Annotated in this window: 59 protein-coding genes (2 of these 59 only partly in view); 39 read left to right on the forward strand and 20 right to left on the reverse strand. The window is 38.6% G+C overall.

Annotated features, from left to right (window positions below):
* The 8 genes in view from AC1DYB_RS01445 to AC1DYB_RS01480 are tightly spaced (at most 31 nt apart) and all read left to right on the forward strand, a layout consistent with a single transcriptional unit that may run on beyond the window.
* On the forward strand, nt 1–453 hold the end of the coding sequence (locus AC1DYB_RS01445; RefSeq protein WP_477431818.1) for a lipopolysaccharide biosynthesis protein. It extends 825 nt beyond the left edge of the window; the window shows 453 of its 1,278 coding nt (coding positions 826–1,278); its start codon lies beyond the left edge, outside the window; the stop codon is at nt 451–453.
* The gene (locus AC1DYB_RS01450; RefSeq protein WP_477431820.1) at nt 450–1,076 is read left to right on the forward strand and encodes an acyltransferase; all 627 of its coding nucleotides are present in this window, start codon (nt 450–452) and stop codon (nt 1,074–1,076) included. The genes AC1DYB_RS01445 and AC1DYB_RS01450 overlap by 4 nt, the downstream gene beginning before the upstream one ends.
* A 2-nt stretch (nt 1,077–1,078) precedes the next feature.
* Entirely contained in the window at nt 1,079–2,002 is a 924-nt protein-coding gene (locus AC1DYB_RS01455; protein WP_477431822.1) for an NAD-dependent epimerase/dehydratase family protein, read from the forward strand.
* Nucleotides 1,995–3,173, forward strand: coding sequence for a glycosyltransferase (locus tag AC1DYB_RS01460; protein WP_477431824.1), 1,179 nt, complete (start codon nt 1,995–1,997; stop codon nt 3,171–3,173). Before AC1DYB_RS01455 ends, AC1DYB_RS01460 begins: the two co-directional genes overlap by 8 nt.
* Before the next feature lie 28 nt (nt 3,174–3,201).
* Nucleotides 3,202–3,891, forward strand: coding sequence for a glycosyltransferase family 2 protein (locus AC1DYB_RS01465; protein WP_477431826.1), 690 nt, complete (start codon nt 3,202–3,204; stop codon nt 3,889–3,891).
* Entirely contained in the window at nt 3,881–4,720 is an 840-nt protein-coding gene (locus AC1DYB_RS01470; protein WP_477431828.1) for a glycosyltransferase family protein, read from the forward strand. Before AC1DYB_RS01465 ends, AC1DYB_RS01470 begins: the two co-directional genes overlap by 11 nt.
* 5 nt (nt 4,721–4,725) lie before the next feature.
* Nucleotides 4,726–5,928: an O-antigen ligase family protein gene (locus tag AC1DYB_RS01475; RefSeq protein WP_477431830.1), complete on the forward strand. Its 1,203-nt coding sequence runs from the start codon at nt 4,726–4,728 to the stop codon at nt 5,926–5,928.
* A gap of 31 nt (nt 5,929–5,959) precedes the next feature.
* Nucleotides 5,960–6,679 (forward strand): glycosyltransferase family 2 protein, encoded by a 720-nt coding sequence (locus tag AC1DYB_RS01480; protein ID WP_477431832.1) that lies wholly within the window; start codon nt 5,960–5,962, stop codon nt 6,677–6,679.
* A gap of 22 nt (nt 6,680–6,701) precedes the next feature.
* Here the strand turns inward: AC1DYB_RS01480 and AC1DYB_RS01485 are convergent, their stop codons facing one another.
* Entirely contained in the window at nt 6,702–7,535 is an 834-nt protein-coding gene (locus tag AC1DYB_RS01485) for a 2OG-Fe(II) oxygenase (protein ID WP_477431834.1), read from the reverse strand.
* A gap of 192 nt (nt 7,536–7,727) precedes the next feature.
* Between AC1DYB_RS01485 and AC1DYB_RS01490 the strand changes: the two genes are divergently transcribed.
* The 6 genes from AC1DYB_RS01490 (at nt 7,728) to AC1DYB_RS01515 (ending at nt 15,590) form a co-directional block, all read left to right on the forward strand.
* A complete protein-coding gene (locus AC1DYB_RS01490) occupies nt 7,728–8,636 on the forward strand; it encodes a glycosyltransferase family 2 protein (RefSeq protein ID WP_477431836.1) in 909 nt (302 codons plus the stop codon).
* Nucleotides 8,637–9,088: 452 nt separating this feature from the next.
* On the forward strand, nt 9,089–10,438 hold the full coding sequence (locus tag AC1DYB_RS01495) for a sugar transferase (protein WP_477431838.1): 1,350 nt from the start codon (nt 9,089–9,091) through the stop codon (nt 10,436–10,438).
* Between the two features lie 322 nt (nt 10,439–10,760).
* Nucleotides 10,761–11,843 (forward strand): sensor histidine kinase, encoded by a 1,083-nt coding sequence (locus tag AC1DYB_RS01500; RefSeq protein WP_477431840.1) that lies wholly within the window; start codon nt 10,761–10,763, stop codon nt 11,841–11,843.
* Nucleotides 11,840–12,538 (forward strand): LytR/AlgR family response regulator transcription factor, encoded by a 699-nt coding sequence (locus AC1DYB_RS01505; RefSeq protein WP_477431842.1) that lies wholly within the window; start codon nt 11,840–11,842, stop codon nt 12,536–12,538. The genes AC1DYB_RS01500 and AC1DYB_RS01505 overlap by 4 nt, the downstream gene beginning before the upstream one ends.
* A 139-nt stretch (nt 12,539–12,677) precedes the next feature.
* Nucleotides 12,678–14,405 (forward strand): CocE/NonD family hydrolase, encoded by a 1,728-nt coding sequence (locus AC1DYB_RS01510; RefSeq protein ID WP_477431844.1) that lies wholly within the window; start codon nt 12,678–12,680, stop codon nt 14,403–14,405.
* Between the two features lie 153 nt (nt 14,406–14,558).
* The gene (locus AC1DYB_RS01515) at nt 14,559–15,590 is read left to right on the forward strand and encodes a class I fructose-bisphosphate aldolase (protein ID WP_477431846.1); all 1,032 of its coding nucleotides are present in this window, start codon (nt 14,559–14,561) and stop codon (nt 15,588–15,590) included.
* Here the strand turns inward: AC1DYB_RS01515 and AC1DYB_RS01520 are convergent.
* The gene (locus tag AC1DYB_RS01520) at nt 15,587–15,994 is read right to left on the reverse strand and encodes a DUF6855 family protein (protein WP_477431848.1); all 408 of its coding nucleotides are present in this window, start codon (nt 15,992–15,994) and stop codon (nt 15,587–15,589) included. The genes AC1DYB_RS01515 and AC1DYB_RS01520 overlap by 4 nt on opposite strands.
* A gap of 305 nt (nt 15,995–16,299) precedes the next feature.
* Here AC1DYB_RS01520 and AC1DYB_RS01525 point away from each other — a divergent pair, with 305 nt between their 5' ends.
* From AC1DYB_RS01525 to AC1DYB_RS01545, 5 genes are all read left to right on the forward strand, one after another.
* Nucleotides 16,300–17,202 carry an AraC family transcriptional regulator gene (locus AC1DYB_RS01525; protein WP_295715752.1) on the forward strand — a complete coding sequence of 301 codons (903 nt, stop codon included), beginning with the start codon at nt 16,300–16,302 and terminating at the stop codon, nt 17,200–17,202.
* 47 nt (nt 17,203–17,249) lie between these two features.
* Nucleotides 17,250–17,774: a hypothetical protein gene (locus AC1DYB_RS01530; RefSeq protein ID WP_477431850.1), complete on the forward strand. Its 525-nt coding sequence runs from the start codon at nt 17,250–17,252 to the stop codon at nt 17,772–17,774.
* A 125-nt stretch (nt 17,775–17,899) separates the two neighbouring features.
* Entirely contained in the window at nt 17,900–18,310 is a 411-nt protein-coding gene (locus tag AC1DYB_RS01535) for a cytochrome c maturation protein CcmE domain-containing protein (RefSeq protein ID WP_295715755.1), read from the forward strand.
* A 10-nt stretch (nt 18,311–18,320) separates the two neighbouring features.
* Nucleotides 18,321–20,783 (forward strand): cytochrome c biogenesis protein CcsA, encoded by a 2,463-nt coding sequence (ccsA, locus tag AC1DYB_RS01540; protein ID WP_477431852.1) that lies wholly within the window; start codon nt 18,321–18,323, stop codon nt 20,781–20,783.
* 10 nt (nt 20,784–20,793) lie between these two features.
* Nucleotides 20,794–21,516, forward strand: a complete 723-nt coding sequence (locus AC1DYB_RS01545; RefSeq protein ID WP_477431854.1) for a phytanoyl-CoA dioxygenase family protein — start codon at nt 20,794–20,796, stop codon at nt 21,514–21,516.
* Nucleotides 21,517–21,549: 33 nt separating this feature from the next.
* On the opposite strand, the gene AC1DYB_RS01550 is transcribed toward AC1DYB_RS01545, so the two are convergent.
* Entirely contained in the window at nt 21,550–22,266 is a 717-nt protein-coding gene (locus tag AC1DYB_RS01550; protein WP_477431856.1) for a hypothetical protein, read from the reverse strand.
* A gap of 23 nt (nt 22,267–22,289) precedes the next feature.
* Nucleotides 22,290–23,213 carry an alpha/beta fold hydrolase gene (locus tag AC1DYB_RS01555; RefSeq protein ID WP_477431858.1) on the reverse strand — a complete coding sequence of 308 codons (924 nt, stop codon included), beginning with the start codon at nt 23,211–23,213 and terminating at the stop codon, nt 22,290–22,292.
* Between the two features lie 80 nt (nt 23,214–23,293).
* On the opposite strand from AC1DYB_RS01555, the gene AC1DYB_RS01560 reads away from it, so the two are divergent.
* The 6 genes from AC1DYB_RS01560 (at nt 23,294) to AC1DYB_RS01585 (ending at nt 26,904) form a co-directional block, all read left to right on the forward strand.
* The gene (locus tag AC1DYB_RS01560; protein ID WP_477431860.1) at nt 23,294–24,076 is read left to right on the forward strand and encodes a Rossmann-like and DUF2520 domain-containing protein; all 783 of its coding nucleotides are present in this window, start codon (nt 23,294–23,296) and stop codon (nt 24,074–24,076) included.
* A 19-nt stretch (nt 24,077–24,095) separates the two neighbouring features.
* A complete protein-coding gene (locus tag AC1DYB_RS01565) occupies nt 24,096–24,428 on the forward strand; it encodes a 2Fe-2S iron-sulfur cluster-binding protein (protein WP_295715767.1) in 333 nt (110 codons plus the stop codon).
* A gap of 157 nt (nt 24,429–24,585) precedes the next feature.
* Nucleotides 24,586–24,828, forward strand: a complete 243-nt coding sequence (gene iscX / locus AC1DYB_RS01570; protein ID WP_295715768.1) for a Fe-S cluster assembly protein IscX — start codon at nt 24,586–24,588, stop codon at nt 24,826–24,828.
* Between the two features lie 124 nt (nt 24,829–24,952).
* On the forward strand, nt 24,953–25,474 hold the full coding sequence (locus tag AC1DYB_RS01575) for a KdsC family phosphatase (protein ID WP_477399898.1): 522 nt from the start codon (nt 24,953–24,955) through the stop codon (nt 25,472–25,474).
* A gap of 127 nt (nt 25,475–25,601) precedes the next feature.
* Complete coding sequence (locus AC1DYB_RS01580; RefSeq protein ID WP_477431863.1) at nt 25,602–26,171, forward strand: Maf family nucleotide pyrophosphatase; 570 nt, start codon at nt 25,602–25,604, stop codon at nt 26,169–26,171.
* Nucleotides 26,172–26,235: 64 nt separating this feature from the next.
* Nucleotides 26,236–26,904 carry a DUF4136 domain-containing protein gene (locus AC1DYB_RS01585; RefSeq protein WP_477431865.1) on the forward strand — a complete coding sequence of 223 codons (669 nt, stop codon included), beginning with the start codon at nt 26,236–26,238 and terminating at the stop codon, nt 26,902–26,904.
* A 48-nt stretch (nt 26,905–26,952) separates the two neighbouring features.
* Here the strand turns inward: AC1DYB_RS01585 and AC1DYB_RS01590 are convergent, their stop codons facing one another.
* From AC1DYB_RS01590 to AC1DYB_RS01615, 6 genes are all read right to left on the reverse strand, one after another.
* The gene (locus AC1DYB_RS01590) at nt 26,953–27,147 is read right to left on the reverse strand and encodes a hypothetical protein (RefSeq protein ID WP_477431867.1); all 195 of its coding nucleotides are present in this window, start codon (nt 27,145–27,147) and stop codon (nt 26,953–26,955) included.
* 20 nt (nt 27,148–27,167) lie between these two features.
* Nucleotides 27,168–30,836, reverse strand: a complete 3,669-nt coding sequence (locus tag AC1DYB_RS01595) for a T9SS type A sorting domain-containing protein (RefSeq protein WP_477431869.1) — start codon at nt 30,834–30,836, stop codon at nt 27,168–27,170.
* Nucleotides 30,837–31,199: 363 nt separating this feature from the next.
* Nucleotides 31,200–31,400: a hypothetical protein gene (locus AC1DYB_RS01600; protein WP_477431871.1), complete on the reverse strand. Its 201-nt coding sequence runs from the start codon at nt 31,398–31,400 to the stop codon at nt 31,200–31,202.
* Between the two features lie 20 nt (nt 31,401–31,420).
* Nucleotides 31,421–35,227 carry a T9SS type A sorting domain-containing protein gene (locus AC1DYB_RS01605; RefSeq protein WP_477431873.1) on the reverse strand — a complete coding sequence of 1,269 codons (3,807 nt, stop codon included), beginning with the start codon at nt 35,225–35,227 and terminating at the stop codon, nt 31,421–31,423.
* Between the two features lie 468 nt (nt 35,228–35,695).
* Nucleotides 35,696–37,201, reverse strand: coding sequence for an ATP-binding cassette domain-containing protein (locus AC1DYB_RS01610; protein WP_477431875.1), 1,506 nt, complete (start codon nt 37,199–37,201; stop codon nt 35,696–35,698).
* 93 nt (nt 37,202–37,294) lie between these two features.
* Nucleotides 37,295–37,516: a hypothetical protein gene (locus AC1DYB_RS01615; protein WP_477431877.1), complete on the reverse strand. Its 222-nt coding sequence runs from the start codon at nt 37,514–37,516 to the stop codon at nt 37,295–37,297.
* Nucleotides 37,517–37,989: 473 nt separating this feature from the next.
* On the opposite strand from AC1DYB_RS01615, the gene AC1DYB_RS01620 reads away from it, so the two are divergent.
* Both AC1DYB_RS01620 and AC1DYB_RS01625 read left to right on the forward strand, forming a co-directional pair.
* On the forward strand, nt 37,990–38,157 hold the full coding sequence (locus AC1DYB_RS01620; protein WP_477431879.1) for a phosphatidate cytidylyltransferase: 168 nt from the start codon (nt 37,990–37,992) through the stop codon (nt 38,155–38,157).
* A gap of 95 nt (nt 38,158–38,252) precedes the next feature.
* A complete protein-coding gene (locus tag AC1DYB_RS01625) occupies nt 38,253–38,708 on the forward strand; it encodes a PA2169 family four-helix-bundle protein (protein ID WP_477431881.1) in 456 nt (151 codons plus the stop codon).
* Between the two features lie 63 nt (nt 38,709–38,771).
* Here the strand turns inward: AC1DYB_RS01625 and AC1DYB_RS01630 are convergent, their stop codons facing one another.
* The 3 genes from AC1DYB_RS01630 to AC1DYB_RS01640 form a co-directional block, all read right to left on the reverse strand.
* Complete coding sequence (locus tag AC1DYB_RS01630; RefSeq protein WP_477431883.1) at nt 38,772–39,215, reverse strand: hypothetical protein; 444 nt, start codon at nt 39,213–39,215, stop codon at nt 38,772–38,774.
* Nucleotides 39,216–39,320: 105 nt separating this feature from the next.
* Entirely contained in the window at nt 39,321–39,572 is a 252-nt protein-coding gene (locus tag AC1DYB_RS01635; protein ID WP_477431885.1) for a hypothetical protein, read from the reverse strand.
* Between the two features lie 144 nt (nt 39,573–39,716).
* The gene (locus AC1DYB_RS01640; RefSeq protein WP_477393730.1) at nt 39,717–39,935 is read right to left on the reverse strand and encodes a hypothetical protein; all 219 of its coding nucleotides are present in this window, start codon (nt 39,933–39,935) and stop codon (nt 39,717–39,719) included.
* A gap of 347 nt (nt 39,936–40,282) precedes the next feature.
* Between AC1DYB_RS01640 and AC1DYB_RS01645 the strand changes: the two genes are divergently transcribed.
* A complete protein-coding gene (locus tag AC1DYB_RS01645) occupies nt 40,283–40,852 on the forward strand; it encodes an RNA polymerase sigma factor (RefSeq protein WP_274209329.1) in 570 nt (189 codons plus the stop codon).
* Between the two features lie 14 nt (nt 40,853–40,866).
* On the forward strand, nt 40,867–41,973 hold the full coding sequence (locus tag AC1DYB_RS01650; RefSeq protein ID WP_477431887.1) for a S1C family serine protease: 1,107 nt from the start codon (nt 40,867–40,869) through the stop codon (nt 41,971–41,973).
* A 267-nt stretch (nt 41,974–42,240) separates the two neighbouring features.
* Here the strand turns inward: AC1DYB_RS01650 and AC1DYB_RS01655 are convergent, their stop codons facing one another.
* Nucleotides 42,241–43,437 carry an NADH-quinone oxidoreductase subunit D gene (locus AC1DYB_RS01655; protein ID WP_477432630.1) on the reverse strand — a complete coding sequence of 399 codons (1,197 nt, stop codon included), beginning with the start codon at nt 43,435–43,437 and terminating at the stop codon, nt 42,241–42,243.
* Between the two features lie 145 nt (nt 43,438–43,582).
* Complete coding sequence (locus AC1DYB_RS01660; RefSeq protein ID WP_477431889.1) at nt 43,583–44,431, reverse strand: cupin-like domain-containing protein; 849 nt, start codon at nt 44,429–44,431, stop codon at nt 43,583–43,585.
* Nucleotides 44,432–44,689: 258 nt separating this feature from the next.
* On the opposite strand from AC1DYB_RS01660, the gene AC1DYB_RS01665 reads away from it, so the two are divergent.
* Nucleotides 44,690–45,571 carry a glycosyltransferase family protein gene (locus tag AC1DYB_RS01665; RefSeq protein WP_477431892.1) on the forward strand — a complete coding sequence of 294 codons (882 nt, stop codon included), beginning with the start codon at nt 44,690–44,692 and terminating at the stop codon, nt 45,569–45,571.
* Nucleotides 45,572–45,724: 153 nt separating this feature from the next.
* Here the strand turns inward: AC1DYB_RS01665 and AC1DYB_RS01670 are convergent, their stop codons facing one another.
* Entirely contained in the window at nt 45,725–46,939 is a 1,215-nt protein-coding gene (locus AC1DYB_RS01670; RefSeq protein ID WP_477431894.1) for a BaiN/RdsA family NAD(P)/FAD-dependent oxidoreductase, read from the reverse strand.
* On the opposite strand from AC1DYB_RS01670, the gene AC1DYB_RS01675 reads away from it, so the two are divergent.
* Genes AC1DYB_RS01675 through AC1DYB_RS01685 form a run of 3 tightly spaced genes read left to right on the forward strand, consistent with a single transcriptional unit; the run spans nt 46,938 to nt 48,711 of the window.
* Nucleotides 46,938–47,546 carry an NADH-quinone oxidoreductase subunit A gene (locus AC1DYB_RS01675; RefSeq protein ID WP_295712927.1) on the forward strand — a complete coding sequence of 203 codons (609 nt, stop codon included), beginning with the start codon at nt 46,938–46,940 and terminating at the stop codon, nt 47,544–47,546. The genes AC1DYB_RS01670 and AC1DYB_RS01675 overlap by 2 nt on opposite strands.
* Entirely contained in the window at nt 47,539–48,021 is a 483-nt protein-coding gene (locus AC1DYB_RS01680; protein WP_295712930.1) for an NADH-quinone oxidoreductase subunit B, read from the forward strand. The genes AC1DYB_RS01675 and AC1DYB_RS01680 overlap by 8 nt, the downstream gene beginning before the upstream one ends.
* 27 nt (nt 48,022–48,048) lie before the next feature.
* Nucleotides 48,049–48,711, forward strand: a complete 663-nt coding sequence (locus AC1DYB_RS01685) for a MafI family immunity protein (RefSeq protein ID WP_477431896.1) — start codon at nt 48,049–48,051, stop codon at nt 48,709–48,711.
* A 404-nt stretch (nt 48,712–49,115) separates the two neighbouring features.
* Here the strand turns inward: AC1DYB_RS01685 and AC1DYB_RS01690 are convergent, their stop codons facing one another.
* A complete protein-coding gene (locus AC1DYB_RS01690) occupies nt 49,116–49,844 on the reverse strand; it encodes an SDR family oxidoreductase (protein ID WP_477431898.1) in 729 nt (242 codons plus the stop codon).
* 179 nt (nt 49,845–50,023) lie between these two features.
* Here AC1DYB_RS01690 and AC1DYB_RS01695 point away from each other — a divergent pair, with 179 nt between their 5' ends.
* Complete coding sequence (locus AC1DYB_RS01695; RefSeq protein WP_477431900.1) at nt 50,024–50,926, forward strand: alpha/beta hydrolase fold domain-containing protein; 903 nt, start codon at nt 50,024–50,026, stop codon at nt 50,924–50,926.
* Here AC1DYB_RS01695 and AC1DYB_RS01700 read toward each other — a convergent pair whose 3' ends face one another.
* A complete protein-coding gene (locus AC1DYB_RS01700) occupies nt 50,927–51,538 on the reverse strand; it encodes a hypothetical protein (RefSeq protein WP_477431902.1) in 612 nt (203 codons plus the stop codon).
* 114 nt (nt 51,539–51,652) lie between these two features.
* On the opposite strand from AC1DYB_RS01700, the gene AC1DYB_RS01705 reads away from it, so the two are divergent.
* Nucleotides 51,653–52,159 carry a hypothetical protein gene (locus AC1DYB_RS01705; RefSeq protein ID WP_295712947.1) on the forward strand — a complete coding sequence of 169 codons (507 nt, stop codon included), beginning with the start codon at nt 51,653–51,655 and terminating at the stop codon, nt 52,157–52,159.
* Nucleotides 52,159–52,701, forward strand: a complete 543-nt coding sequence (locus tag AC1DYB_RS01710) for a GNAT family N-acetyltransferase (RefSeq protein ID WP_477431904.1) — start codon at nt 52,159–52,161, stop codon at nt 52,699–52,701. Before AC1DYB_RS01705 ends, AC1DYB_RS01710 begins: the two co-directional genes overlap by 1 nt.
* 63 nt (nt 52,702–52,764) lie before the next feature.
* On the opposite strand, the gene AC1DYB_RS01715 is transcribed toward AC1DYB_RS01710, so the two are convergent.
* Together AC1DYB_RS01715 and AC1DYB_RS01720 are read right to left on the reverse strand one after the other, a co-directional pair.
* Nucleotides 52,765–53,346, reverse strand: a complete 582-nt coding sequence (locus tag AC1DYB_RS01715) for a fasciclin domain-containing protein (protein WP_295712952.1) — start codon at nt 53,344–53,346, stop codon at nt 52,765–52,767.
* 299 nt (nt 53,347–53,645) lie between these two features.
* A complete protein-coding gene (locus tag AC1DYB_RS01720; protein ID WP_477393705.1) occupies nt 53,646–55,100 on the reverse strand; it encodes an NADP-dependent isocitrate dehydrogenase in 1,455 nt (484 codons plus the stop codon).
* Between the two features lie 184 nt (nt 55,101–55,284).
* On the opposite strand from AC1DYB_RS01720, the gene AC1DYB_RS01725 reads away from it, so the two are divergent.
* The 3 genes from AC1DYB_RS01725 to AC1DYB_RS01735 form a co-directional block, all read left to right on the forward strand.
* Nucleotides 55,285–55,668, forward strand: a complete 384-nt coding sequence (locus AC1DYB_RS01725; RefSeq protein WP_477431906.1) for a hypothetical protein — start codon at nt 55,285–55,287, stop codon at nt 55,666–55,668.
* A 61-nt stretch (nt 55,669–55,729) separates the two neighbouring features.
* Entirely contained in the window at nt 55,730–56,869 is a 1,140-nt protein-coding gene (locus AC1DYB_RS01730; RefSeq protein ID WP_477393701.1) for a 5-(carboxyamino)imidazole ribonucleotide synthase, read from the forward strand.
* Between the two features lie 99 nt (nt 56,870–56,968).
* On the forward strand, nt 56,969–57,170 hold the 5' portion of the coding sequence (locus tag AC1DYB_RS01735; RefSeq protein WP_477431908.1) for a four helix bundle protein. The gene runs 149 nt beyond the window's last position; 202 of the gene's 351 nt are visible here — the first part of the coding sequence; the start codon lies at nt 56,969–56,971; its stop codon lies beyond the right edge, outside the window.

The following is a 57,170-nucleotide window of genomic DNA, read 5'->3' on the forward strand; positions in this document are numbered from 1 at the left end:
ATTTCTGTTTTTTGGACGGAAATATCACATGCAAAAGCCCTAAATGATGGAGTAAAACTTAACAAAATTTTCAACCAACTTTTGTTATGTGCTTTTGTTTTTAGTATTGGCGCATGTGTTGTAACACTGTTTATTCCTTTTTTAATAAGCTTATGGACCAATAAAACAATAATAATTACTAATGTGAGGAGTATATATCCTTTTGCGCTATTAATTATAGTGCAGGTTTTTTCTTATTGTGGATCTGTATTTTTAAATGCATTTGAACAGTTGAAAGGCCAAATAATTCTTTCGGTAATTGCGTCTGTATTAATGATACCATTAAGTAAGCTTTTGTTTCAATTATCAGTAGGTATAGGTTCGGTACCTTTGTCTGCGGCTATTCTTACCTTACCGGCATTAATATTTGTGATATATAAATCAAAGTCCTGCATTAACAAAATTAATATATGATCAAATATGTTTTATCGAAAACAAGGCGGTTCCTTCATTTAAGGCGTATCGACCAAATTAATAGATACATTTCAATAGGCAATTCTCACCTTTTAGAGGTTTTTAATATAGTACTGAATAAGCCAGAAGAAAATAAAATTTACGTAAAAATTGGTGAAGATTCAATGCTGAATTGTACTATCATATTCGAGTCGGAATCTGGAGAGGTTTTAATTGGAGATAGGTCATTCATCGGATCGAGTCAAATCATATGTAAAAACAAAGTTGAGATACAAAACGATGTGTTTATTGCGTGGGGGTGTTGCATTTATGATCATGATTCACACGCTATTGATTATAGAGAACGACAAAAGGATATTCAACGTCAATTAAGTGATTACAGGAGCGGTAAAAACTTTATTGAAAGTAAAGATTGGAGTGTAGTTAATTCAAAGGCAATTAAAATTTGTTCAAATGCCTGGATTGGTATGGATTGCATAATATTAAAGGGCGTTACAATTGGTGAAGGAGCAATTGTAGCTGCCGGTAGCGTTGTTACAAAAGATGTGGCCCCATGGACGGTTGTTGGCGGTAATCCTGCAAAATTAATTAAGGAAATTCCAATAGAATTACGGAGAAATTAAAAATGAAACAAGTTCTTATAACAGGTGCCTATGGATTTTTAGGGCGATATACCTCAAAAGCATTTAATGATGCAGGTTACCAGGTTACTGGGATAGGTCACGGAAAATGGCATAAACATGAATACAATCAATGGGGAATTGAAAGCTGGTTTGAATCAACCATTACTTTTGAAGCCTTGATAAACATGAATAAATCATTTGATATAATTGTTCATTGCGGGGGGAGCGGGTCGGTAGCGTTTTCATATCAGAACCCGTTTGAGGATTTTCAAAAAAGTGTTCAAAGTACATTAGCATTATTGGAATATATTAGGCTAACGGACAAACCATGTCATTTTATATATCCATCCAGCCCTGCTGTTCAGGGAGATTTAGGAGATAAGAAAATTAAGGAATATGATCCATCTAATCCTGTTTCTCCTTATGGCTTTCATAAAAAAGCGGCAGAGGAATTGTGTTTTTCATACAGCAAAAATTTTGGATTAAAAGTTTCAATCATTCGTTATTTTTCAATTTACGGAGCTGGTTTGCAGAAGCAGTTATTATGGGATGCCTGCATGAAAATTAAAAATGCTATTGATGAAATAACTTTTTTTGGCACAGGGGAAGAAACGCGGGATTGGATATATGTTAAGGATGCGGCTTCATTAATATTAGCGATAGCAGCAAATGAGAAAAAGAAAATCAGCATTATAAACGGAGCATCCGGAGTTAGATCAACTGTAAATGATACCATAAAACTTTTAGTGAAGTTATATGGTAAAAAAATTACTGTAAAGTTTAACCAGGAAGTAAAAGCTGGCGACCCCAGGTTTTATTATGCAGATATTTCAAATGCTAATGAATTAGGTTGGGATCCGGAGGTAGAATTGCAGGAAGGTGTTCAACAATATGTAGATTATTTTAAAAAGTTACAGAATGATTAGAGTTGCGTTTTTAATCAATTTTCCAAAAGAGTATAAAGGAGGAATTAATTACATAAAGAATCTGCTTTATACAAATTCTATTACTCAATATCCGGATATTGAATATTATGTAATATTGCCATCAAACATTGAACAAGAATACATTGATATTTTTTCACCGTACGCCAAACTGATTTTTACGGATGTATTTAAAGATCGAACAGTAGCATGGTTTTTAAACAAAGTTTTTAATAAAGCGTTTAGTTTTCAACTTCCATTATATATGCTTTTTAAAAAGCATAAAATAAATGTTGTTTCTCATTCTTTTTTTTGGGGCAATTATAAATCTTTAAAAATAGTTAATTGGATACCTGATTTTCAGTGTTTGCACTTTCCAAATTTGTGGCCTAAAAAACAACTGGATTTAATAACTAACATTAATACCAACATAGTTAAATACAGCGATGTAGTAATTTTAAGCAGCTACGATGCTTTAAATGATTTCAAAAAGTTTGCTCCCTCTCAAATTGGTAAAGCGAAAGTACTTCAATTTGTTTCGCAGCCAGGTGAAGTGAATGAGGTTGAAAATATTTATAAAGAAATTAAGACAAAGTATGGATTGCGGGACAAGTTTTTTTATTTACCTAATCAGTTTTGGTCACACAAAAATCATATGATTGTGCTAAAAGCAATCAAGCTGCTTGTCAAAAAAGGAATGAATCCGTTGGTTATAACAACTGGTGTGATGAATGATTTTAGAGGGAACAATAAAAACCTTGATGATATAAAAACGTATATAAAACAAAATAATCTCGATGAAAATATATTGTTGTTAGGGCTTATTCCGTATAGTGAGGTATTAATATTAATGCGGAAATGTATAGCCCTTATAAATCCATCATTTTTTGAAGGATGGAGCTCAACTGTTGAGGAAGCAAAAAGTATAGGTAAAACAGTTGTATTATCAGATATTCCGGTGCATAGGGAGCAAAACCCAGGTAAAGCTTTTTATTTCACACCAAGCGAAGAAAAGGAGCTGGCTGATATATTAGAACACGTTTGGAAAGATCAATTAGTAGAAGAGGATACAGAAAAAGTTAAAAGTGACCTCGAAGAAAACTTATTGGCAAGAACCAAGGCTTTCTCCGCAAATTATTATAAGATAATAAAAGATCTGACAGAAAATAATTAAAGGTAATTAACCTTAATTGAAATTACGTATGCGGCGTCAAGATGTCCCTCAAATAACTATAATAACTGTTACCTATAATGCGGCGGATTTTATTGAAGCAACCATTAAATCTGTAATAGAAAAAAAAGCAGATAACGTTCAATTATTTATTATTGATGGAGGTTCAACAGATGGGACTGTACAGGTTGCTAAAAAATATGAAGATCAAATAGCATACTTTATCAGCGAACCGGACAAAGGATTATACGATGCAATGAACAAAGGATGGAAAGAAGCAAATGAAAATAGCTATATTCTATTTTTAGGTGCTGGAGATGAGATAGTGAGTTTACCTGAATTTAATTTACTTGTTAAAGCAGATATAGTAGCTGGAGAAGTTAAAATAGGTAACAAACATTTATATATTCCTAAAGTAGACGTGAGGCTTAAAATAGGTAACACCTTACATCATCAGGCACTATTGATAAAAAAAGCCATTCATCCATTGCCGCCATTTGATCTTAGTTTTAAAACATATGCAGACTTTGATTTTAATCAACGACTCTACAAATCTCATTTTAAAATTATAATCGACAAAAATTTCAAAGCTTATGCCATGGAGGGCGGGGTTAGTACAAGTTTTAATAAAACAGAGTCATTAAAAGTGGTAAGGAAAAATTATGGATGGTTTTACTATAAACTGGCACAATTTTATTATTTGTTAAGACATGAAGTTTAACGAAAATATTTTCGCGATAATAGTTTTATATAAGACTAAACTATCCGATTCAAAGACTTTTTTATCATTAACAAAATCTTTAAATGTCAATAATACCAAGCTTGATCTACTAATATATGACAATAGCCCGGAGTATAATTTAAAAGGTAAATTTGAATATCCTGAATGGGATATCACCTATATTCCTGATGTTGATAATAGCGGTGTCAGTAAAGCATATAATAATGGTGCCGAAATTGCAGAAAAAAAAGGAAAGAAATGGATTCTTATATTTGATCAGGATACTGCATTTCCTGAAAATACGATAGATATTTATACCCAGGCAACTATTAATTACCCAGGCTATAAAATATTTTCGCCGATAATGCTTATAAGTAGTAATGTAATTGTATCTCCATGTAGATTTAAATTTATGCGCGGGACATCTTTGAATCATATAAAATCCGGACCTCATACATTCCACAATTTATCTGTAATAAATTGTGGAATGTGCATCGACATCAATTCATTTAAAGAAAATGGTGGGTATAATGAGAAGATTAGGCTGGACTTTAGTGATCATGATTTTATAAAAAGGTTTAAAAAGGTTGTGACTGATGAATTTGTTGTTTTGGACTTAAAAGTCTATCATGATCTATCAACCACAAATCAAAATTCTTTTAATAGCGATTTACTTAGGTTTGATTATTATTTGGAAGGATCAGCACATGTAAGCTCAAATAGTATGGAAAGTATAATCCTAAAAGTGATTGGTATATTAAGAGCAACAAAACTATCATTACGGCATAAAAGTTTAGCTTTTATAAAAAAAGCAATAGCATCATTTTAATGTTAATGGAAAATTTAAGGGCAGATAAAACTAAAAAGCGATTCCTCTCTTTTATATTCACATGTGTGTTTTTAGAACTTTTTCTGGGCGGAACAGGGCGCTTAATAGAATTGAATTCAGTTTTAACACTCCGAATGTGCCTGTTCGCTGGTTATATGATATTGATCGGATTATATTTTCTATTAGAATGTCCCTTACCTAAACAAGTTATTTTCATAATAAGTCTCTTTCTCTTTTTAAGTACGTTTGGCGCATTAATTGGTTTTATGAATGGGGCAAATTTTTCAGCTGTATTTGAAGATATTAAGCCGCTACTCAATATTTTTCTGTTGTGTTATTTGTCTTATTATATAAAGAATGTACAGGACATCAGGTATCTTTTAAAGCTAATAAAAATATCTTCTGTATTGTTGGTAGTAATGCATTTAGTGCTCTATTATATTTTTTTAAGATATTCAGATATTGCAATGCTGTATTCTGCACTGAGTTCTGATTCTGGTGATAATAGTAGTACGATCTTTTTTTTCAAAGGAGACAATGGTTTTGTCAACTACACAGGCGATCTTTATTTGTGTGTAGGTTTTATAGTTTGGGATCAATATCACAAAAACTCATTGTTAAAATATATTGTGTTAGCGTTCCTTATTATAGCAATAATTCTTACAGGAACGAGAGGATTGATATTTGCTTTGGCAGGGGCGTATCTTATTAAATGGCTGATCCTGAAAATTAATTATAGGTCTTTGGTCTACATTGTTTTAGGAGGAGTTTTAGTAGTTGCGGCTTTTTTGCAGATAAGAAATTCCATTGGCGATAAAGATGAAAGTGATCAGATAAGATATGATACAATACAGCAGGTTGTTGATAATATTAATCCTGTTTCTATTTTAATTGGCCACGGATTTGGTATTGGTGTACCAATTAGACCGGTGCATATGGAAATATCATATCTTGAGATCTTCCATAAGCAGGGGATTTTAGGACTATTTTATTATCTGTCCTTATTTGTTATTTCTTATTTAGAATATAAAAAAACAAACGTTGAGAATAAAATAGGGTTTTTTATGTTTGTTATCTTTGTTTACTTTTTATCTTGTACCAATCCCTATATTAATCATCCATTAGGAATTTCAATAATTTCTGTTGCAATTATTTGTATGATTAAACTTAATGGTTTCAAAGATCAACGCGAATTGATATCCCAGTAGCAAAACAAAAATGAGTAATGTTAGTGTATGTATGGCAACATACAACGGTGAAAAATACATTCATCAGCAAGTGGTTAGCATAATTGAACAACTTGGTAATGATGATGAATTGATAGTGAGCGATGATGGCTCAACAGATAGAACATTGAAGATCTTAAATGAATTTGATGATAAGCGGATAAAAATTATCTTCAATAAAAATAAAAAAGGACCGATTGGAAATTTCGAAAATGCTATACGCACTTCCAATGGGCAATACATTTTTTTAGCAGACCAGGACGATGTATGGTTTGATAATAAAATAGAAGTAATGGTTGCTTGTCTGCAGCAATATGATGTTGTTAATTGCGATTGCCAGGTTGTAGATAACGCCTTAAATGTAATTTGTCCTTCATATTTTAACTATATAAATTCAGGACTTGGATTTATAAAAAATTTGAGGACCAATACCTACATGGGTAACTGTATGGCATTTAAACGAAATGTGTTAGAAATAGCATTGCCTTTTCCAGATAACATTCCAAATCACGACTTATGGCTGGGGGTAGCTGCGGATTTATTCTACAAACCATACTTTTTGCCTGAAATTTTAGGACTGCATCGCAGGCACGAAAACAATGCATCAAACACATTTGATATAAAGTTTAAAACATCGTTTTGGAAAAAAATAAACAAGAGACTAATATTGTTTTATCATTTACCCAAACTATTTATCCGATACTTAATTCATACAAAGAAAGAGGTGGTTTAAGCCACCTCTTTCTTTGTATGAATTATTGCTCATCTTTCTTTTTATAAACATGCGGGTTTTCAACAACTCCCTTTTTAAATACCTTTCTTAATCCCATTCTAACAGTACTATCAACTCTTAATATCAAATCAACAGTCTTTTGCTCCGGTCGCCCTCTGAATGAAGTCACATGAAACTCATCAGAGCTTAATAATGGCTCTTTTGAAAAATAATAATTAGATACGCAGCATCTAATCCTATCAATTTGTACAGGGCTTACAGAATGCCAGGATCCCTGGTGAGTAGCCATAATGGCTAAACGATTAAATTTACTGTGGATAGTTATTTGTTCGCCTTTAACACCATTCGGCCAGAGTTCAAGATTTCCGCCATTTTTTTGATCCCAGTCGGGCGTTACGTAATAGAGTAAATTTAAAACCCGCCATAAGTTTCTGTCCTTATCATGAGAGTTATCCAAATGAGGATTTAAGTAATTTTCGTGTCCCATCATTGAAATGCCACCTGCATATAAATTACTATCTGGCAATGGATTTTCGATTTTGCAAATTTGTCCTATCAGCGTAACTATTCTCTCATCTTGAAAAGCATAAATAATTTCTTCCAAAACAGGGTCATATTCATCCATTTGAGCCGCGATATATTTAAACTCCCTTAAACTCCTTTTCAAAGTGGTTTGTTCTGGTTTCGGAAATCTTTCATAAATATATTTTGCTATCACTTCTGGTAATAAATTGTCAATGAAAAAATAACCAATTTTATTTTCCGACTCATTAAACTGTTTTTTTATAGCCAATTCTTCAATTTGTAACTTCGAATAAATCAAATCTGCAAGCTCTTTTCTGTTTATACTTTCCATATGTTAGTAAAATATTCTAATTACCTTCAACTCGTTAAAATAATTATGAGTTGTTTTGTAGCGTTTAATTATTTAATAGCAATTTATTATGAGGGCAAATTTATTAAAACTAAGTATATTAATGATATTATATACTGAGGGGATTAATTTCACTGCTGCCATATATGTATATTGCAAAATTATATAAAACCTTTGAAAATCGCTTTATTAATTCCTACGCTCAATGCCGGTGAGGCATGGCTTCAAACTCTTGAAAGTATTCGTCATCAAACTTGTGCGATTTCAAACAAAATAATTGTTGATTCCGGATCAAAAGATAATACAATTGCACTTTCCAAACAATTTGAATTTCACATAAAAGAAATTGATAAAAGTGAATTTAATCACGGCAAAACCAGGCAACAGCTTACTGATTTGTCGGGCGAATCGGATATTTGCATTTTTTTAACGCAGGATGCAATTTTGGCATCACCAGATAGTATAGCTAATATCGTTAGGGTATTTGATGATCCCCAAATAGGTATGGCATATGGAAGGCAACTTCCACACAAAAACGCTCAGCCACTTGAAATTCATGCTCGGTTATTCAATTATCCGGCTGAGTCAAATATTCGTTCATTTGATGAAAAGGATAGTATGGGTTTTAAAGTTTTCTTTTGCTCCAACTCTTTTGCCGCATATCGTAAAAGTGCATTAGTAGCAGTTGGAGGCTTTCCCTCTGAGTCAATAATGGGTGAAGATGCCATAGTAGCAGCGAAGATGTTGTCGGAGGGATTCAAAAAGGCTTACGTTGCTAATGCTACCGTTTATCATTCACATAGTTATACCCTTACAGAGGAATTTAAAAGGTATTTTGATACGCGGGTTTTTCATGAACAAAATAAATGGCTGATAGAAAACTATGGTAAACCAACCGGCGAAGGCATAAAGTTCATGAAATCGGAATTAAAATATGTTTTTAAAAATGATGTGACGGTTGTTTTCAAGTCAATCGCATCGCTTGGTGCAAAGTGGCTGGGGTATAAGGCCGGCGGGTTTTACAAACAAATTCCGCATCGGTTTTTGATAAAATTATCCATGCATAAGCATTACTGGAAGTAAAATTTAATTTTTTCTACAGGGCTTTACCAATCACCAATATGCTTAAAATCTCAAAATAAGCTAATTTCCGATTCCTCATCAATAGCCACTAAAAATGGGAAGCCTTAGGAATTAACATCAAAAATAAAACAGGAATATTCTTTGATGAGCAACCTGCAGAGTCAATCTAATCGGCTGTTGAGTGGTTTGATGTTAATTCAATGGTATTTAATTATAACGAAATTGTTACGCATGCATCTGCATTTTCTACAGCCCGGTTCAAAACAAGCCGCTTATTTATATTCAAGGTAAACTGGATATAGCTAACTGTATTAATGAAAAAAAAATAAAAAATAATTAATCTTCGATTGTAGCGTTTAGAACTTATTGTTCGTATTGGTATCATGTTGTTATTTATTTCTGTTTAATTCATATTCTTAATAGGAAATAATTATATTTGCAAACCCTTATCCATGAAAATACGCTACTCTCGATTTCTACCGCTCGTTACTTTTGTAAGCGATTTAATAATATTAAATATCGCGCTTCAAGTAGCCCATTTAGTGATTTTTAATTACTATTCATCCGAAATACAATCTGCAAATTTTATCTTATTAGTTAATTTGGCCTGGGTTTCTATAGCTTCAGTAACAAAAAACTATGTTATTAGCAGGCCTCTTGTATTGAGTGAAAATATCAGTAAGTTTCTGTCTTCCCTTATATACCACTTAGTTATGGTGCTTGGAGTTATATATTTTTTCAAGTTGTATGAGGTTAGTCGATGGGAAATGAGTGTTACCTATATCTTATTTTTTACGTTTACAATTGTAGAGCGCTCATTGATATTTTACATCCTGGACTATATCAGAAAAAAAGGGTACAACAGGCGTCATGTACTTCTTGTAGGTAATCAATCTATTGCCAATCGGTTAATAAAGTCTTTCTCAAAACATCCGGAATATGGCTATTATTTTGTTGATCTGATTTCTGAAGAAATGCTTCAGGAAATGTCTGATGAAATACTGCTTGAAAAGATGTTGGATAAAAACCCTGATGAAGTGTTTGTATGCTACAAATACCTGGATCAATCCTTGTTGAAAAAGATGGTTGATCTGGGCGATCAGAACTCTATCAAGATCAAATTGGTTTCTGATCTTGTACTGGATAATAATTTTGCCAAAATTGTTAACTATGAAAACCTTCCTGTAATACAGCTTTCATATAATCCTGAACTTAGTTTAAAGGTTGTATTTTTAAAACGAAGTTTTGATATCCTGTTTTCTCTGTTGGTTATGGTAATTGGATTCCCGATTTTTTTGATGTTATATATAATTACGAAATTAACTTCAAAGGGCCCCGCTTTTTTCTGCCAGGAAAGAATTGGTAAAGACCGCCAGCCTTTTAAAATTTATAAATTCAGGAGCATGTTTATAAATTCGGAGTTATTAGGCCCGCAATTGTCTACCGATAATGATCCGCGTATTACTAAATGGGGGAGAATTTTGCGCAGATCAAGGTTGGATGAACTACCGCAGTTTTGGAATGTTTTAAAAGGCGATATGTCTGTTGTTGGCCCAAGACCTGAACGCCAGTTTTTTATAGAACAACTTATATTAAAATCGCCCAATTACAAAAAGTTATTGCGTCTTAAACCAGGACTTACTTCATACGGGCAAGTGAATTATGGCTATGCAGAAAATATTGATCAAATGCGTCACCGGGTTCGTTATGATTTAATCTATCTAAGAAATATATCATTCAATAATGATGTGGGTATAATTTTAAAAACTTTAAAGGTGATGGTACAGCTTAAAGGCAAATAATATTAAACCTATTTTATGTGGGCTACTTTTTTAATCAATTAGTAGCCCATTTATATTTGCGCCTTTTTTTGCTAACCTAATTTCCTTAAAACCTAATCCCTGTTTCTCCGGGTATAAAGATTATCTTAGGCTCACTGAGCTTATATTTCCGCACTTTTTCTTTACTCATTTACCTGAAGTACCTCATGATCGGTAAGCTTTAAATTCTGCTGATGGTAAAATAACTTCACTCATCCCCAAATACCCGCACTCCTGTATTTTCTCTTTATATTACCAAATAGATTTTGTTGGTTTGTTTTGTTAACCAGGCATACAATTAAAATTGAAACCGAATAAAAACATATCGCTTTACTGGAAATGTCAGCTAATTGGCTGGTCATTGGCAGGGTTGTTCTGGGCATTTTCTGCGTGGATGCAGGTACAGGATGCCCCACCACACAGGGGCTTTAGTTTTCAATTGGCATTTCTTCATTTTATATTGGATATTGTTATTGGGATAGCAGTTACGCATACTTATTACCTATTTGCTCATAAGTTTAATTGGGTACAATTAAAGTTGAAAAGCATGCCTGCAAAGCTTATTTTGGCAGTGTTTGTTATGGGGCTTGTATACATGTTCCTGGTGATTATTAAGTTGTATGTGCTTCGCTATTATTTTAGCTATAATTTTAATGAAACTTTTTTCCGCTTTTTAAAGCAAAACTACCTCATCGTTTTGGCGAGTGGTATCAGGCTGATGGCAATTTGGGTGTTGGCATTTCATCTTTACCATTATGCTGTAATGGAAATTGATACAGCCAAAGAGTATGCCCGCCTGGAGGTAGTGGCCCGCGAAGCTCAATTACAGCACCTGGCGGCACAGCTTAATCCACATTTCTTTTTCAACTCGCTCAACAGTGTTAAAGCACTCATCAGTACCAACCCGGTAAAAGCCCGGAGAGCGATAGACCTGCTATCAGATTTATTGCGCAATTCACTGTACAGGCAAAATACCGATCTTATCTCTTTACATGACGAAATGAGTTTGGTAAACGACTATCTGGAACTGGAGAAGATCCGCTTTGAAGAACGATTGCAGTTCACTATAGCTATTGACGAATTTCCGGATACCTGTTCAATCCTTCCCTTAAGCGTTCAAACTTTGGTGGAGAATGCCATCAAGCATGGTATAGCGCTTCAAAAACATGGTGGCCGAATTATTATTGCCGTAAAAAAGCAGGAGGGTTGTATTAGGATAAGCGTCCAAAATCCCGGGAGGTTAAACTGTGCTGTAGAAACCAATGGACTTGGGTTGAAAAATCTTAGAGAACGTTTACTGCTACAATATTCAAACAAAGCATCGCTCAATTTAACAGAATTACCTGGCGACGGCGTTTTATCAACCATCACAATTCCGCTGTCATGAAAAAGATAAAAGTGATCATAGTGGATGATGAACGCCTGGCGCGTGATGAAATTAAACAGGCGCTGTTCAGCTACCCGGAAATAGAGGTTTTGGGTGAAGCCGGGAATGCCGACGAGGCCAGGCTTCTAATAGAAAAAAATAACCCGCAACTGATATTCCTGGATGTTCAAATGCCCGGAGCATCTGGGTTCGACTTACTGGAAATGTTGGATAATGTACCCGAGGTTATTTTTACTACCGCTTTTGATCAATACGCTGTTAAAGCATTCGATACAAATGCGCTTGACTACCTGGTAAAGCCAATCCGTGAGGAGCGTTTTGCAAAGGCCATGCAAAAGGTAAAGGACAGGTTGAGCGCAGAACCGGTCAATCAGCAGATATTTATTAAAGACGGCAACAAGTGTTACTTTGTTAATCCGGCTGATATTTATCTCATTGAATCGTTGGATAATTACGCGGTGTTGTATTTTGGCAGTAACAAGGCTTTTCTGAAGCGTTCACTCAATCAGCTGGAAGATAAGCTGGACCCGGCGGTGTTCTTCCGGATAAACCGTGCGCAAATCATCAACACAGTATTTATCGCTCAGGTTAACAGGTTGCCCGGTGGTAAGTTAAATATAAAGTTAAAAACAGGCCAATTGCTGGAAGTGTCCGACAGGCAATCAGTAAAATTTAAAACTTTGAACAGGCTGTAGAAAAGCGGCAAGCCTAAGGCCGAAAGTTTTGTAAGTATATAAATTAAATAAATTAATCAACATAAGAATGCCAGGCAGCATGAAAGCAAATTTGTAAACTTTCTGTTTTAAGCCCTCGGCTTTAGCTAAAAAAAATATCATGAAAAAATTAATGCTGTTGCTGGCTTTTATAAGCCGGTGTGTAACTCTTTTTGCCCAAAATGCACCCCAGGCGGATAGCCAGCGGTATATTATTAACGATAGCGTATTTATCAAAACGCTACAAGGACATACGCTTTCGGCAGTGGTGGTGCGCAAGCGCGATGTGATTGGTAAGCAACCGGCCGCTTTGTTTGTGTTCATTTATTCGGATACTAAAAGAAGCCTGGCCGAAGCCAAATATGCCGCCGACCATGGGTACGTAGGCATTGTGGCCGATGTACGCGGTAAACGCCTAAGCCCCGAAGATGTGGCTCCCTACGAGCACGATGCCGAAGATGTTTACGAAATAATTGACTGGGTAAGTAAACAACCCTGGAGCAACGGAAAGGTGGGCATGTATGGTGGCAGTTATTCGGGTTTTGCGCAATGGGCGGGGTTGAAGTATAAAGTTCACCCTGCGCTTAAAACTATTGTGCCCTATGTTTCGGCTATACCAGGGATGGGCCTGCCGATGGAGAATAATGTGTTCCTGAACGCCAATTATGGCTGGGCGTTCTACGTTACTAATAACAAATATTTAGATACCGCTACCTATAACAACCGGCAGCGCTGGGACGATCTGAATGATAACTGGTATAATAGTGGTGCATCATACCGTAAAATTGATAGTGTTGACCATGCACCCAACAAATGGCTGCAACGCTGGCTAAAGCATCCCGGTTTTGATAGGTACTGGCAATCTATGATCCCTTTTGGAAAAGAATATGCTAAGATCAACATCCCGGTGCTGGCTTTTGATGGGTATTATGATGACGGGCAGACATCGGGCCTGTACTATCTGCGGCAATTGGCTAAATATAACCCCAGGGCCAATTATTATTTGGTACTGGGTCCATACGATCATTTTGGTGCGCAAAGGGGAGGGGAAGCCAATCTGCGTGATTACAAGGTTGATTCTGTGGCGCTCATCAACACCAAAGAGATCACCTTTCAATGGTTTGATTATATCATGAAAAATGGTAAAAAACCTGCCATAGTCAAAGACCGGATCAATTACGAAGTAATGGGGGCCAACCGATGGGATCATGCACCATCGCTGGAGAAAATGCACCAAAGCATGGTGAAGCTGTATCTCAGCAATGTTAAAAAGGACGATCAGTTTAAACTTTCGGCACAAAAGCCGGCACAATTGGCCTGCCTTGAACAGGAAGTTGATTTTGCCGACCGCAAAAGCATGAATAGTTTCGCCTATCCATATCCTATTGTCCAAAAAGATATTTACAGCAACGGATTTACGTTCATAAGTGATAGTTTAAAGCAGCCTCTTATTGTTAACGGTGCATTCATTGGTCAGCTCACTGTTGCTATCAATAAAAAAGACTTTGATTATAGCGTAGTGCTGTATGAAATGATGCCCAACGGCGAGTATTTTGAGCTCAGCTATTATGTTGGCCGGGCAAGTTATGCCGGGGATATCACCAATCGTAAATTATTACAACCGGGAAAAATGACGGCTATCCCGTTTTCAAACACCAAGGTGGTGAGCCGTCAGTTGCGCAAAGGCAGCCGGCTGTTGGTTGTTGTCAACGTAAATAAAAATCGCTTTTGCCAAATCAATTATGGTACCGGGAAAGATGTTAGTGATGAAAGCATTGCCGATGCCAAAACACCTTTAAAAGTGAAGTGGTATAACCGTAGTTATATAGAGGTGCCAGTATCAAAGTGATAAGAAAGGAAATATAAAGCAAAGAAATTGCGATGATGTGTTAGATGTGGGGGTAACCGATTTTGTGAAAAAATAATTGCCAATATTATTTCGTTTTCAAAACAAGAGGCCAGCTATCTGTGTTCACTTACTACCTGCTTAACACATTTTATTATGGATAATTCAACACTTAAAAGTATCGCGCAGCGATTGATGGCCGATAATAAAGGCCTGCTGGCGATGGATGAAAGCATCCCCACCTGTAACAAACGATTTGCTGAATTAGGGATCCCTCAAACCGAGGAATACCGGCGTAAGTACCGGGATCTTATTGTAAACACGCAGGGATTGGGCGAGTATTTAAGTGGGGCAATCCTGTTTGATGAAACCATTAAGCAAAGCACAACTGATGGTACGCTGTTTATTGATATTTTAAAACGGAACGGGATTATTCCAGGTATTAAAGTTGATGAAGGTGCCATACCAATGGCGGGTTTCCCGGGAGAAAAGATAACCGAGGGCCTGGATGGCTTGCACGAAAGGCTAAAGGCATATTACGATATGGGGGCTCGCTTTGCTAAATGGAGGGCAGTTATTACCATAGGTGATGATATACCTTCTACGGCGTGCATTAAGGCGAATGCTTATACCCTGGCACGTTATGCTATTCTTTGCCAGGAAACGGGTTTGGTACCCATTGTTGAACCAGAGGTGGTAATGAATGGTAATCATTCATTAGCGCAATGTGCTTCTGTAACCACCGAAGTGCTGCATGCCGTTTTTAACGCATTATACCAGCAGCGTGTTGAGCTGGAAGGTATGATCCTGAAACCCAACATGATTTTGCCCGGTGAAGACAGTACCGAAAAGCCAAGCTTGGATGAGGTTGCCGAAGCTACTATAAAATGTTTTTTAAGAACCGTGCCAGCCACGGTGCCGGGTATCGCGTTTTTATCTGGTGGTCAGTCTGCCCAATTGGCTTCAGAACGGCTGAACAGGATGCATACCCATTTTGGCGATATTATGCCCTGGGCACTTACCTTTTCATTTTCAAGAGCAATACAACAGCCCGCACTGGAATTGTGGGGAGGTAACGACGAAAATATTGCAGCAGCGCAGCAGGCTTTGTTGCATCGTGCGGCCTGCAATAGTGCCGCTAAAATGGGGCAATATACAGCAGCAATGGAAACGGTGAGCCAGCCCTAAATCGCTCTCATTTTATTGCCTTTGGGTTCGTGCGTAACTTCGGCAAGCCCCAAAGCCTCCATCAATGGCGGAATGTACGTGCCGAAACGCCCGCGGAGGCCCTTCTTTAATCCATACCAACCGCCCACGGGGTTTGTTTCTGAACGGCCCCAGGCTTCTACTGTGCCTTCTTTGGCGGGCTTTTGCTCGTCGGCGCTGCCAAGTTCCATCCAATCGCCATGAGATTTTAACATGGCATGAAGGTCATGGAGGCATTGATAATCATAATGCAAAACAGTTTTGCCAACAGTACACACCAGAATTTCTTTGCCATCTTTTACATCGGTGTGCATAGTAAATGCTGATGATAAAGGAGGCGTTTTTAATGCCAGGGGATTTTCTTTTGTGCCGATTTGATCTTTCATATTTTACTGATTAACTCATTAAGCGGTTGCTATAAATATACTTTTTTTAATAAAGAAATCTTCAAATGATAAAAGGTTTTACTGGGGAATTTAAAGTGCTGTTTTAACACATAAAGGGGCTGTTGATGGACTATTCAACTATTAAAAAAAATAAAATGAAGCGATTTTGGCATAATGATATGTACAATTCTTAATTTGTAATGAATGATCACTTTTACAATTTTATTTATCTATAATAGTACTGCATATAGCTGGTAATATGTTTGTGTTTATGTATTATCCAAGTGCAAACCAATTATAAATTTATGAGTAACGGCTTTAAAAGACGAGATGGCTTTATTGGAGAAAAGCTGATAAATATTCCTTTAAAAGTATTGGATGATGCCAAGACTAAAGAGCCAGAACTTTTCCCGGTTTACATTACCCAAATTGGATATTTTCCAAAAGCAAGTTTTCATTACCGCGAACGCCGTAAAGGATGTGAGGATAATATACTAATTTATTGCCTGCAGGGGAAAGGGCATTATATACTGGATGATAAACGGTACGAGGTTAACAGTAACCAGTTTGTTATTATTCCGGCTACGGATAAGTATATGCGCTATTGGGCTGATAATGAGGATCCATGGACTATTTACTGGGTGCATTACACCGGGGCTGGTATTGATGCTTTTAACCGGGCACTCAACCTCTGCATTACAAACGGGCCCTTATTGATCCCTTTTAATGAGAAAGCCTTAGAAATTTGGCAATACATATATCAAACCCTTGAAATGGGTTACAGCATTGAAAACTTGTGTAATGCCAACTTTTGCCTCTATCATTTTATTGCTACTTTTTTGTTTCCTCATCGTAAGATTAAAAACAATACAGAAAGTGGGGAGGATGTTATTACCAAAACCATTCACCGTATGCGCAATAACATTGATAAAAAATTTACTGTGGAGGAGATGGCTGCAAGTCATAGTTTATCGGTATCGCACTTTTCAAACCTTTTTCGTAAAGCCACCGGAATGCCGCCTATTGATTATTTTATCCATATTAAAATGCAAAAAGCCTGCCAGTTGTTATACACAAATGGCGATAAGATAAGAGATATAGCTACAGGGCTGGGCTATGATGATCCGTATTACTTTTCGCGCATTTTTAAAAAATACATCGGCTCATCGCCAGAGCAGTACAGGTTAAATGTTAAAAATATAAGTTGATTTTAAAGCAGGCGGTTTATAATTATATTGCCAGCAAAATATATCCCTTGAACAAACACGAAAGGAAAATAAGCGAAAGAAGAGTTAGGTGGAAAAAGCAGGAGTTTGGAGAGAAGTTATTTCAATGGAGTGTTTGGCCAGGGCTGGTGATTTTTATCATTATCGCCATATATCCTGACCGCCAATGCAACTTTACTTTTATTGATTACAAAATCCCTTTATTCGGCAGCGTAATAGCCGGAATGATTGTAGCTGCTATTGTTAACTTTAACCGTAAAAATAGCTTTTACCTGTTTATTCCGTTCGCTATGCTTTTTGCTGCAGTGTTCTTTTTCTGCAACACAACCTTTGCTGATAAAAAAGATATTGTAGTTAAAGAAATTATCAACGTAAAACATCACAGGTATGGAAGATCTGGTCCTCATGTTGAAATTAAGCATGGCGACTTTATAAAGAATATTCCTGCCGTTAGCAATGAAGAGGTAGATAGTTCATCGTATGTTATACTTAGGCTGAACAAAGGCTTATTTAACTATTACCTCATCAAAGATTGGAAATTGGTGAAAGATTAAGCATTATTTTAGTCAAAAAGTGACTTGTTAAGAATGGTTCTAAATAAAACATATCACTTGTAATAAACATTATTAGCTATCTGTTTTGTATTTTTGCATTTGTATTAATTTTATATAAACCGCAAATGAAAAAAAGTTCAATTTTTGGCCTTGTTGTTATAGCCATTGCTATAGCGGTTATCATTAGTGTATACTCCAATTCAAGCACTTATGGTTCTTTTGGCGATGCCACAAAAACCAACAGCGAATTGCATATTGTAGGGCACCTCAATAAATCAAAAGAGTTGTTTTACGATGCCACTAAGGATGCCAATTACTTTTCGTTTTACATGAAGGATAATAAGGGAGAGGAACGTAAAGTTATTTTTACCGGTACCAAGCCCGAAGATTTTGAACGGAGCGAGCAGCTAGTGCTTACCGGTGCCATGGTTGGCAACGAGTTTCACGCATCAAAGATCCTGATGAAATGCCCATCAAAATACACCCAGGATAAAATAGAAGTTACAGAAGTTAAGGCTAAACAGGCCAGTATATAAAACCATTTTAATGGATACAGTTTTTAAAGGTGAACACCTTTTACCGGGCCAGATTGGTCAATTTTTTATCGTTCTTTCTTTCGGAGCCGCACTTTTATCTTGCATCAGTTATTATTTTGCTACTACCGAAGATGCCGGGAAACTGGATAGCGTTTGGAAAAAACTTGGCCGCATAGGCTTTTTTATTAATACAGCTTCTATTTTAGGGATAGGCTCCTGCCTGTTTTTCCTTATCTACAAGCACTATTTTGAGTACCATTACTCCTGGGCTTATACCTCACGCTCTTTGCCTTATTATTATATCATATCTGCCTTTTGGAATGGGCAGGAGGGTGGCTTTTTGCTTTGGTTATTTTGGCAGGCGGTTTTAGGCGTTATACTTATCTTCAGGGCCAAATCATGGGAAGGGCCGGTTATGACAGTTGTGGCGCTATCGCAGGTAATGCTGGCCACAATGATTTTGGGTGTTGAAATACTGGGCCAGCGAATAGGTAGTTCGCCATTCTTGCTGCTGAGGCAATCAATGGAAGCTCCCATTTTCTCGAACCCCAATTACCTTGAGTTTATAAAGGATGGGCAGGGCATGGTGCCATCCCTGCAAAATTACTGGATGATCATTCACCCGCCAACGTTATTCCTGGGCTTTGCATCAATGGTAGTGCCGTTTGCTTATGCAATTGCAGGATTATGGCAAAAGAAATATAAAGAATGGATTCAACCTGCTATACCTTATGCATTGTTTGCCTGTATGATATTAGGCACCGGTGTGGTAATGGGTTCGTTCTGGGCTTATGAGTCACTTAACTTTGGTGGTTTTTGGGCATGGGACCCGGTAGAGAATGCTTCTATTTTCCCCTGGATAACCCTGGTGGCCGCGGTTCACGTACTTGTTGTTTATAAAAACACAGGCCATTCCTACTTTACAGCTACGTTTTTAGTTTTGGTAAGCTTTGTGCTGGTTTGGTACTCATCGTTCCTTAACCGCAGCGGTATTTTGGGCGATACATCTGTACACTCTTTTACCGATCTGGGCATGTTTTGGCAGCTGGTTATAGGCATTATGTTATTCCTGGTACTATCGGTAGTGTTGCTGGTGCGCAGGTGGAAAGAACTGCCTATCACCAAAAAAGACGAAGAAACCTACAGCCGTGAATTCTGGATGTTTGTTGGCGCTGTATTTTTGGGCCTTTCGTGTTTCCATCTGTTGGTGGTAACCTCGGTACCGGTTTGGAACGCTATATTCCATACCAAAATGGCGCCGCCATCAGATATCAAAAACCATTACAACGTTATTCAGTCGTCTTTTGTGTTTGTAATAACTTTGCTAACCGGCTTTACCCAGTTTTTAAAGTACAAAAAAACAGATGTTACCCGGTTTTTTATCACCACCGGTATTTACCTGTTTTTTGCAGCTTTGGTTACAGCGCTTATTGTTTACGCTTCGGGCGTTTACAAACTTAACATTGTGTTTGTATTGGTAATGTGGGGTTCGGTTTATTCGGTAATAGCTAATGCTAAAGTATTGGCAGATGCCTTTAAAGGTAAGTTTAAACTGGCCGGATCTGCGGTTGCGCATATAGGTTTTGGCTTGCTGATGGTAGGCGCGCTGATATCTGCAGGTACCAGCACCGTAATATCTATAAACAATACTGGCGAAGGTTTTTCCCAGGATTTTGCCAAAGAGCAAAACCCACGTGAAAATATAACGGTGTATCGCAATCAGCCTCAAAAAATGGGCGATTATATGGTGACCTATATCGGCGATTCCATATCATCTCCAAATCACTTTTTTAAGATCAATTATAAAAAAGTGGATGCCAGCGGTAAAGTAACCGAAGAGTTTACCTTGAAACCAAAGGTACAGGTAAATAAAGGTCAGCTGGCATCTTCGCCGGATACAAGGCACTATTTACTGCATGACATGTATACGCACATCACCATGACTAATGCCATCACGGCAACAGAGGGTGGTAGCGAGAGCGCCGACGCCGCTCATGATGCAGATAACGATGATAAGAACTATGATGCTCCTGTGGCTCATGATGTTGCTCCTGGTGACACCATTAAATACCGCGACGGATATATAGTGCTAAAAGCCCTTAACAAAGAAGCCAAAGTGCAAAATATACCACTTACCGATAGCGACGTAGCTATTGGCGCCGACCTTGAAATTGTATCTAACGGTAAAAAATATAGTGCAAGGCCGGTTTATATGATTAAAAACGGTAACGTATTTGATTTTGCCCGTAAGGTTGATGATGCAGGTTTAAAATTGCGTTTCAGCAAGGTAATACCCGAAACTAAAAAGGTACAGATCATTGTTTTTCAACAGCCGGAAAGCAAGAAGAAATTTGTGGTGATGAAAGCTATACAGTTTCCTTACATCAACTTCTTTTGGGCCGGTACTATTATTATGGTGATAGGTTTCTTTTTATCCATACTTCGCAGAAACAAGGAACTGAAGACGGTTTAAGTGTTATTGGATGGATAACCGTTTAATATCGCATCATAAAAATATATTGCATGATGGTTTTACCATTATAAATAACGTTTACAACGATGCCGAACTTAGGGGCATCCTTGATGTTATAGCGTCGGCAGATCAATCAAACCCGGCATTTAGAAAAACGGAAGATTTGTTTGCCATAAGGCAGTTTTTAAAGGAATTACCGCAGGTAGTTCCTTTAATTTTTAACAGCAATTTAAAAACGCTTATTCATGCGTTGTTTGATAGCAACTACTTTGTTGTAAAATCCATCTACTTTGATAAGCCCGAATTAAGTAATTGGTTTGTATCCTGGCAGCAGGATTTGACCATTTTGGTTGATAAAAAGGCCGATATCCTGGGCTATGGTCCATGGACGGTAAAGCAGAACCAGTTTGGCGTGCAGCCGCCCTTAGATATACTCCAAGATAACTTCACTATTCGTATTCATTTAGATGACACAGACCAGGATAACGGCGCTTTAAAGGTGATCCCCGGATCGCACAAAAAGGGCGTTTATCGCCCCGAAACCATCAACTGGGCTGCGGAAACAGAAACAACCTGTAATGTAAAAGCCAGCGGCGTAATGGTTATGCGTCCGCTATTGCTCCATGCATCAAACAGAACTACCAATAATAAAAAGAGGAGGGTAGTGCATATTGAATTTAGCAAGGCTGAGTTGGCAGAAGGATTGGGTTGGGGTGAGAGGGAAGTGATATAGTAAAAAATATTGTTAACTCCTGGCGAGATTATCTTACTCGTTAACCCCTTGTTTAACATATTTTATACCTGCACTAATAAAAAACCTTTTTAGTATATCATATTTTTGGTTACATATTATGCCTATACCTATATTGTTTGATTGAGAAGAATAGTCATGGCAATGAAAACAGATGTCAATGTGGTCAATTACTTTGCCTTTTTTGTTAAGAAAGATTAAGGAATTACGTGGCTCAAAACACGATCTGAGATGGCTTGTAATATAGCCCATCTTTTTTTGATAATCGGTGTTAAAAATGATATTTGTTAGCTGATTAATTTGGTCTTGGTTTAATATTTTATATTCAAGTAATGTAGAGTAATCTAATTTGTTTTTAATGATTACTAAGCCTTTTTGTTGTTGTTTCTCTTTATAAGTGAAGGTTTTTGTGGGATGTAAAGTATCTGAAAATTGCGACGGATCTGGTTCAAGGTAATACAAATATGATACAGCTAATATTTTAGCAGCTTTTGAATATGGATACTTTTTTAAGCGCTGAGCAATGGTGTACTGATAAGTAAAGGTGCAATTATCGTATTCGGGTTTCCACCGTTTATATAGTTCATCCCGTTTATGGTATTCTGCTGCTAATTTTGAATACTGATTTTTATGCTTAACCAGCCTGCTGGTATCAGCTGCAGATGTACCTGCATGGCTATAACAGTGCAGCCCTATCAACAAAAACAAGCAAGACAATAGTTTAGGTTTCATTTGGTTAAGTTACCAAAATGAAGTTATTCCTGCTTTAAAAATGAAAGTATCTTCGCGTTCACCGTATCTGGTTTCTCCAGGAAAGGCAAATGCCCGGCATCAGTAATCGGGAAAAAATCCACTTTCAATACACTGCGGATAGAATCGCTGAAGCGGAATGGTACTGTTTTGTCATCCTTGCCCCAGATTAACAATACTGATTTATTGGCACTGTTGAGGCAAGCGTTACTCTCGCGGCCACCTTCGTTATAGTCATATAGGGTTGATACCAGGGCGTTCCTAAAGCCTTTATATTTCATTTGTGGCAGATAAAGCTCTTCCCATCCCGGATGTTGTTTGGGGTATTTAAAATCAGTAACCTGCCCTCTTGCCCGCTCCTTTGAATTTACAGCCTCGTTGTATATCGTTACATATTTGGGAGCATTAGGCTTTCTGTTTTCGTAAGCCGGATCAATAAGTATAACTTTGTTGATCAAATCGGGATGTTTGCAGGTAAAGTTGGTAACAATTTTGCCACCGAAAGATACACCGGCCAAATTGATTTTGCCCTGAAGCTTTAACTGTTTAATAAGGTCAAATAACTGGGTATCGTATAGTTCTTTATTATAAATAACAGCAGGTCTGTCAGAGTAACCCCTACCGTAGGTGTCATACCGTAATACTTTATAGCCTTTATTAACAAGGTATTCATAGGTGCCATCCCATATATAATAGGGAACGCTAAAGCCATGAACAAGTATAACAACTTCGCCATTCTGGGGGCCTTTAAGCTCGTAATGAGTAATGCCCTGGCTTAGTTTGATAAAGCTGCCTGCAATATTTTTACGGTCGGCATCGGTTAAAGTTTTTTCCTCTTTATTGTTATATTCATAAAAACAATATAATATCAAAAAGGCTGCACCGAACAGAAATATTACAATTATTATACTTACTTTAAGTATTTTCATAGAGTATTAGATGATGATTACTAAAATACACAAATATTTAATCGGATTTAGCTGATTAACAGTTTAATTGTAAAATTAATATGCGCATAACAATTATAGGATCGGGCAACGTGGCAACACATATGGCGGCAGCTTTTAAAAATGCCGGTCACCGTATCGTACAGGTTTATAGCCCTAATATGCACAATGCGGCGTTGTTAGCTTATCATGTAGGAGCTGCAGCCATAGATGAAATCAGTAATATCGACCCAAACACAGATATATTTATTATCGCGATTAAAGATGATGCGATAGCCCAGACTGCCGAAGCATTAGCATCATATCAAAAACTAATAGTGCACACCTCCGGTTCAACAGGTATAGATGTGCTGTTGACTCATACTAATAAGGCCGGAGTACTTTATCCCCTTCAAACTTTTAGCAAAACCCGCGAAGTTGATTTTGCCACTGTTCCGTTGTGCATTGAAGCTGCAAATGATGATATATATACTGATTTAGAGCAACTTGCAGCTACTGTAAGCAATAATATTTATAGCATTAACTCATCAGGGCGCAGAATATTGCACCTGGCAGCAGTGTTTGCCTGTAATTTTCCGAATTACTTATATGGAGTGGCTCAACAGCTGCTTACTGATCATGAATTAGACTTCAATTTACTACGGCCACTGATATTGGAGACCGCCCAAAAGGTGCAGCAACAATCACCTGTGGCCGTACAAACTGGTCCGGCGGTTCGTAATGATCAAACAACCATGGATGAGCATCTGCAAATGCTTGTTAATAAACCCCAGTTACAGGATATATATGCTTTATTGAGTCAGGGTATTATCAAAAACAATAATGGTGAGCCCGGGGATAAGTAATTTTGTTACTTTTGCCTAAATGAACATTTTTAAAGTAAAGATAAATTTCGAGGAAAAAGGGCACGAAGCCATTGAGCTGCCAATAGCCGAGGGAGAATCTGTATTGGACGTATGCCTGGAGAATGGCATAGAACTACAGCATAATTGCGGCGGAGTTTGTGGGTGTAGTACCTGCCACGTTTACGTTAACAAAGGAATGGATAACATCCAGGAAATTTCTGATAAAGAAGAGGATTTTATTGACAGGGCAGTTAACCCTCGCATCAGCTCTCGCCTGGGTTGCCAGTGTGTAATTGTTGACGGCGATATAGAGGTTACCCTGCCAGATCAATCACAATTCCTTGGCCATTAAGAAATTTTAGAACAGCCCGGAAAGCCGGAAACGGTTTTGCACAGAACGCGCTATGCGGCAAGAGCAATAATTACGGGATGCCTTTAATGTGTCATTAAAACAGAGATAAATACCAAATATAACGTATAGCTTAATATTAAGCGTATAACACAAGAAAATGAGCGAGAACAGATTTGCCCTACCAATTCACTGGAATGATTACGAGGATATTGCTATTGAACTTTACGAAAAGTTTGGTGCCGAATTTGACGAATCAAAAATATACAGGATTCGTTTTACTGAGTTATTGGAGTGGGTGCTAAGCCTGCCCAACTTTGCCGGTACAAAAGCCGAATCAAACGAAGGCCACCTGGAGCAAATTCAATCGGCCTGGGTATATGAGTGGCGGGATAATCAATAGTCCTGTTTACAGAAAATAGTTAGCAGTTATTAGTTAAAAGTTAGCGTAATCTCCCGGCGTAGTCGTTTCAGAAAATTAATCTGAATGGCCGGTGTAATTAAAATAAAATCAGTGTAATCCTCCAATGGAATCATTCCTGAATAAGTTAAAAGATATAACCACATTTATTTTTGATGTGGATGGTGTACTTACCGATGGTTCTGTTTTTGTAACAGATAGCGGCGAGCAAAGCAGGGCCTTTAATATAAAGGATGGTTATGCCCTGCAGTTGGCTGTTAAATGCGGTTATAATGTTTGCGCCATATCTGGCAGCAGATCAAAGAGTGCTATATACCGTTTAAATAGTTTAGGTATCCAGGATGTTTATATGGGTACACATACCAAATCGCAGCGGTTTAAGGTTTACTTGGAAGAGAAGGCCATTATAGCTACCAATGTTTTATACATGGGCGATGATATCCCCGATTTGGAAGTAATGAAACTTGCCGGCTTACCTGTTTGCCCGGCCGATGCGGTTGAAGAGATAAAAGCAGTAAGTGCTTACGTATCTCCTTACGGCGGCGGTAAAGGCTGCGCCCGCGACATCATTGAAAAAGTACTAAAAGTACAGGACAAGTGGATGAGCGAAGAGGCCTACAGCTGGTAGCTTAAGTAAAAAGTAAAAAAGTAGAAGTTCAAAGTCCTTGGTCGAAAAAAAAGTCCTTTGTCCATAAATCTTTGCTCCTTGCTCAAAAAAAATCCTTTGTCCCAAAATCTATAAATCTTTGCTCACAATGAATATTCCCAAAATCATTCTAGCATCTAAATCGCCTCGCAGGCAGGAGTTGTTGAGGTTAATGGATATGGATTTTGAGGTAGTATTAAAGGATGTGGATGAATCATATCCCGAAGGTTTAACACCCCAGGAAGTTGCAGTTTATATTGCCCGCAAAAAGGCTGAGGCTTTTGATGAAACAATAGGGGATGAGGTAGTGCTTACTGCCGATACTATTGTTTGCGTTGAGGGCCAGATATTAGGTAAGCCCGAAACAGCAGCGCACGCTATCGAAATGCTGCAAATGCTATCTGGCAAAGTGCACCTGGTTATTACCGGTGTATGTCTTTTATATAAACATAAGTATAATAGTTTTTTTGATGTATCAGAAGTATTTTTTCGGAAGTTGAGCCTTGAGGAGATCACCAGTTACGTGACCGAATATAGCCCGCTTGATAAGGCCGGTTCATACGGCATACAGGAGCGTATAGGCCTTATAGGTATCGAAAAAATATATGGCTCATATACCAATGTAGTAGGCCTGCCAACCGAGAAATTATACGCCCAGTTAATTAATTTAAATAAATAATATTTAAATTAAACCTTTCATTTCTCCATAGTCTAACAACAAAAAATAAGGGAGTAAATTTATCATGAAAAGAACTATTAACATGGGGCTGGTAATGTTGCTGGTATCAGCCCTGTCTGCTTGCAGCAGTTACAACTATTACACCGCAGCCCGTAACAAAACCGATCTGTCAACCTATCGCACATTTGCCTGGTTACCGCCCGATGTTCAAACTAACAAAGCCGGGGCCGTAGTGAAAAAAGAGATTGGTGATGAAGCCGTAAAAGCTGCAACCATCACCGCGTTACAAAACAAGGGTTTAAAATTACAGGAAACCGATCCCGATCTGTTGGTAAGTTATTCAACAATAACCGGCAGGGGCGTGAAAAATGAATTTTATCCATCCTATTATGGTGGCCTGTATTCTGGCTTTGGCTGGGGCGGTTTTGGCTGGGGTTACCGTTCATTTTACGGTGGGTTTGGCGGCTGGGGCTTTCCTTATTACGGAGGCTATTATGGTGGATACTATGGCGGCGGTGTTGTTGCCCGTGTACCCTATAAAGAAGGCACCCTGATCATTGATATTATTGATCGTAACAAGCGCACACTGGTGTGGCGTGGCTTTGGTGTAGGTGAGCTACACAATCCCAAAACAACACTTAAAGAATTGCCAAAGGTTGTTAACGGCATATTGCAGCAATTGCAATTAAACCAGGTTAATCGCCAACCGGTTTTAGATACCAAAAAAGTTTAAGATATTTTATTCCTCCTGCAAGCAATAAAACAAAAATCCCTTCGGGCCCTAAGCCTGAAGGGATTTTTGTTTGCGGTGTAAATGGATGGTGGCAAATATACCTGCAAAAACAACCAGTACAATTACCCAGGTATCAAGGGGGCAGGGGTCAAGCGGGTCGGTACCATCACAGGCTTCGCCCTGGGCGAAAGTTATAAACGGGATGAAAGAAATTAGTATGAAGGAAAATATCTTCTTGCACATATCGGTTCGAGAGAAATAAATTATTGTTTGATTAACTTTTTTTGCCCTAAGGTTTTCTTCGTTGAGCTATCGGTCACTTCTACTATATAAGCTCCTGGGATTAAATTGTATGCATTTACCCTGATGTTATCTCCCGGATTTTTTGAGTTGATAACCGTGTTCCCCATCAAATCGGTAACACGCACCTGTACCTGCTTAGGAATAGTTGACGTATTAATTTTAATATTGAACTGTGTTATAACCGGGTTAGGATAGACTGAAAAGAAATCATCTGCTGTTGATAACTGGCTGTTGAAATTTAACGATGCTGTGCTGTAAGTAATATTGCCAAAAGCATCAACCTGCTTTAACCGGTAATTATTGACGCCGGTTAAAGGACTTTTATCCAGATAAGTATAAATGCCACTGCCATCGCTTTGCACGGTGTATAGTGGAGATCCATCCTCTCTTTCTATCGTGAAATTGGTGAAGGTCGTCTCTTTTTCAACCTTCCAGGTTAATAAAGCCCCGTTTTTAACCGCTTTGGCTGTAAAACCAAGGAGATGGTAATTGTATTCGCTGTTTTTATGAAATACCAATTCAAAGCGATCGCTGCCATAGGAGGAAGCATCATTCCGATCGACCTGGAATAAATACTGTTTGTATTTGCTGAAAAATATAGAGTCCTTTTTATAATGATCAATTAAATATACATCAAAGCGGGGATCAAGCGAATCAAAGCCGGTAGCCGATAAAGTATCGAGTTTGGTTGATGATGACGCGGAAGCGTAAAGCTTAATTCTCATTGATTCATCAATACTGTGCATATGATTGATGGCCAATTTTTTATTGCTGTTAAAGGCATAACTTGTTAATGATACGGCGCTTCCAATCCCCTGCATGTAATCCGCATCCTTATCGCTTTCATATTCATTTTTGGCCTCAGGCTCAAAAGTTAAAATGATATCATCGGCATTGATTGAATCCTGCGATAGCTTGATCCTGAGCATTTGGGATACCAAAGCACTTTTAAACAAAAGACCGTTACCCGTATTTTGGGTGTTTATTTTGGCCCCTTCGTGAAAAGTAAGTTTTGCAGCAGTAACTGTTTTGATTGAATCAACTTTAACAAAAAATCCCTGGCCGCTTACAATGATGTGACTGGAGTTACGTGTCCCCAATCCGCCCGAGGTACCTTGCTGGTAAACGCCGTAATTTTTGCTCCTGTAATCAAAAACGTAAACGGAGTTTTTTAGGTTGGGGCCGTATATGCCTGTACCCGGATCTGTTGCTGCATTGGTAAACTTGTCCCAGTCGATAGAGGATGGGTAGGGGTTACCTACCAGGTTAAATCCCCTAACAAAACTTGGGGATATGTAATTACTAATTCCGGTGGTGTATGAAAGAAATGTATTTGCTCTGAACCAAATTTTAACCGGAACATCCCCCTGGTTAAGGGTGCCTGTAGCGGTAGATGTAGATGACTCTGGATCGGCAAATTTACCACCCGAACGTGTTACTTTACTGGCAACAAGTGTTTTATCTCCAATATAATAAAGCATATAGCCGTTGCCTACAGGTAAAGTCGTGCTCGTTGAGCCGGTGCCTGCAGCGTCAGCAACCAGGAAGGTATTACCTGTATTGATGGCCTTAATACCTTTAAAATTCCCACCATTAAATGAAGCGCCACTGGATGGCAGGTCTTCCCTATAAAGGTAAATGGTGGAGTTGCCTGCTCCCAAGGAGGTAAAGCCAGAACCTGTTCCACCTGGACCGGCGGTAAAAATAGATGATGGTGAGGTGCTTAAAAAATCAAGGCTGTAAAGAGCCGTATTGCCCGTGTTATTGATAACGGAATTGGTATTAACGGCAGAAGATGCTAATCTATATCCCCTGTAGGTGGCTACTGCGCCTCCGGTAAAATACCGCTCAACTTTTACATTTCCTATAATTGTTGAGGTTGTATTTAGGATCTGGGTAACAGTTGCAGTTGAGGAAGCAGTAGATTTTAATGTTAATACACCTCCTGCATCAAGTTTGGTAGTTGCATTGTTAGCAAGCGAAAGCGTTCCTGTACTGGAAACCGCGAAGCCTCCGCTTCCAGACATCGTTTTAGGGCCCGTTAATGCGCCGCCAGAAAAACTTACTTTGTTAAATGTTGTTCCAGTGGCGCTGTTGTCAATTAATGCCTGTGAGCTATTGCCATTAAAGTAAGTGGTACCTGTGCTTTGTGTATATACGCCACCAAGGTTATTGGTATAATCACCTGTAATACTTAAATCGGCTGATCCTAATACCAACGAGCCGCCGCTATTATTAGTCAAATTACCTGTAATGGTAATAGGACCTGTGTCCTGCGTTATTGTGGTGGAATTTGTCCAGTTACCTGCAACTGTTACCGTAGGATCATTGGTATATAAATTTACTGCTCCGCCGCTTGTTGTAAATGCACCGGTAACGGCAAGCGTACCTGAGCTTACTTTTTTAGGACTTGCATTGCTAAAAGTAAGGGTTGAACCATAGGTTATAGCTGTAGAAACAACCTGGGTATTAGCAGCCACATTGCCATCATAAGTAACCGATTTTGTTGTTGCATCTGTAGCAGTATTTAACCAGCTGCCCTCAATTGTTAAGGGTATACTGTTGGTTGCTAAATCAATATTGCTGGTTCCTTTAAAATCGCCCTGTATATTTATGCTTGTAATTCCCGAAAAATTTACAGTAGTTGAACCGGATGAAGTTAGGTTACCCCTGACTACGAAGTTGGGCGTAGCATTTGGGGCAGTTCCTGAATTAACGCTCATTGTTGTGCCTGTAAAAATGATATTTGGCGGCAAATTGGTTTGCCCCGCATTTGGCGTATATAAATTAACTATTTGCGTAGGTGAAGTATATTCAATTGTAGATGTTAGATCAATTACATCATTGGCTCGAAATGTAAATGTGGATTTTGATATATAATCGGAATTAGCTTTCAGGGTTAAAAAATAACCTGTACCAACTACCAGTGTACCATTTGCATTAAATATGGCATTAGCTTCGAGCGTTGTTTGGTTTACCGTTGCACCAGTAAGCGTTACCCCGCGGTCGGTACTGCTTCCGTAATAAGTATTGTAAATATCTAAATGGTCAATTGCAGTACCTCCAATTACAGTGGTATTTGGAAATGATTGTGCTATTGTTCCATTTAAAATCACCGTTGAGCCATTGGCAGATGCATCAAGTGACCCACCTTCTATATCGCCGGATAGCTTAATTATACCCGCAGTGCCTAAAACTATGCTATTTCTGTAAGTGGTGCCCGAAAGGGCGCTATTCATTGTAACGTTGTTAACATCCAATGTGCCATTCGCCGCAATTTTACTAATGCCAATTGTAGTTGTTGACATAGTTAAGGTAGGAACAGTTAAGGTAAATCCTGTGTTGATGGTTAATGTTACTGCTTTTACGTTACCGATAGTTATTGATGACGCGGTAAATAGCGGAGTGGAGGAAATAGTGGGTTGATTAGTAAAAGTGGCCACTCCAATGTTAATTATATCGCCATTGGCGGGTAAAGTACCGCCCCAGTTTGCTGCTGTATTCCAATCTCCGGATGAAGTGCCCGTCCATGTTTTTGTTGCTGCAAAAGCATGGTTTTGTACAAGCGTTATAAATGCAACCAGTAGAAAAATTTTTGCTAAAGGAGGTTGAAAATTAAAGTATGACAAGGTGCAGTTTATAAATGTTATACAATAGAATGCTAACCAGTTTGTTAATTATTGCTTAATTAAATCAGATATACACTCGCTTAAAATTTCCTAATAACTTATGGCATTGTACGTATAGTTACAGTAAAATGTTGTAATAATTAATGTAAATTTCTTTTGCGAATTTTGTTAACTATTAATTATCAATCGGGGTGATTTTGGTAAAAAGGAGGAAGGTAGTCGTTGAAATACCAACAGTTAATAATGTTAATTTACTATAAATAAAAGTAAGCCTGACAGGAAATTAAATACCAACGAGTGTTTTATTGGCTCCTGAAAAATGAAGGAGGGAAAACTTAAATAGAGGAAAAATCCCTTCGGGCCCTAAGCCTGAAGGGATTTTTGTTTGCGGTGTAAATGAATGGCAGCAAGTATGCCTGCAATAACAACCAGCACAATTACCCAGGTATCAAGGGGTGTTGCGCAGGGGTCAAGCGGGTCGGTGCCATCACAGGATGTACCTTGCGCTAAAGTTATTAACGGAACAAATGAAATTAGTATAAAGGAAAATATCTTCTTGCACATATCGGTTCGAGAGAAATAAATTATTGTTTGATTAACTTTTTTTGCCCTAAGGTTTTCTGCGTTGAGCTATCGGTCACTTCTACTATATAAGCTCCTGGCATTAAATTGTATGCATTTACCTTGATGTTATCTCCTGGATTTTTTGTGTTTATTACCGTATTCCCCATCAAATCGGTAACACGCACCTGTACCTGCTTAGGAATAGTTGACGCATTAATTTTAATATTGAACTGGGTTATAACCGGGTTAGGATAGATTGAAAAGAAATCATCGGCTGTTGATAACTGGTTGTTGAAATTCAACGTTGCTGTGCTGTAAGTAATATTGCCAAAAGCATCAACCTGCTTTAACCGGTAATTATTGACGCCGGTTAAAGGGCTTTTATCTACAAAGGTATAATTGCTACTGCCATTGCTTTGCACAGTATATAATGGTGTAAACTGGTCAGATCCATTATTCCTTTCTATTGTAAAGCTGGTGAAGGTCGTTTCTTTTTCAACTTTCCAGGTTAATAACGCGGTGTTTTTAACCGCTTTGGCTGTAAAACCAAGGAGATGGTAATTGTATTCGCTGTTTTTATGAAATACCAATTCAAAGCGATCGCTGCCATAGGAGGAAACATCATTCCGATCGACCTGGAATAAATACTGTTTGTATTTGCTAAAAAATATAGAGTCCTTTTTATAATGATCAATTAAATATACATCAAAGCGGGGATCAAGCGAGTCAAAGCCGGTAGCTGATAAAGTATCGAGTATAGTTGATGATGAAGCAGAAGCGTAAAGCTTTATCCTCATTGAAGCATCAATACTGTGCATATGATTGATGGCCAATTTTTTATTGCTGTTAAAGGCGTAACTTGTTAATGATACGGCACTTCCAATCCCCTGCAGGTAATCAGCATCCTTATCGCTTTCATATTCATTTTTGGCCTCTGGTTCAAAAGTTAAAATAATATCATCGGCATTGATTGAGTCCTGCGATAGCTTGATCCTGAGTATTTGGGATACCAAAGCACTTTTAAACAAAAGACTGGTACCCGTATTTTGGGTGTTTATTTTAGCCCCTTCGTGAAAAGTAAGTGTTGCAGCCGTAACTATTTTGGATGAATCCACCTTAACAAAAAATCCCTGGCCGCTTGCAATGATGTGACTGGAGTTACGTGTACCCAATCCGCCCGAGGTACCTTGCTGGTAAACGCCGTAGTTTTTGCTCCTGTAATCATAAACGTAAACGGAGTTTTTTAGGTTGGGGCCGTATATGCCTGTGCCCGGATCCGTTAGTGCATTGGTAAACTTGTCCCAGTCGATTGATGATGGGTAGGGGTTACCAACTAAGTTAAATGCTCTTGCATAACTTGGGGATATAGAATTATTAATTGCGGGGATGTTGGTGTATGACAGCAATGTAGTTGATTTGAACCATAATTGAACCGGAATATTCCCCTGGTTTATCGTGCCCACAGCAGTAGAAGTAGATGACTCAGGATCGGCAAATTTGCCGCCAGAACGCGTCACTTTGCTGGCAACAAGTGTTTTATCTCCAATATAATAAAGCATATAGCCATTTCCCACAGGCAGTGTTGTAGGCAGTGAGCCGTTGCCTGCAGGGTTAGCTACCTGAAAAGTAGTACCGGTATTGATCGCATAAACACCTTTAAAATTACCGCCATTAAATGAGGCAGCGCTGGATGTCAGGTCTTCCCTATAAAGGTAAATGGTGGAGTTGCCCGCTCCCAAGGAGGTAAAGCCAGAACCTGTTCCACCTGGACCAGCTGTAAAAATAGATGATGGTGAGGTGCTTAAAAAATCCAGGCTGTAAAGAGCCGTATTGCTAGAGTTATTGGTAACCGAATTGTTATTAACGGCAGAAGATACTAATCTATACCCCCTGTAGGTGGCTACTGCTCCTCCGCTAAAATACCGCTCAACTTTTACATTTCCTATAATTGTTGAGGTTGTATTTAAAATCTGGGTAACAGTTGCAGTTGAGGAAGCAGTAGATTTTAATGTTAATACACCTCCTGCATCAAGTTTGGTAGTTGCATTGTTAGCCAGCGAAAGCGTTCCTGTACTGGAAACCGCGAAGCCTCCGCTTCCAGACATCGTTTTAGGACTCGTTAAGGCTCCTCCAGAAAAACTTACTTTATTAAATGTTGTGCCGGTGGCACTGTTATCAGTTAATGCCTGAGAACCACTGCCATTAAAGTAAGTGGTACCTGTGCTTTGTGTATATACACCACCAAGGTTATTGGTATAATTACCTGCAATACTTAAATCTGCCGATCCTAACGCAAGTGAGCCGCCGCTATTGTTAGTTACGCTACCTGTAATGGTAATTGGTCCTGTATCCTGCGTTACTGTAGTGGAATTTGTCCAGTTACCTGTAACTGTTACTGTAGGATCATTGGTATATAAATTTACTGCCGCTCCGGTTGTAATTAGGTTGCCGCTGATTGACAAAGTGCCACCTAACACGGTTTTAGTACCAGAGCCCGAAAGGGTTAAGTTATTGTAAGTGACACCTGATGATAGGCCTGTAATATTACTATTGGTGTAAATTGTTTGGTTTGCGCCCGAATAGTTTATTGTTGCGCCGGTTCCATTAAAAGTTATAACATTGATGCCCGTTGTGGTTAATGCACCGAGTGCCGTTGAAGAGGTTAGATTTAATGTAGCATTGGCTACACTTAGTGTAGAGGTATTATTAGATTGGTTTGTTGTATTAATTGCTGACGCGGTAACTGTGCCTCCGGTTATATCAAGTTCTGCATCGAACCGGCGTTGCCCATTTGATTGAGTAGAATTTAAATTAATATTACCTGTAACAATTAAATTAGCAATGGAGGATGTCATACTAAAAGGGGAATTGTTACCTGGTGGGAGGGTTACACCGTCACCTAATTTTATATTACCGCTAACTGTTAGTGTTGAGCTGCCAGCTAACGAAATAGAATAGGTTGTTGCATTATTTGGCAAGGCAGGGCTCACATAAATATCGTTGTTAATTGTAAATGGAGTGTTAACTGTTAAGCTGCTTGATACGGAATTCTCTGTGCCAAATATTATTCCTCCTACACTGGTGGCACCGCCCGCACTTATAGTAGGATATTTTTTGTTGCCTGTTAATGCAAGTATTCCAATTCTGGCTAGATCATTGGTCGTTGGTACAATACCAGAACCCCAATTTGCTGTATTGTTCCAATTTATATCGGAGTTTCCAGTCCAGTCATAAATAGCGTTTATAAAATAATAAGTAGCTGGCGTAGTTAATTGAGTAGTTGTGGTTGTAAATGATGGTTTAACGTTGTTTTCGAAAAAAAACGTATTGTTATCTATTGGAGTTGTTGGAAATGAAAAAGTTATATTGGATGGGGATGGAAAACCATTTTGGAAATTAGTTACGTCAAATACAAGATAAAAAGTAGATGTGCCATTTCCAGTTTGATTATTGGTGAAAATATTTGACATTTTGTACTGAGAGCCATTAACATTAAGGTTACCAACTCCGCTGGTGGAACTTGTTATAGTAGTGGGATCTGTAGTTTTTATTATTTTACCATTTGTTAAATAATTATTTAAATTGGTTTGTGTTGTATTAACCAATATATCTCCTACCTGAACATAAGTGTTGGATCCACTTGGCAACCCCGCAACTGTAATTGAGAAACCAAACACAACATATGTTGTTCCATTTTTTACTAAATATTGGTTGGCTGTTCCACTCAATGCAGTAAATGTAATGGATTCAGCTGCGTTTGATTTACCTACATTGCACACTATGATGAATGCAATTATGAATAAAGTTTTAAATAAACGTGTCTTCAAATGAGTATAATTTATAGGGTTTATGCAATAATGATGCTAATGGAATTTTACCCTTTAAAAATACATAAATTATTAATAATGAAGCTATTTAAATGTAATTACGGTAATTTAAAGCTCTTTAAATTAAAATATTTGTAATTTTATATTGCCTTAAAGTTACTATTGTTTACCCAAAATGGGGAATTGTTTCCCCCTTGAAACTATTGGTTTATTTAAAGTTGTTTTTGGTGAAATGGAAATCTTTATCAGTTATTAAAATTAACTATTGAGATAGAATAACTGATGGGCGATTTTTCTTTTTTCTTGCATAAAAAAAGCTATTCGCTGCTGTTTGCCCAGTTTATCGTTCCGTTAACGGTATCAAGGCCAAGCCGAAGCACTCCGGTGGAGTGCTTTTGGGATAAAGGAGCAGAAATTAAACGCATCGAAGGCTTAGGGTGTGTTAAAATAAAGATTTATTAAATCCTTTTAACTCACTACCTTGCCCTTGTCCAGATTCAGTACTTTATCAACACTATTGGGTATTTCATGCTGGTAGTGGGTTACGTAGATGAGGGTTACATTACTAATGCTACATAGCGTATCAACCAGTTTTTTAAAATGAAGTTGCTGATGGTCATCCATACCCTGGCAGGGTTCATCAAAAATTAACAAAGATGGATTTTTGATAAGTGCGCGGGCCAACAGGCATAAACGCTGGGCGCTGGCAGGTATGTTTTTTAACAAGGTGCGGGCATACTGGTCAATCTCCAACGTTTTCATCCAACGTAAGGCTATCGCGGCGCGCTCCTTATTGCTTGGCCTGAATAAACCCAGCGTATCATAATATCCCGATTCAATCACCTGCAGGCAACTATTATCGGTTGGGAAGTATTGGTGCAGTTCGGGCGATACAAAACCTATTTTCTTTTTTATATCCCAAATGCTTTCGCCGGTGCCTCGTTTTTTATCAAACAGAATAATGTGATTTGCGTAGGCCTGTGGATTATCGCCATTAATCAAACTCAGCAAGGTTGATTTTCCTGCTCCGTTTGGTCCAAGCAATGCCCATCTTTCGCCGGGTTTTATCTCCCAGTTTATATCGTCCAATATCACTTTATTGCCATATTGAATATGCACCTTGTCCATTTTTACAATTTGGTTGTACGGTATGGATGCCCCATTGAGGTTTAGTAACGCGCTAAGTTCTGCAGTATCAATATTATCGGTAACTTCTTGGTTAAACTGGTCGGGGTTAAAATTAGCCTTAGTGCATTCATGAATAATAGCACCGTTGTTTAAAACAGCAACGTGAGTAATGGCTGCAGGGATTTCATGTGCCGATGTTGCGATAATGAGGTTGATTCCGGAGGCAGTAATTTGCTCAATGATGCCATTGAACTCCTGCCGCGTTTTTACATCAAGCCCCGTCAGCGGGTTATCCAATAATAACAATACCGGGTTTTTTAGTAAGGCCGCTGCCAGCATAAGGCGCTTGGTTTCGCCGTTTGATAGTTTTATTAATTGTTTATCGCGCAGTTGTTGCAGGTTGAGCAGGTTAAGCACCTTGGCGGGCGTCCACCAGGTGTTGGCGTGGGGGGCACTGTTAACAACCATTAAATAATCATCAACGGTTAAAGCATCTTCCGAATCGAAAGAGTTATAGCGTTGCTGGTAATAAAAATCTGTAGTATTTGATAAATTGCGAAAATGATGCCTGGGTTCGACAAGGGCTATCAGTTTGGTTTTAGCACTAATGCCGTCGGCAGTTGGTAATTTGGTTAGAAGTTCATCTTCAAAATGCCAGGTAATGGTGCCACCCGTTACATTGAAACGGCCGGCTATGGTTTGCAGTAATGCGCTTTTGCCCGAGCCACTGGGGCCTATAAGCGCCCAATTTTCACCTTTGTTTAACTTGAAGTTAAGATTTTTGAACAAAGTACTGTTCAAAAATCTAACTGTTGCATTGTTTATCAAAAAAAATACTTTACCCATAGCCTGTTCAATAGCGGGCAAAAATAGTAATCCGAATTATCAAAAAGTGGCAGTTTTGAGTATTATTTTGCCATAAAATTTGGTTTACTAAACTTATGCTGTTCTTTTAAGCGATTGGTTTGGAGCTATATTGGCATTGCTCTTATTCAGCCTGTTCCATCCTTCTATGTTAACAATTTCTGCTTTTACAAAATTATTGCATTTCTTATTCGGGCATGTAACAATCCAGTGTTTTTTTGATTGTTCAACGTGAGGGCGGCTTCCACATTTAATACAGTTTTCGCATTGAATGTTGGGTTGTATTTCTAAAGTCATAATAATATGTAGTTATAGATGGATATTTCAAAATTAGCAAATAGTATGAGCAGTACGAAAAATTTAACGAAAACCTACGTTATAAGTATGTACTGATCAATTTTCGAAAAGCTTTACTGATTTTTACATGGCTTATAATAGTTGTTACAGGAGTAATCCATAGTTGTTTTATCCGCTTTTAAAATTTAAATAATCAATAATCGCTCCGTTTGTATATAGAGGGCAGTATGTGTTGCTATTTTGATGATTTAGTAATAAAAAATGTGCAATATTTTACTAAATATGTATACACTGCTATACATATTTAAAAACTCATTTTTAATGAAATTCAATACATTGGCTCCTATTTATGTAACTATTTTCTGTAAAAAAGATGTTTTTTTAATCAGGTCTGATTATTGTATTTGTTCATAAAACAGGGTGATAAATAAAAGGCCCTTACATGTAAACTTTATCTATTATAAAACATCATTATGAAAAACGTACATTTAGTATTCATCTCCCTGTTCATGTTAGCCCTGAGCGGCTGCTCTGTAATAGGAGGGATATTTAAGGCTGGCGCCGTAGTAGGCGTTATAGCTGTGATTGTAGTTATATTGATTATTGTATGGTTGATTTCATTATTTCGGGGGAAATCGTAAATGATAAAATTGTTTATTATTTAGATAATTTTTAATTATTTAGTTAAACAAATTAACTTGTTTGTCGTTTATTTCAATACAAAACATTAATTACCATGGAAAATACACAAGCAACAGCAGAAGTTTTAAATGATCTGGTACAGATCAACAACGACCGTATTGAAGGATACAATCGCGCGCTAAAAGATCTGAAAGATGGCGAAGGAGATTTGAAATCAATTTTCCTGAGCATAATTGACGACAGCAATCGTTACAAAAACGAATTGGGTAAAGAAATTGAAGTTTTAGGTAAAGAAATTGAAACCAGTACCACAACGAGTGGTAAAATTCACCGTGCCTGGTTAGATGTTAAGGCCGCCTTTACAGCTCATGACACTCATGATATTTTGGAAGAATGTGAGTTTGGCGAAGATGCAGCCGTAAAAGCATATAAGGAGGCTTTAAACGAAGAATATATTCCTGCCTTTTTACGCGAAATAATCACCCGGCATCATGATGAAGTGCTTGATGCGCATGATGAGATAAAAGCCCTGCGCGATAATGTTCATTAAAATTTACTTATTAACGAAGAAAAAGGAGCGGTATTTAATCGCTCCTTTTTGTTTTATAGGAAATTAATTTCCAGGATCAATGATTACCGATTGTACCAGCCAGCTGGTACTTTCAGACCAATCGCCGCCCTTGTATAGCATTTTTAAATTCCAGGATGATTTAACTGTTTTGCCACTCTTATCAATAAATCTTACTGTTGACTGTATTTGATAACTGTTTGCTGCAGTATCAATAATAGGAGTAAAGCTATTGTTGGGGAACGAGGCTGTACCGGGTTGGGCTAAATGCTCTCTGACAAATACTTTAGCAGTTTCAAATGCTTCTTTTGCCGTAGGCTTAATGTTAATATGTACACTACTGTTTTTGCTGATACCTAAAATTACAATGATGAACGTAACAAAAAAAGCAATGCTATATAATGTAGCCGTTTTTATGTGTGGATGTTTGTGCCAACCTATGTTTTTACGTTCGGCATCACTTAAGTTTGTCCATTCGGAATATTTCATATCACATTAAACAATATTGGCTTAAATTGTTTTGCAGATAAAATTTGGGCAAAAAAAAACGCTCTGGAAAACCAGGGCGTTTTTAGAAATCTAAAAAAAGTAAGATTACATTTTTTTAGCAGTGTCTTTTTTAGCTGAATCAACTTTAGCGCTATCTTTCATTGCGTTCATTTTAGCAGCAGTATCCATTTTAGCTGAGTCCATTTTAGCTGAATCTGTTTTAGCTGAATCTGTAGCAGATGAAGTAGAAGCACCTTTACAAGCTGCAAATGAAGTAGCGATAGCTAAGGCAACTAAGCCTAATTTGAATGAATTTTTCATGTTCAATTTTTTAATAAGTGATTTAATAGTTTTCATCTTAATACCTTAAATGCAAAAAGGTAACCCATAATTTAAAAATAAATTAAGGATTACCTTTTTAATTGTAAAAAAAACTAAAAAATCAATAAAAAGGGAGCAAGGTTTATACTTGAGCCCTTTTTATATATGCTTTATCAGCAATTATTTTTTTGCAGTATCTTTCTTTACTGAATCAACAGCAGCAGCACCAGCTTTTGCAGTTGAATCAACTTTAGTAGCTGAATCAGTTTTTGCAGAATCAACTTTTACTGAATCAGTTTTAGTTGAATCACCATCAGTTTTTTTAGCAGAACCACCACAAGCTGAAAAAGAAACAGCGATAACTAAAGCAACTAAACCAGTTTTTAATAAATTTTTCATTTTCAAGAGTTTTAAAATGTTAATATTTTTTGATCGTTTTCGTTATTAATACCATAAGTTTAGAAAGGTAACCCATGAAATTTAATAAAAAATAAATTCTATCAATTTTATAGCATTTATCGTGATTGGGAATGTTTTGCGGGCGAGTTTTTTTATTGCAGATTTGCCGCCATTATTACCGGCATTATTAAATGTAACGGAGAGGTTACTTTGTTGTTTTTGCGGTATTAAAAACAAATTGGTATTTTAAAATTGAAAAAGCATATAGCAAGGTTTTGTAATTTTATTGGCTACGATTTATTTTTTTTACCGCAATGGGTTACATTTTCGTATAAACAGTATTAAGAGTGAATAAAGACTTAAAAGCTTCGGCACCAACAGATAGCGAGATCGTTCTTGGGATACTTAACAATTCGGAAATAGTATTAAAAAGGTTATATACCACCTATTTCCCCATGATATTACAGTTAATTATCAACAACAACGGGAATGAGGATGATGCCAAGGATATATACCAGGAAGCTATCATTGTTCTTTATAATAAGATAAAATCGGGCGAATTTGAGTTAAGCAGTAAGCTTAAAACATATATTTATTCGGTTTGCCGCAGGCTTTGGCTTAAAAGATTAAGCCAGATGAACAGGTACGGAGGGGACATCAGAGATTTTGAAGAATACCTGCCTGTTGATGATGAGGTTGAAAAACATAATGACCGGGATATACAGTTTAATAAAATGGAGGCAGCGCTCCAGTTATTAGGCGAACCCTGCAAAACCATTATGGAAGATTTTTATATACATAACAGATCAATGCAGGAGATTTGTGAACGTTTTGGCTATACAAATGCTGATAATGCCAAAACGCAAAAGTATAAATGCCTGCAAAGGCTGAAGAAATTATTTTTTCAGCAGAAGTAAAGGAGAGTAAAGAGATGAGTGAGAATCAACTTTTGGAATTAATTGAACGGTACCTTGATGGCGATATGACCGCTACTGAGCGTACAGAGTTTGAATTGTTGCGTAAAAAAGATGCCAGCGTTGATAGCAAGGTAGTAGAGCATAAATTGTTTATTGGTTTAATTAAACAATATGGCGAGCGCCTGGAACTTGAAAAACGTTTGGATGCTATTCACAATGATATTGATGTACATGCGCTTAAAGAGGAATTGATGATACATCCTAACTGGATTGTTCAGTTATGGAGGCATCATCATTCAAAAATATCTGTTGCCGCTTCAATAGCTATTTTTGCTATATTAAGTACACTGTTTTTTACAGGTAAGCTTAATAATCATGATTCAAGTTTTGTTGAGCTGAAACAGGAGATTGGAAAAACAAAGGATCAGGCTAAACTGCTTGATCGTAAACTTGATGGTTTTATTAAAAGCACCAATAGTACCGCTAAACCTAAAATGACCAATCCTGGTAATTTTAGGGGTACAGGATTTGCTTTATCATCAAATGGTTATATAGCAACAAACTATCACGTAGTAAACGGCGCCGATTCCATTTATGTGCAAAATGCGTCAGGCGAATCTTTTCACGCTAAAGTAATTTATTCCGAACCACAATATGACCTGGCCATTTTACAGATCAATGATGCTTCATTTAAAGATCTGGGGAATGTTCCTTATAACTTCAAGAAATCTATCAGCGATCTTGGCGAAAACGCATGGACATTCGGATATCCGGGTGGTGAAGAGGTTTATGGACCGGGCTCATTAACAGCAGCCACCGGTTACTCTGGCGATACAACAGAATACCAGGTTTCTATACCTGTTAATCCGGGCAATAGCGGTGGCCCGTTATTGGATGACAAGGGAAATGTTATTGGTATTATAAGCGGCAAGCAAACACAGGTTGCTGGTGCTGCGTTTGCTAAAAAATCAGCTTATTTATTAAGAACCATACAAAATATACCATCCGATTCGTTAACTAAATCGTTAACCTTAAGTACTAAAAATACCTTAGCTGGCTTAAGCCGACCACAACAGCTTAAGAAACTTAAAAACTATGTGTTCATGGTTAAGGTTTATTAATATTGCCCAATTCCAATAAAAATTAATAATTAAAAGGAGATATCGAAAGGTGTCTCTTTTTTTTTGAGTAAAGATTTTGGAGTAGGGAGCAAGGATTTTCGGACAAAGGATTTTTTTGAGAAAAGAACAAGGGAAAGGAAGGATGCAATTTGCAACGCCTACAAATTAATTTTTCTCCTATGAATCAAATTCTGCTAATTCTTTAATTCTGAAAATTCTGATTCAGACAAATGCGACGGATGGGCGCGGATACCAGCCGTGTGACCTTTACCTATCCACCTCGCCCAAAACAAAATCGATAGAGCCTACGATAGCAATCAAGTCGGCTATGAGTACGCCTTTGGATATTTCTGGTAGTACGGAAAGATTATTAAAGCTTGGGCCTCGGGCTTTTACACGTGTGGGGATCTCGGATTTACCATCGGCTACAAAGTAAAAACCCAGCTCGCCTTTGGCGCCTTCGCATCGTACATAATAGTCCTGAGCTTTGGGTATTGTTTTACGGGGCATTTTGGCCCGGGGATCAAAATCGGGTGTGCGTTTCAGTTCGTTTTGCAGGCGATCAAGGCATTGCTCAACTATCCTAAGCGATTGTTCTATCTCATCAACCCTTACTTTATAGCGGTCCCAGCAATCGCCAACAGTGCCCATGATACCGGTGCCTATTGGGATCTCAAAATCAAGCTCGGGATAGGCCGAATAATTGTCAATCCGTCGTAAGTCCCACTTCAAGCCCGAAGCACGCAGCATGGGGCCAGAGCAGCCGTAGTTAATAGCCACATCCAGCGGCAGTACACCTACATTGGCCGTGCGGGATATAAATATCTGGTTATCGGTAAGTAGTTGATTCAGTTCAACCATTTTGGGTTTAAAGTATTCTACAAAATCGCGGCAGCGCTCTTCAAAGCCAACAGGTAAATCGTAAAACAAACCGCCTACCCAAATATAGTTATAAAGCATACGCGAGCCCGAAGCCCATTCCAGCATACCCATAATATGTTCACGGTCTCTAAAACACCATAAAAAAGGGGTGAAAGCACCAATATCAATACCGTAGGTGCCAATGGCAATCAGGTGCGATGCAATGCGGTTAAGTTCGCAAACAAGCACACGGATGTATTCCACCCGTTTAGGGATATCTTTATCAATCCCCATCATTCGTTCAACACCCATCACAAAAGCGTGGCTGTTGTTCATAGAGGCCAGGTAATCCAGTCTATCGGTAAATGGAATGGTTTGCTGGTAGGTTAATGATTCGGCATGTTTTTCAAAACAGCGGTGCAGGTAACCAATATGAGGGATAACTTCTTTTACAATTTCCCCATCAGTAATCAGCTCCAAACGCAAAACACCATGTGTAGATGGATGCTGAGGGCCCATATTAAGCACCATATCCTCCACACTGGCATCAGCAATTTTTTTGTTATAATTAATGAGTGCTTCTTCGTATTTCTGATTAGTGATCACCAATGTTGTTTCCTGTTTTGTTGGTCCCAAAAATCAGCATTTTTTTCTTTTATCGGGCAAAATTGGTATAAAATTAAATAGATTACAGGATAATATGCAGCGTAGCTACGCCATGCTTTGCATCCTCAGCATACTGTTGTTTTTATTTTCCCTTAAATCCCTCGCTAATCTTTGAGGTTTGTGTTGCCACCGCGGCATAGGCATACATAGCCACTGCTTTTAATTTACTCTGCCGTTTTTTAAATGTCCAAACGTCTTCCATAAATTCTTTGTGGTTTTTGCTGTTGAGGGTATCAAAAGCTACCGAAATAGTTGGGGTAAGCGAATAAGCCGTATGCCAGGTACCAAAGGGGATAAATAAAGTTTCGCCGGGGCCAACTACAAAGTTGATGGGGGTTGCATCTTTAAATAAAGGGTGCTTTTCAAAATCAGGTTCAAAAACATTTACTTCCGAGCGCCATGGATCATCCGCGCGTGGGTATAGCATATGCTCTTGTCCACGCGGGAAAACGGTAAAACGCTTTTGGCCGTAAAGCTGGGTAATCCAGGCGTTAAGGTGGTAATAATCAATGTGCATATATGGGAACCTGCCACCAGGGCCGCCAATAAACAGCTCGGTAGCGCCGCCCCATTTGCCTATGCTGAACATTTTATTTTTTAACCAATTTGGCGATGCATAGTTCAGATCCAATGGGTCTAAAAGTGGCATCAACTCTGGTATGGTTGATGGTATATCAAATATAATAGGGTACACGGCTGGCTTTTCTTCGGTGCTTGCCTCAACCATGTCCATGGCTTCTTTCATGGTGAGGGTATTGCCCCTTACGTCGGTTTTACGATCGGGATAGTTTTCCCTGAACCAATCCGGACTAAACAGACCATTTGCCTTCCAAACTTTGGCGGCATTTGTAAAAACCAGCGGAATGCCCGGTTTATAATGCTCCTCCATAAATTCTTCGTAGGTGATATTGTCTCTTCTTATGATATCCATGGTTTATTAATTAGGGTTGTTGATACAATCTTAAGTAAAATATTTTACTTATTATGTTCGTATTAGAGTGATAAAACGTTTAAAAAAGGCTTGTTTTTTAAATGAGTTTTACGAAGAAAGGCGTATGAAAGTTTATAGATTTCATGATAATCCTGTTTGAAATTTTTATGATGGAAATGTTTGCGGTGGGTGTGTTATTATATTGGGCTCAGCAAAGCTTTTTTGAAGACTAATCACAATTTAAATACCTTTGGCTTAATGAAAGTATCCGGATTTACATTTATCAGAAACGCGGTTAAAAACGACTATCCTATTGTTGAAGCTATTAACTCTGTTTTACCTCTTTGTGATGAGTTTATAGTAGCGGCCGGTAACTCTGATGATGGTACTCGCGAACTGATTGAGGCTATTGGCTCGCCTAAAATTAAAATAATTGATACCGTTTGGGATGATTCATTAAAAGATGGGGGAGTCGTTTTCGCGGTTGAAACAGATAAGGCTTTTGCAGCAATCTCGCCTGATAGCGATTGGGCTTTTTATATCCAGGGCGATGAGGCTGTGCATGAAAAATATCACCCCATCATTAAAAAGGAAATGGAGGATGCTTTAAACAAGCCAAACATCGAAGGTTTGCTGTTTAAATACCGGCATTTTTATGGCTCCTATGATTATTATGGCGATTCGAGACGCTGGTATCGCAGGGAGATTCGTTTATTGAAAAATATTAAAGGTATAAAAGCCTATCGTGATGCGCAGGGTTTCAGGTTGGATGACCGTAAGATAAAAGTGAAGTTGATTGATGCCTATATATATCATTATGGTTGGGCTAAACCACCGCAGGGCCTCAATAATAAAATCCGCAACTTTAATAAGTTTTATCATGATGATGCCTGGATGGCGCAAAACCTACCCGAAACTTACGAATTTGATTACAGCAATGCCGATAAATTAGTACGCTTTACAGGCACCCACCCTGCGCCTATCCTGAAGCGAATTGAGGCTACCAACTGGAATATCGACTTTAGCACCAAAGAGCTGCGTAAAAGCATGACCTTTAGGCGTAAGTTGCTTCAAAAGATAGAGCAGATTACCGGCTGGCGGATAGGCGAGTACAGGAATTATGAAATTGTGGAACGGTAAGCATTTTTTACCGTCATTGCGAGGCACGAAGCAATCTCTACATAAGCAAATCGTCTATGCAAAATCACCCTTTTGCGTGCGCTCTGTATAGTTTAGAGAGTGCTTCGTGTCTCGCAATGACGGGAGTATTATTCTACTTTTCTTAAATTCTGATCAAAGATTCTGCGCTATTACAAACCCACTTGCCCAGGCCCATTGAAAGTTGTAGCCTCCAAGCCAGCCCGTAACATCTACGCATTCACCGCCAAAAAATAAGCCGGGAATTTTCTTGGTTTCCAGCGTTTTAGATGATAGCTCATCGGTAGATAAACCACCGCGCATTACCTCGGCTTTGTCATATCCTTTATCGCCGGCCGGTTTTACTTTAAACTCATGTATTAAGGTACTAATATCCTCAATTTCGGTTTTGGTGAGGGATGCCAGGTTTTTCTCTACGGGTAATTTGTCGCTTAATGCCTCGGCAAACTTGCGGGTATATAAACCAGCCAGGTAGGCCAGTAACATTTTTTTACCATTGGTTTCTTTTTCCTGCTGAATCAGGTCGGCAATGTTTTGGTTAGGGAGCAGGTCGATATAAATATATTCGCCAGGTTTCCAGTAGGACGAGATTTGCAAAATGGCCGGGCCACTTAAACCCCAATGGGTAAACAGGATGTTCTCTTCAAAGCTAATCCTATCGTTCCAAACCCTGCAAAAGATACTGTTGCCAGATAATTGTTCATACCAGGGCTGATCTTTCCCGGTAATGGTAAGCGGTACCAGGGCGGGGGCGGTATCCGCTATTTTGAGGTCGAACTGGCGGGCTGTTCTTAAGCCAAAATCAGTAGCGCCCATTTTAGGGATAGGTAAGCCGCCAGCTGCTATCACCACACTTGGCGCGCTTATAAATTCTTGCCGGCCGGCAATTTCAACACGAACGGTAAAACCGTCATCGGTTTTTTCAACCATTTTTACATCGGCATCGCACCAGATCTCCTGGTCAAGATCGGCACATAGATTGGTGAAAACTTCTACCACATCTTTAGCCTTATCACTTACCGGGAATAACTGGCCAAGCGTTTTTTCCTTTCCTTCAATACCATAAGTTTCAAAAAAGCCGATGGTATCATCCACCGTCCATTGCGAAAAGGCTGATTTACAGAAATGTTGATTTTGCGATATAAATTGCTGGTCGGTAGCGTACAGATTAGTGTAATTACACCTTCCGCCGCCGCTGATGAGGATCTTGGCACCCACCCGGTCGTTTTTTTCGAGGACGAGGGTCCGTTTGCCTAAAAAGCCGGCTTGCACGGCGCACATGAGTCCGCACGCTCCTCCGCCAATTATTATTGCATCAAAATCTGTTTGTTTTGTTAATTTTGTAGTCATGACCGAAGTTTCGCAAATATCAGAATTTGGAAAGATACTCATCTTTCTGCTCACCGGAATAATAATGGTGTGCGTGATATTTTTTTTCAACAGATTATTGGCGCCCAATAACCCCAATTACGAGAAGCTAACGTCCTATGAATGTGGAGAAGAACCCACAGGAAATGCCTGGTTGCCCTTTAATTCGCGTTTTTATGTAATAGCGCTGATATTTTTATTGTTTGATGTAGAAATGGTATTTATTTTTCCCTGGGCTACCGTATTTGGGAATCACGAGCTAATTGCCGGGGACGCCCGCTGGGGATGGTTCTCTTTAGCAGAGATGTTCATCTTTTTGGGTATCCTGATATTAGGATTGGTTTATGCCTGGGCAAAGGGCGACCTGGAATGGATTAAAGCCAAACCTACGGTACCTACCACTGATGTAAATATCCCGGCATCGTTTTACGAAAAACTAAACCTGGAGCAAAGTAAATTTACTGTTAAAGCGTTTAATATGGGCAACGAACCGCTTGCGGAAGCCGTTGTTGCCGCAACACCAACAGAATTACCACCGGTAAGAAAACCGATGTTTAAACCCACCTTTAAAAAGCCTGCAAATGAGTAGCGAACTAACCAGCGAAGAAGGTGGTGTAGTGATCACCAAAATGAACGACCTGCTTAATTGGGCGCGTTTATCATCCTTATGGCCCTTGAGTTTTGGGATAGCCTGCTGTGCCATTGAAATGATGGGCTCCATGGCATCCACTTACGATTTGGACCGCTTTGGGGTTTTCCCGCGCCCATCAGCCCGCCAGGCCGATGTGATTATTATAGCAGGTACTGTGACCTTTAAAATGGCCGAGCGCATTAAACGCCTGTATGAGCAAATGCCCGAACCAAGATATGTGATCTCTATGGGATCATGCTCCAACTGTGGCGGCCCTTACTGGCAACATGGTTACCACGTGGTTAAGGGGGTAGATAGGGTGATCCCTGTTGATGTATACGTACAAGGCTGCCCACCGCGACCAGAAGCTTTAATTGGAGCTATATTAGAGCTGCAAAAGAAGATTGAGGGTGAGCGTTTGATTGGTGCTTAAAAGAGATTTAATACAAAATGAAATAGGATGATCAGTTGGTTTAAAAAACGAAAAAGTATTAAAGACCAACTGCTATATTTAATAAAAGTAGCTGAGTTATTCGGGCTGAATGAGGTTGATGTTAATAACTCGAAAGAGTACCTCCAATATAATGAATGTGGGGTATGCTTTGATTTACTTATAGCCAAAATGCATGAACATAATATCGAGATAGACGACGATATTTATACTGTTATCTGTGATGTTGCCAAGCGAATGAAGACGCCGGTTGAAGAATATTCTTTTATGAGAGAATTAGTTCGCGATAATCCTCAAAAGGCTGTAACTGTAAAGAAATACCCGTTTCATGAGCAGGTTTTGACTGGTGAAATAGAAAATGTTAGGGCAGGTCTTGCGCCTGAGATCAATTTAGATGAGCTTGATGGATTTGGTAATTCGCCCTTACATTGGGCTGTAATGGGCGGATATTTAGATATAGTTGAACTTTTACTCAGCGCCGGAGCCAATCCCAATACAATGTCATCACAAGGGTATACACCCAAATGGAGCGCTGCTGACTTTGGACTTAAAGAGATTGAAGTATTGCTGACATCATTTGGAGGGAAGATAGCTACAAATGAAAATTTTGATAATGTATCTTGGTCTGTATTCAAAGATTTTTTGGGCCAGCAGATGCCTGGTGGAGAATGAACAATTGAAAATATATGAAGGTACTCATCATCCTCCGTTCAACTTTCATCGTATTCACAATCATTTCCCGTTTTTTGTAGGCGATTTGAACATCATTTTCAGTGGTAACCTGCCTATGTAGCTTTTCGGCATTCGGGCATTTTATGTATACGGATGATATGGTAATGATGATGCCTGGTTTTATTCCCTTCAAAAGGTTCCTGGTTTACTTTACAGGGGTTTTAGAACCGGCTCTTGGTATTGCCTTGTTGTTTAACGGGCTACCTGTGACAAGTTAAAGAATTCCAGACTTACGAAGTTTTTAAAACTTCGTAAGTCTTTCGCCGCTTGTCATTTCCAACTTTAGAGTTTTCCGAATTTTATCAATTCAAATGACAAACTGGTAATTATGGTCGTTAGTTTTATTAATTCACCGTATTCAACCTGTTAAATATCCCCTTTATTTCTTCGGGACCGCCATTGGCCATCGCTTCACTAAATCCAAAAGTCAGTTCGGTTTTTTCGTTTTTCAATTGTTCAAAAATCGATTCGATAAACGCGCTTACCGGAGGATGTGCATCATGCAGGCCCTTGCCACCCAGATCGGTGTTCAATGCCGGTGGGATGATCTCAATCACCTCAATGTTTTTTGATTTTAGTAGATGACGTGCGGATAGCGTAAACGAATGGAAAAATGCTTTGGTTGCAGAGTATACTGGTACCATGGTAAAAGGCACAAAGGATAAACCCGAGGTCACGTTTATAATGGTGGTTAACGATTTTAGCTTCATGAACAGCGAGGTTAAATGTATTGGAGCCTCAATGTTGGTCGCAATTTCGGCCTTGGCACGCTCAAAAAAATCCTCGTCGGTAATTTTCATCCATTGCTGTACGCCTGCGTTATTTACCAGCACATTTAGGTCGCTGTGGTTTTCGGCAATCCAATCAAAAAGCTCCACACGTTCTGCTTCAACTGAGATATCGGATACCCGGGTAATTACTGATGGGTATTTATCGGCCACTTCCTGCAATACAGATTCGCGACGGCCGCAAACTATTACCGTATTGCCTTCCTGTATAAATCTTTCGGTAAGCCCTAAGCCGATGCCGCTTGCACCGCCGGTAATCAAAATTTTATTGTTGGTTAGTTTCATGTTATTTGTTTTGTAGTTGATATACCAAAGATGTTAATAAAACAAGGGAGCTTAGTTACGAATATCAAACCATAGTTTGCGAAATTCAAACCTGTTTAAAACTGATTATGCCGCTAATAATCTTTAATATCTTAACAAGGTATTTATATAAACACTATCTTTAATTCAACTAACCAATTATGAAAAAAAGCAGCCTGTATTTTATTGCAGCATTTGTTTGCGCGGTGAATATTTCAAAAGCCCAGGTAAATCCTAAGCCCGATATTTTTCCTAAAGGCACCACATTTATCAGCAATGTGCCATACGCCGGTGATACCCTCAAAAAGCATTTGTTGGATATCTATCTTCCGCAGGTTGTAAAAAGCAGTTATCCGCTTATTGTATGGATTCATGGCGGCGCGTGGATGCTGAATGATAAATATGCCGATATGGGTTATATGACCCAAACCATAAAAGGGTTTATCGATAAAGGATATGCGGTTGCATCAATAGATTATCGCCATAGTACCACAGCGCCATTTCCGGCACAGGTGCAGGATTGTAACCAGGCTGTTGAGTTTTTATACCAGAACGCCAATAAATACAAACTCGACCGCGATAAAATTGCACTCATTGGCTTTTCGGCAGGAGGGCATTTAGCTTCGTTGATGGGTTTATCTAATAACAACAATGTAAAAGAGTTTTACCAGGCCGGAAAAAAGCCTGCCTTCAAAATAAAACTGGTGCTTGATTTTTATGGCCCGTCGGATTTTTTATCGATCAAGGGTAACGAATCAACTGATCCTCAAAGTCCATTAACCTTACTGCTAGGTGCCCGGGTGTTTGACCGTCCCGACCTTGCTCAAGCAGCAAGCCCTGTTACTTATGTAGACAAAAATGATCCTCCTTTCCTTATTGTTCAGGGCGAAAAGGATGAATCTGTAAGTCCCCAGCAATCTATTCTACTTAGCTTACACCTAAAACTGGCCGGGGTAAAAAATGAGTTGATCATGGTGCCCAACGCCCCGCATTACGGGGTTATGTTTGATGCGGAGGACATCAGGAATAAGATATTTTATTATTTGAACGAGTATTTGAAATAATTAAGATCGTATCACACTACGTTCTTCTACAATCTCCTTTAAAAGTACCTGCAGTATCACAGCGTTCCAATCATTGGCGAAGCTTTTGCTGACGCACTGCTTTTTATTTTGGCAGTTGTAGATCATGAAATAAGTTTGGTAACTGCTTACAGCAATCTCGTCCCACTGTAATATATGTTGACGTTCCCAACCAATGCCATCACAATGGAACCGGATACCGCAAAGCTCAAAAGTTTGATGTATTGTATATAACTCATGGTAATAGCTAAACATATTTATAAAATAGTTTTTCCATAGCTGCTGTATAATATCGGCCCATAATTTACCGTACAAATGTTTACGGATGCCGTAATAACTACCAAGTTTAATCCGCGTTATTTTTTGCTCATCATTTTGTATCTCAATAAAATATTGGCGGCCAAACACAAAATTATATCCCCTCGTCCAGGTAATTCCATACCGGAAAGCTGCAATATTTTGAGTAGGTAAAAACACTGTTGAAACAAAGCTCCGTTGTTTTTCAATCGTCAATCCCTCCACCTCAAAACATAGTTTTTTGCTTGCTTTGTTGCTTAGCAATCCGGGGATCTCAATTGTGTTTTCGGCATTCATTTGGTATAAAAATAGGCATCAGTTTTAATACTTTATTTAACTGTAAAAAATAAACCTGTCAATACAGGTGCTTTTTATAAAAAGCATAACTTTATAGTATTAAATCTCATCACCATGGCTGCAAAAAATATCAAACCACAACAAAACGACGCCATACTTACTATTTTATGGCTTTGTTTTTTAACAGGAACGCTTGATGGCATCGCAGCCATCATCTGGAACTATTTCACCAACGGCAGTATTCATGCTGATATTATTTTTAAGTTTATAGCAAGTGGCGTATTTGGCAAAGCAGCATTTAATGGCGGTGCCGAAATGGTGTTGGCCGGAGTTATATTCCATTATCTCATTGCTTTTTTATTTACGGCCGTTTTTTACCCGCTTTACCCCATTTGCGATAAGCTTTTGCGCAATAAATATTTAATTGCCATTTTTTATGGGGTTATCACCTGGCTGGTGATGAATCTTGCTGTTGTACCTTTAAGCAAAATTGGGTTTCACCCTATCAAGGTGCAGGTTGCTTTAACGGGGATTATTATACTGATAATTTGTATAGGTTTGCCGATAGCTCTTATTGCAGATAAAAAATATTGGGCATCTAAATTTACACCGCTTAAGTAATGCCTGTTAGGTTTCCATCAACGCAATTTCCAGAATTGCATACCCATCGGTTGAGGTTAAGAGAGCTGATGTTTAGTGATACAGAACAACTATTAGCAATCCGTAGTAACGATGATATAAACCTTTTTATCGGCCGCAGTTCGGTGCAGACTGCCGAAGCCGTAAATCAGTTTATAGCGGCGCGGAGAAAGGATATGATCGATAAGCGAAGTGTGTACTGGGGTATTGAACTTAAATGCTCAGGTAAACTTATAGGAGCAATATGCTACTGGAACCTCAATGATAAGGCCATAAGTGCCGAAATAGGTTATGAGCTATTACCATCTGAACAAGGTAAAGGTTTGATGAAAGAGGCTGTTGATAGCGTTATTGCTTATGGCTTTGATGAAATGGAGCTGAATACCATAACAGCATGGCTTTCTCCTGCAAATGTGAAATCTGTTCAGTTACTGGAGCGACATCATTTTAGTTATAATGAAACCATTGATGAACAGCTTGTTTACAAATTAAACCGCCTTACCTGGCAAACAGGTATCCTTTAACAAAAAAAGGACCAAGCGTTTTACCGCCCGGCCCTATGGATTTAAAAATTGGACTGAAAATCTTTATTGTGGCATTAATACGCCGTTTAATCCATGTACAACACCATTTGATGCCATAGTATCAAAAGATATTACCTGCGCGGCATTTCCTTTTGCATCCACAATCTGTAAATTGCTTTTGTCATTAACAGATAAGTTAAGCACCTCGCCATCGATGGTTTTTAATGAGGCTTTACCTTTGCCTGCACTTAATGCTTTGATAATATCGGCTTTGGTATATTTACCTGCTACTACGTGGTATTTTAGCAATTTAGCCAGTTTAGCATGATCTTTAGTTAAGTCATCCATGGTTGGCTTAGGTACTTTACTGAAAGCTACATCGTTAGGTGCAAATATGGTAAATGGGCCAGGGCCTTTTAAGGTAGCTTCCAGATCGGCAGTTTTTACAGCCAGTGCCAATGGCGCAAAATCAGTAGTAGTGGCCAATACACCTACCACATCGCCTGATGAGGCAGCTGTCGCTGCCTGGGTAGTTGCAGGAGCAGCTTTAGCAGTAGTATCCTGTTGTTGTGTTTGTGCGATTGCGTTGTTCGATAAAAATCCAATAGCTAATGAGGCTACGGCAATTAAAACTGACTTTTTCATGTTCATCTTTCTTTGATCTTGTTAGTAAATAAAATGTAAATGAGTAGCAGTTTTTCCTGATAATTTCCTTTTAGTTATATATTTAGTTAGTTATTGTATTTATTATAACTAATAATTACATAAAAGGTTTTCAGTAAACACGAATTTTACTAATTGTATCGAATTTCACGAATTGAGATTGGCTCTAATTGCACTGATGATTTTAAATTATACGAAAGGTAATTTGCACGAATTTATTCCAATACATCAGTATAAATTCGTGTAAATTACCTTTCAATTTGTGAAATTGGTGTCTATTTTTATTGGCCCTGTGCCAGGGTGTAGCCAATTTTACCGTCGAATTTCATGAGGAACTCAACCGAACAAACTTTTACTTTTTCAGAAAAATCTGCAGCTATGTGGAGCAGTTCTTTTTGGGTTATTTGCAAACCTGGTTTCTTTTCAAAGCGTACACGGTATTCGTTCACCAGTTCAGTGTAGATAGATCCTGTGGGCCATACCTGCGTGCCTCGGTTGGAGATCATCACCAGGTCGAAGTTATCTGTAAGTACAGTTTTTGCGATCTCGGCAAGTGCGGCAGGTTGTACCTTTGATTCAACAAAAACATCAACACCAACCATTTCTTCTTTGATGTTTTTGGTAGCTGTAAGCTTGTTTTTTAAAGGTTGTATTTTTTCGGCCTTTACTGCTAAGTCGGGATTTGAAAACACGCCTCCGCTTGCAGGTACTTTACCCAGGTTGGCAATAATGGCATTTGTAAAGCTATTTGTATTTGATGCAGGAATAGTTTTATCGCCAAAATCACCGGTATGCACACCTTGCTCTAAGGTATATAATAACGCGTTTTCGATATCAGCCGCATTTTTAGAAAAACCCAGGAAACGTAGCATCGAAATGCCCGATAACAACAACGCCGTTGGGTTAGCTATGCCTTTGCCCGCAATATCCGGTGCGGTGCCGTGTACGGCTTCAAAAATGGATATATTATCGCCAATATTGGCTGATGGCGCAAAACCAAGACCACCAACTAAACCTGCGCACAGATCAGATACGATATCGCCCTGAAGGTTGGTTAATACGATGGCTTCAAAAGTTTGCGGGCGGGTTACCAGTTTCATGCACAAATCGTCCACAATAATATCCGAGGCCTCAATATCCGGGTATTCTTTAGCTATTTCCTGGAAAACTTCAAGGAAAAGGCCATCGGTAAGTTTCATGATATTGGCTTTATGGCCGCAGGCTAATTTTTTAAGTCCCTTGCGGCGGGCCATTTCAAACGCATAGCGAATAACCTGTTCAGACCCCGGGCGGGTGATTATACGCCTGCCAACGGCCACATCATACGTCAGCAAGTGCTCAATACCTCCGTAAGTATCTTCAATGTTTTCGCGGATGATGGTTAAATTGATAGGGATGCCTGCTTTAGAGAAAACGGTATCAACGCCGTTCAGGCTGCGAAAATCGCGCTGGTTGGCATAAGTGTTCCACACTTTGCGGGCTGTTACATTGATGCTCTTTACACCCTTGCCTTTTGGCGTTTCCATAGGGCCTTTAAATAATAAGCCAAGTGTTTCAATGGTTTCCTTAGCTTCTGGCGTCATCCCGGTGGAGTGTCCCGCATCGAAATAGGATTTACCCATCTCAACAAATTCATATTCAAGCTGTACATCGTTTGCCTCAAAAACGTTTAGTACGGCCTGCATTATTTCGGGGCCTATCCCATCACCATTGGCAACTGCTATTTTGGTTTTCATAGAAAATATATAATAGTAAAAAACGGCGCAAAGGTAGCCGTTTTAAAGGCTTTAAATGGGCGGCGATACTTTATCAGCCAATTTGTGACATTTATATTAAAGCTTTACGCCCGCTGATTCATTTATTTGCATAATAAATAATAACAGGCATCACATTAAAGTGTTTTGCCCCAACAGATCACGTATGAAAGGACTTCCAAAGCAACTTTTTAAAACTTTTATATTCTCGCTTATTTTATCAATAGCGGCGACCAGTATTTATTATGCTATAAAGCAAAAAGGGTTAGACTACAGCCATGTGCTGCCTGTTATTTTTGAAGATATATTCTTTTTAAATATTATAGTGTTCGTGATGTCGTTGCCGGCGCTATTCCTGGTAAATCCCATTTATTGGAATAATCTTACGGTTAGGTTACCATTGTATTTTTCAGGTTCAATCGCATTTTTAGCAACTTCTATGACCATGAAGCTGCAGCCTGCAGATAAAGTTGTTTACTTGCTTACCGGCGCTATTTTTATGATAGTTCATTCGGTTTTTTATTATTTAACGGTAAAAAGGCGGGTATAGCTATAGATGTTTAAGCAAAAATAGGCTTTTTGAAAGATTTCAGGTAAACTTGCAACATCAAATGAAAGCATTTTACGGAGATCTAAAATTGGGTATCTTGGGCGGCGGCCAGTTAGGGCGCATGCTGATACAACAGGCTATAAATTATAATGTTACGGTTAAAATTCTTGATCCGGACCGTGAAGCACCGTGCCGAAAACTGTGCGATGAGTTTACTGTAGGTTCGCTGGGCGATTATGAAACCGTTTACAATTTCGGTAAAACTGTTGATCTGCTAACCATCGAAATTGAAAAGGTTAACGTGGATGCACTTGAACAGCTGGAAAAAGAAGGGGTGATGGTTTACCCGCAATCGCGCATTATCAGGCTGATACAGGATAAAGGTTTGCAAAAGCAGTTTTTTAAGGAAAATGATATTCCGACTGCTGATTTTCAGATCATATCATCGCCACAACAGTTACAGCAAAGCTACATCCCGTTCCCTTACATACAAAAGCTGCGCCGGGATGGTTATGATGGTAAAGGCGTTTACAAAGTGCTTGATGCAACATACCTCGATAAAGCTTTTAAAGAGCCGAGCCTGATTGAAAAATGGATTGATTTTGAAAAGGAAATTGGCGTTATAGTTGCCCGTAATGAAAACGGTGAGGTGAGCGCTTTCCCGCTGGTAGAAATGGAGTTTAATCCCGAAGCAAACCTGGTGGAATTTTTGATATCGCCATCAACCTTGCCTTTTGAGATACATCAACAGGCCGAGCAAATAGCCAAAAAGATAGCCGAAAGCCTGAAAATTGTTGGTTTACTGGCTGTAGAAATGTTTTTAGATAAACATGGCAAAATATTGGTGAATGAATTGGCCCCACGTCCGCACAATAGCGGGCACCAAACTATTGAGGGTAATGTGGTTTCGCAGTTTGAACAACATTTACGAGCCATATTTAACCAGCCATTGGGTGATACCGCCTGCCTGAACAACGCCATTATGGTAAACGTTTTGGGCGAAACCGGCTACGAAGGACCTGCAATTTACCAGGGCATAGAGAAGGTAATGAAGGTACCGGGAGTATATATCCACCTGTACGGCAAGGCATTGACCAAGCCATTCAGGAAGATGGGGCATGTTACGATTGTTGATATAGATAGGGAGAAAGCAATTGAGAAGGCGAGATTTGTGCAGAAGACGCTTAAAGTGATAAGTTAACTTGGTTCATGGTTTATTGATCATAGTTCATGGTAGCAGCAAGTTAGAACACAATGTGTCTTGAATTAATTTGGAGTAATAGTTTAGTAAAAAATATAAATGGCATTTAGGTTTGAGGATCTTCAGGTGTGGCAAAAAGCTATGGATTTGGATGAACAAATAAATCAGCTCACTAAAACTTTTCCTAAAGAAGAAATTTATATTTTAACATCGCAGATAAAAAGAGCCGCCGATTCGGTTGTTCTAAATATAGCAGAAGGTTCGACTGGTCAAACCAAAGCAGTTTTTAAGTTATTTTTAG

Source organism: Mucilaginibacter sp. P2_A4 (assembly GCF_056405015.1).

Coding starts and splice junctions, on each gene's coding strand:
- AC1DYB_RS01535 (WP_295715755.1), top strand. CDS start 17,900: ATGAAAAAAAGTTCAATTTTTGGCCTTGTTGTTATAGCCATTGCTATA.
- AC1DYB_RS01650 (WP_477431887.1), top strand. CDS start 40,867: ATGAGTGAGAATCAACTTTTGGAATTAATTGAACGGTACCTTGATGGC.
- AC1DYB_RS01685 (WP_477431896.1), top strand. CDS start 48,049: ATGATCAGTTGGTTTAAAAAACGAAAAAGTATTAAAGACCAACTGCTA.
- AC1DYB_RS01560 (WP_477431860.1), top strand. CDS start 23,294: ATGCGCATAACAATTATAGGATCGGGCAACGTGGCAACACATATGGCG.
- AC1DYB_RS01705 (WP_295712947.1), top strand. CDS start 51,653: ATGGCTGCAAAAAATATCAAACCACAACAAAACGACGCCATACTTACT.
- AC1DYB_RS01690 (WP_477431898.1), bottom strand. CDS start 49,844: ATGAAACTAACCAACAATAAAATTTTGATTACCGGCGGTGCAAGCGGC.
- AC1DYB_RS01545 (WP_477431854.1), top strand. CDS start 20,794: ATGGATAACCGTTTAATATCGCATCATAAAAATATATTGCATGATGGT.
- AC1DYB_RS01565 (WP_295715767.1), top strand. CDS start 24,096: ATGAACATTTTTAAAGTAAAGATAAATTTCGAGGAAAAAGGGCACGAA.
- AC1DYB_RS01475 (WP_477431830.1), top strand. CDS start 4,726: ATGGAAAATTTAAGGGCAGATAAAACTAAAAAGCGATTCCTCTCTTTT.
- AC1DYB_RS01630 (WP_477431883.1), bottom strand. CDS start 39,215: ATGAAATATTCCGAATGGACAAACTTAAGTGATGCCGAACGTAAAAAC.
- AC1DYB_RS01700 (WP_477431902.1), bottom strand. CDS start 51,538: ATGAATGCCGAAAACACAATTGAGATCCCCGGATTGCTAAGCAACAAA.
- AC1DYB_RS01505 (WP_477431842.1), top strand. CDS start 11,840: ATGAAAAAGATAAAAGTGATCATAGTGGATGATGAACGCCTGGCGCGT.
- AC1DYB_RS01695 (WP_477431900.1), top strand. CDS start 50,024: ATGAAAAAAAGCAGCCTGTATTTTATTGCAGCATTTGTTTGCGCGGTG.
- AC1DYB_RS01660 (WP_477431889.1), bottom strand. CDS start 44,431: ATGGATATCATAAGAAGAGACAATATCACCTACGAAGAATTTATGGAG.
- AC1DYB_RS01615 (WP_477431877.1), bottom strand. CDS start 37,516: ATGACTTTAGAAATACAACCCAACATTCAATGCGAAAACTGTATTAAA.
- AC1DYB_RS01590 (WP_477431867.1), bottom strand. CDS start 27,147: ATGTGCAAGAAGATATTTTCCTTCATACTAATTTCTTTCATCCCGTTT.
- AC1DYB_RS01555 (WP_477431858.1), bottom strand. CDS start 23,213: ATGAAAATACTTAAAGTAAGTATAATAATTGTAATATTTCTGTTCGGT.
- AC1DYB_RS01620 (WP_477431879.1), top strand. CDS start 37,990: ATGAAAAACGTACATTTAGTATTCATCTCCCTGTTCATGTTAGCCCTG.
- AC1DYB_RS01720 (WP_477393705.1), bottom strand. CDS start 55,100: ATGAAAACCAAAATAGCAGTTGCCAATGGTGATGGGATAGGCCCCGAA.
- AC1DYB_RS01470 (WP_477431828.1), top strand. CDS start 3,881: ATGAAGTTTAACGAAAATATTTTCGCGATAATAGTTTTATATAAGACT.
- AC1DYB_RS01625 (WP_477431881.1), top strand. CDS start 38,253: ATGGAAAATACACAAGCAACAGCAGAAGTTTTAAATGATCTGGTACAG.
- AC1DYB_RS01725 (WP_477431906.1), top strand. CDS start 55,285: ATGAAAGGACTTCCAAAGCAACTTTTTAAAACTTTTATATTCTCGCTT.
- AC1DYB_RS01730 (WP_477393701.1), top strand. CDS start 55,730: ATGAAAGCATTTTACGGAGATCTAAAATTGGGTATCTTGGGCGGCGGC.
- AC1DYB_RS01480 (WP_477431832.1), top strand. CDS start 5,960: ATGGCAACATACAACGGTGAAAAATACATTCATCAGCAAGTGGTTAGC.
- AC1DYB_RS01665 (WP_477431892.1), top strand. CDS start 44,690: ATGAAAGTATCCGGATTTACATTTATCAGAAACGCGGTTAAAAACGAC.
- AC1DYB_RS01515 (WP_477431846.1), top strand. CDS start 14,559: ATGGATAATTCAACACTTAAAAGTATCGCGCAGCGATTGATGGCCGAT.
- AC1DYB_RS01575 (WP_477399898.1), top strand. CDS start 24,953: ATGGAATCATTCCTGAATAAGTTAAAAGATATAACCACATTTATTTTT.
- AC1DYB_RS01485 (WP_477431834.1), bottom strand. CDS start 7,535: ATGGAAAGTATAAACAGAAAAGAGCTTGCAGATTTGATTTATTCGAAG.
- iscX (WP_295715768.1), top strand. CDS start 24,586: ATGAGCGAGAACAGATTTGCCCTACCAATTCACTGGAATGATTACGAG.
- AC1DYB_RS01525 (WP_295715752.1), top strand. CDS start 16,300: ATGAGTAACGGCTTTAAAAGACGAGATGGCTTTATTGGAGAAAAGCTG.
- AC1DYB_RS01640 (WP_477393730.1), bottom strand. CDS start 39,935: ATGAAAAATTTATTAAAAACTGGTTTAGTTGCTTTAGTTATCGCTGTT.
- AC1DYB_RS01460 (WP_477431824.1), top strand. CDS start 1,995: ATGATTAGAGTTGCGTTTTTAATCAATTTTCCAAAAGAGTATAAAGGA.
- AC1DYB_RS01495 (WP_477431838.1), top strand. CDS start 9,089: ATGAAAATACGCTACTCTCGATTTCTACCGCTCGTTACTTTTGTAAGC.
- AC1DYB_RS01510 (WP_477431844.1), top strand. CDS start 12,678: ATGAAAAAATTAATGCTGTTGCTGGCTTTTATAAGCCGGTGTGTAACT.
- AC1DYB_RS01465 (WP_477431826.1), top strand. CDS start 3,202: ATGCGGCGTCAAGATGTCCCTCAAATAACTATAATAACTGTTACCTAT.
- AC1DYB_RS01680 (WP_295712930.1), top strand. CDS start 47,539: ATGAGTAGCGAACTAACCAGCGAAGAAGGTGGTGTAGTGATCACCAAA.
- AC1DYB_RS01610 (WP_477431875.1), bottom strand. CDS start 37,201: ATGGGTAAAGTATTTTTTTTGATAAACAATGCAACAGTTAGATTTTTG.
- AC1DYB_RS01585 (WP_477431865.1), top strand. CDS start 26,236: ATGAAAAGAACTATTAACATGGGGCTGGTAATGTTGCTGGTATCAGCC.
- AC1DYB_RS01635 (WP_477431885.1), bottom strand. CDS start 39,572: ATGAAAACTATTAAATCACTTATTAAAAAATTGAACATGAAAAATTCA.
- AC1DYB_RS01670 (WP_477431894.1), bottom strand. CDS start 46,939: ATGACTACAAAATTAACAAAACAAACAGATTTTGATGCAATAATAATT.
- ccsA (WP_477431852.1), top strand. CDS start 18,321: ATGGATACAGTTTTTAAAGGTGAACACCTTTTACCGGGCCAGATTGGT.
- AC1DYB_RS01675 (WP_295712927.1), top strand. CDS start 46,938: ATGACCGAAGTTTCGCAAATATCAGAATTTGGAAAGATACTCATCTTT.
- AC1DYB_RS01600 (WP_477431871.1), bottom strand. CDS start 31,400: ATGTGCAAGAAGATATTTTCCTTTATACTAATTTCATTTGTTCCGTTA.
- AC1DYB_RS01550 (WP_477431856.1), bottom strand. CDS start 22,266: ATGAAACCTAAACTATTGTCTTGCTTGTTTTTGTTGATAGGGCTGCAC.
- AC1DYB_RS01520 (WP_477431848.1), bottom strand. CDS start 15,994: ATGAAAGATCAAATCGGCACAAAAGAAAATCCCCTGGCATTAAAAACG.
- AC1DYB_RS01580 (WP_477431863.1), top strand. CDS start 25,602: ATGAATATTCCCAAAATCATTCTAGCATCTAAATCGCCTCGCAGGCAG.
- AC1DYB_RS01455 (WP_477431822.1), top strand. CDS start 1,079: ATGAAACAAGTTCTTATAACAGGTGCCTATGGATTTTTAGGGCGATAT.
- AC1DYB_RS01450 (WP_477431820.1), top strand. CDS start 450: ATGATCAAATATGTTTTATCGAAAACAAGGCGGTTCCTTCATTTAAGG.
- AC1DYB_RS01715 (WP_295712952.1), bottom strand. CDS start 53,346: ATGAAAAAGTCAGTTTTAATTGCCGTAGCCTCATTAGCTATTGGATTT.
- AC1DYB_RS01710 (WP_477431904.1), top strand. CDS start 52,159: ATGCCTGTTAGGTTTCCATCAACGCAATTTCCAGAATTGCATACCCAT.